This is a genomic window from Catenulispora rubra, assembly GCF_015356825.1.
GTDB lineage: Bacteria > Actinomycetota > Actinomycetes > Streptomycetales > Catenulisporaceae > Catenulispora > Catenulispora rubra.
Genome location: NZ_JAACYW010000038.1, coordinates 1 through 56,669, shown reverse-complemented (window position 1 = coordinate 56,669; position 56,669 = coordinate 1). Strand labels below are relative to the sequence as shown.

Below are 56,669 nucleotides of genomic sequence, written 5' to 3'. Positions count from 1 at the left end.
AAGATTCTTCCGGGAAAATTTTTCTCCACAGCCGGTGGACGAATCAGCGACGCTCCCGTGCACGTCAGGGCTTCACGATCAGTCGCTGGTCGCATTATTCACAGGGACCTTCCACACTCTGTCCCCAGGTACATCGGCGTGTCTCCACAGCTTTCCCCGGTTTATCCACAGGTTATCCACAGGGGGTGTGGACGGCCGCCTCGACCGGCGGGGCCCGGTTCCGTACCGTGGGGGATACGAGCCTGTCGGACCCGTCCCGTACAAAGAAGAGACGAGGGTTTCGCGGGAGTGGCAACGCGGGCAAGGGAGGCGGGACATGAGCATCGACGACCTCCCATACACCGCCGACGAGGCCTACCAGGGCGGCTTCGAACGGACCCCGCCGCAGGACATCCCGGCGGAGCAGTCGGTGCTGGGCGGTATGCTGCTGTCCAAGGACGCCATCGCCGAGGTCATCGAGGTCATCAAGGCCGTCGACTTCTACAAGCCGGCCCACGAGGCGGTCTACGGGGCCATCCTCGAGCTCTACGGCCGCGGCGAGCCGGCCGACCCGGTGACCGTCGCGGCCCTGCTCACCAAGAAGGGCGACATCAACCGCATCGGCGGCGCGCCCTATCTGCACACCCTGATCAACTCGGTCCCCACCGCGGCGAACGCCGGCTACTACGCCGAGATCGTCAAGGAGCGCGCGGTCCTGCGCCGCCTGGTCGAGGCGGGCACCCGCATCGTCCAGATGGGCTACAGCACCGACGGCAGCGACGTCGAGCAGATCGTCGACGCCGCCCAGCAGGAGATGTACAACGTCACCGAGGCCCGCACCAGCGAGGACTACATCCCGCTGGCCGACGCCATGGAGGGCGCGCTCGACGAGATCGAGTCCATCTCCAACCGCTCGGGCCAGATGACCGGCGTCCCCACCGGCTTCCACGACCTGGACTCGCTGACCAACGGTCTGCACCCGGGGCAGATGGTGATCATCGCGGCGCGGCCGGCCATCGGGAAGTCGACGCTTGGACTGGATCTGGCCCGCAGCTGCTCCATCAAGAACGGCCTGACATCCGTCATCTTCTCCCTCGAGATGGGCCGCAACGAGATCATCATGCGCCTGCTCTCGGCCGAGGCCCGCGTCGCCCTGCACCACATGCGCAGCGGCACGATGACCGACGAGGACTGGGCCCGTCTGGCCCGCCGCATGGGGCCGGTGTCCGAGGCGCCGCTGTTCATCGACGACTCGCCGAACATGTCCATGATGGAGATCCGGGCCAAGGCGCGGCGACTGAAGCAGCGGCACGGCCTGCAGTTGGTGATCATCGACTACATGCAGCTGATGCAGCACAGCAGCACCAACTCCAAGCGGCCCGACAGCCGCCAGCAGGAGGTCTCGGAGATCTCCCGGTCCCTGAAGCTGCTGGCCAAGGAGCTCGAGGTCCCGGTCATCGCCATCAGCCAGCTGAACCGAGGCCCCGAACAGCGCACCGACAAGCGCCCGATGATGAGCGACCTGCGCGAGTCCGGCTCCCTGGAGCAGGACGCGGACGTCATCATCCTGCTGCACCGCGAGGACGCCTACGAGCGCGAGTCGCCGCGCGCCGGCGAGGCGGACCTGATCGTGGCCAAGCACCGTAACGGGCCGACGGCGAACATCACGGTGGCGTTCCAAGGTCATTACTCGCGGTTTGTGGACATGGCGCAGAGCTAGGCGGCTCTGTAGGTCATCAATAGGGCTGTCCAATTCTCACGATCTTGTCCACATCTCTGGCCAATCGGACATACCGGTGAGACGCTGCCCACGTGGGGCGGGTCGAAGTACGTAAGGCCACGAGCACGGTCCGCGCGAGGTACCGTGCCTGCGACGGTTCGTTCGTGGAATCCGAGTTGGATCGCCTCGTCGTCGATGAAGTGCTGGACGGTCTCCCGGTGCGGGAGTTCAGATCTTACGCAGGACAGCGCCACTATTCGGGTTGGTTCTTCTCCGCGACCATGGGGCGGCTGCTGGTCTACGAGAGCCTGCTGGAGCTGAGTCGGCTCCAGCTCGCCGATTTCGACCATGACACGGTCGGAATCCTGGGCCAACCGTTCCAGCTGATCGGTGCCGATGGGCGGCGGATCCGTCGCCACGTTCCCGACATCCTGCTCAGTGGCAGAGACGGCACAGTGACCGTCGTCGATGTGAAGCCGGCGTATCTGGTCGAGGACGAAAAGGTCGCGACCATCTTCGAATGGACACGGCTGCTGTGCGCAAGGCGCGGCTGGCGGTTCGAGGTTTACACCGGAGCCGCACGTTATCCGCTGGAGAACATCCGGTTCTTGTTGGGCTATCGACGCGCCGAGTTGGTTCGAGCGGACTTGATCCACTCAGTGCTCGATGCCGTCGGTCCGAGCTCCACCCTCGGGGAGGTCGAACGTCGTCTAAACGGTGTCGCACCTGCCGTGATCAGGCCGGTGATCCTGCACCTTCTGTGGACGCACCAGCTGACTACGAATCTCGGAGTCGTGTTGGGGAGCACGAGCGTGCTCGATGCGGACCGGAGGAATCGGCTGTGAACAACTCAGCCAGCATGCACGCTGACGCCTGGTTCGACCTCGATGGGGAGCGGGTCCAGATCGTGGAGCTACGCGGCCGCGACGTCACCTATCGTTGCGGTGACAGGTTCGCGGCCATCGGCTTGGCGCAGTTCCTGGCCCGAGCGAAGCCGGAGTTGACGGTTCCGGTGGACCCAGGTCTGCCGGTCGGAAGCATTCTTTCTGCGCTCACCCCCGCCCAGACCGAACAGGTGGCCGAGCGGGCCGGACACGTACGAGAGCTGTTGACCGGGTACAAGTCGGGGCACGCCGCGACGGCGCTTCCGAGCGAACCCCGCTCCGATTACGCAGGCACGGGCCTGATGACACGCTATGCCGCCAAGGCTGCCGAGCTCGGCGTCACGGAACGCACGGTGCGTCGGATGACTGCCGCCTATCTGCGTCACGGCGAGGCCGGCTTGGTGGATCTGGGATCGGTGACGGGGCGCGGAGCCAGCCTCGATCCTCGCTGGGAGGACGCAGCGCGGCAGATCATCGCCGAGGGTGTGTCGATCTCGAACCAGACCGACTCAGCACGCATTCTGCTAATCGAGACGCGCCTTGACGAGCTTTACGGGCCAGGCGTAGTCCCGCTCCCATCACGGGCCACGGCCTATCGTCACTTGGCGCGTCTGGCCAAGGGCACTGACACTCGTCAGCGGCCGGCCAAGTCGCGCCGATCGGTGGCTTCACGGCCCAAGGGCACCTATGGCCGGCTGCGGGCGAACCGCCCGGGCGAGTTCTTCATTCTGGACACCCAGAGCCTGGACGTATTCGCGATGGAGCCGGTGACGTTGCGCTGGCTTCCGGTCCAGCTCACCGTGGCTCTCGACCTGTTCAGCCGTTGCGTAGTCGCCGTTCGGGTGACGCCGGTGTCGACCAAGGCGGTCGATGTTGCGGGACTGCTCTATGAGGCGCTGATGCCGAGCCCGCCGCCTCTGTCTTGGGCCGATGAGGCGCGCTGGCCCTATCACGGGCTACCGACCCACTTGGTCTTCGACGAAGTCGAGCATCCAGATGAGGCACCGGCGGTCGGGCTTCCGGGCTGCCCCCCGCAAACGCTGGTCGTGGACCGCGGCAAGGTGTTCTTGTCTGCTCATGTCATCAGCGTCTGCACGCGGCTGGGGATCTCGATCCAACCCGCACGTCCGCGCCAGGGGTCGGACAAACCGACGGTGGAGCGCTTCTTCCGGACGCTGCGCGAAGGCCTGATCCAGTTCCTGCCTGCCTATAAGGGTCCTGACGTCTATAGCCGTGGCGAGAACGTCGAAGACGCGGCATTCTTGTTCATGCATGAGCTCGAGGACGTCATCCGAGAGTGGGTCGGCCTGGTCTATCACCGGCGGTCGCACTCCGGGCTGGCATTGGGGCAGTGGCCGCGCACGAGCCTTTCTCCGCACGAGATGTTCGAGATCGGCGTCGCCCGCGCCGGACTGCTGCGGATCTCGGCGAGTAACGACCTGCTCTACGACTTCCTGGACACCCGATGGTGCACGATCCAGCACTACGGCGTGGACGTCGAGGGGCTTCGCTACAACGGCGAGGCCCTGGACGACTATCGGGACACCGAACGCCCTTACGGTGGCCGTTACCCCGGTAAGTGGCCGGTCCGCTACAACCCCGACGACATCCGCACCGCCTACTTCCAACATCCTGTCACGGGCTGGCAGCCTTTGACCTGGGAGCACGCCCCGGGCATCGAGACACCATTCAGCCTGGAGGCGGCGACCTACTGTCGTCGCGTCGTATTGCGTCAGGGCCGCCAGGTCGATGCACGACAAGCGTTGGCCGAGTTGCTGGCCAGATGGAATGTCGGGAACGTCTTGGACCGCCGGGAGCGACGGATGGCTGCCCGACTGTCGGCCGAGCGTCCAGCACTACCCGACATCGACAACGCCCCGGCAATGGTCGAGATCCTGCCGACGCTGGTAGCTCTGGCCGCCGACGACGGTACCGGCCTCGGAACCGAGCCAGTGGCTTCTGCTGAGATCGAGTCTGACGATGACCAGTTCGACGAGGCAGGCGAGCACGACACCGAAGACGACGATCTGTTCGAGTTCCTGCAATGACCGGAACCGCCTACAGCCTGTCCCGCAAGAGCGGATGGCGCCGCTACGTCGACGATCCACCGCGTCCCAGACCGGAGAAGCTGAATCGGGAGCAACTTGCCGTTCTGGGCGAGGACGCGCTCGATGAGTACAACGAGAGCCGCAAGGACTGGCATGCCAACTTCGGCATCATGCGGACTCCGCAATTGGAGGAGGCACATGTCGCCCTAGAGGAGATCATCGACAGCAATCGGCAGGACCCCGACCGGATCCGGGTGCCTGCGGCCTTCGATGCGTTCCCCGGCATGGGGAAGACGACGATCGTCAATACCTACGCTCGCGACTTCGACCGGCGACAGCGCCGCCGGTTCGGCGAGACAACTGAGGACGGCCACGAACACCTGCCAGTGTTCCGGGTCGGGTTGAGCTCTACCACCACGTTGAAGTCGCTGAACCGCAGGATCTGCGCGTTCTATGGCCACCCCGGAGCTCAACGTGGGAGCGCCGAGCTACTGGGTGAGTATGCCCTGGACTGCGTGCTGTCTTGCGGCACCCGCCTCGGGGTGATCGACGACCTGCACTTCGTCAATCCACGTCGGCGCGACGGATCCGACGTGAGCAACCATCTCAAGTGGTTGTGCAGCGAGTTCCCGGTCACGTTCGTCTACGTGGGTGTCGGACTGAGGGAGAAGGGCTTCCTGAGCGACGGCTTGACCGGCCATAACGCCGCACAGGCACAGAATCCTCGACGCTGGACCGTCCTAGGCGTCAGCGCCTTCGACATCGCCGAGGAGCACGGCCGCGAGGACTGGCTCACGCTGATCAAATCCATCCAGAGCCGGATCGTCTTGGCCGAGCACCGCCGCGGCGATCTGACGGCGCTGAGCGACTACCTGTTCGAGCGAACTACAGGGCATATCGGTTCCTTGATGAGCCTTATCGTTCGCGGGTGCCGGCGGGCCATTCAGACCGGCGACGAGCGAATCAGTCACGACCTGCTCCAGCACGTCCAGATCGATGCCGCAGCGGAGGAAGCACGACAGCGCCTGGCAGCTTCATTGGCAGTGATGCGGTCGACAACGCGGTGAGCGGAACAGGCTCGGAGCAGCTCCAGGCGCTGCCGCTGCGGATCGCAATCGCCCCCGGAGAGAGCCTGGAGAGCTGGCTTGAAGCGCTTGCACGCCGCTATCGGATGACCTTGCGTGCATTCCTGCCCGCTTTGGGCCTCAACGCGCCGCGCACGCCTTACGGTCTCACCCTCGATCTCGACCAGGACTGCCTAAACCGGGTCGGGACACTGGCCGGCACTGATCCCGCCGTGCTGAACGGAACAGTTCTTGACCGCTTCCGACCGCTGGGTGTCGTGGGGGAATCCCGGCCGGGCTTCCCTCAAGGCTATTGGGACCGTTGGACGCGGGGCTCCGGAGCTCGGTTCTGTCCACGATGTCTGGCCGAAACGCAAGGTCGCTGGCAGATCGCGTGGTATCTGAACTGGTCGTTCCTGTGTCTGCGGCATCGGATCTTCCTCGCCTGGAGGTGCCCTGAATGCCACCGGGTTCGACGTTCGGGCGAAAACCGGTGGGACCGGCCTCCCGATGGATTGCGTTGCGCTCACCCGAGCAAGGACACGACGATTCGGGATCGGAGCCGTCAACGCTGCGGCGCTGACCTGTCGACGGCCCGGACGAGTTCGCTGGACGCCGCCCATCCGCTCCTCGGCGTCCAGAAGTCGATCCACCATCTGCTGGGGCTGGCCGGCCCTCAGCCCGACACGGTGGCAATGGCCGGGCTGTCTGTCCCCGCTCCAATCGCGGTCGGCAGCTTGTCGGCCGTCATGCGCTATTACGCCTCCAGGATGTATTTCCTGGACGAGGAGCGCTTGACCGAAGACTGGCTCAGAGAGGGACTTTCCGAGTTCCAATCGCGCCCGAAACCGCCAGGGGTCAGGTCGCCCGTCGCCACCTACGTGGCCATGGCAACTCGGCCGATGCACTTCGGACGAGCCGCCGCAGCAGCATACGAAATTCTCTCAGCTGGGAGTCTGGAGGCGGCCGGACAGCTCTTGGCTAAGATCCTGCCGCGGCCCGAGCTGGAGAACCCGGCGGCCCTCGATGAGCCTGACCCACAGCGCAGGCTCATCGAACAACACACCTACGACCCGGTGCTCGACGCAATCCTTCTGCGGCACCGTGCTCCGCTGATGCGGATCGCTGACCGAGTCGTCTATCGCACGGTCAATCCGATCCCTCGCTTACCGATGGTCAAACCGTTGCCTCCGCCTGACATGGAGCGTCGTCGCGAGTGGCCTCACGCACCCGACCGCCTGGCGTTCGTTCCCGCCAAGCTGGTCCCGCAGGCTGCGTGGCCTTCCGTGGTTGATCATCTGCGTCCGCCGCAGACCAAGGACACCGCAGCATTCCGAGCCGCGGTGGCGATGCTGATCGCGAAAGCCGGAAATGTGAACCAGTGGGGGCGCCTGGCGATGCAGCTGTCGTTGCCTGCGTCGATGGCCAGGACCATCTCGGCGGTCCTGCGTCGCCTTGCTCGCGAAGGCTGGCTTGACTCGGTTCTGATCGGAATCGACACCCTCGTCGAAGAGCTCAGCCTTAGCCCGCCGCCAATCGACTACGCCCGCCGGCGCTGGCTTTTCCGCGATCTTGAGTTTGTCGCTCCCGCACGATTTCAGCATGGCTGTCGAAAAGCCGGGATCATGGCAACGGAGCGGCGGCGGCGCTTTGCCACCATGTGCTTGTGGGAGATGCTCACCGAAGGCGACATCCGGCTGCACCCAGGTGTCCTTGCGCCTCACAGCCCCACGGACCGTTCCGCCTACCTTGCCTTCCGTGCGACCGACGCAATCGCGCTCACCACATTCTTCGCAGAAGAGGCAGAGCTACACCTGCTGCGCCACCGCATCGACGAGCCGTTGCGATGGCAGCCGTCGTTCAAGGACCCCGACGGACCGACGTGGAACCTGCCTGAACCGGACCGTGACCGCCGTCTGAGCGGCTGGACGACGCACCAACGGGAACCCGGGCTTGGAAACGGCCCACGAGTGCACACCCCAAACTGGTACGTCTTCCTGGAAGATCTATTCGGTTATCCGTCGCTTCTGCACCTCTTTCGGGACCTCCATGCGCTGCGCTCCTTTCCCGAGCGCTACGACCGGAATGATGCCGACCTCGACTGGTACGGCTCAGCCCATAGCCCGGCCGACCTGCCCCGCTGGGCGACAACCCGGTTTGGCGTTCGCCTCCTTCACCTGGGGTCCGTCCGGCTGACAGTTGCCGGCGACGAACTGCTGGATGCATACCTTTACACCTTCGGCACCGCTTACGAGGATCCGTGGGAGGAGGTCGCCGTGACGTCTGCAAGCCCGGCTGTTAACGCAACCAGTGGCATCGACCAAGGCGAGGCGCATTCACCAGTTCAGCACCAGCGCACCACTGGATGAGATGGCCGCACACCACCCCGGCCGCGACCCTAGGCACGACTACTGCCACGATCGGTGCGTGGACTCGGTAGACGCGCTGCTGATACAGACTGACTGGTCGGAGCTTGACCACGCCTATGGGCCGGCCTCCGATGCCCCTTTCCAGTTGTTGGCATTGCTCGGCAAGGACGTTCAAACCCGCAGCGCTGCGGTTGCCTATCTGGACAGCTCAGTCCTGCACCAGGGCAGCATCTACTCGGCTACCGGTCCGGTCGCTCTTGTCGTCGCGGCGATGCTCGATGATCCGCGAACCATGGAGCTCGTGGAGAACGTCCTGCCTTGGGACACCGCACCACGCCCACTGCGCCTGGACCTGGTCGACTTCCTCGCCCGTGTCGCCGAGTCCTGCATGTTCGATGCCGTGGACGACGCAGCGCTGATCGCTGAGGCCCACCCTGCGGGGCGCGACGAAGCTGACCTCGAGCGGATGCGGGCCGAAACCAGAGCCTGGCTGCAGGACATCACCCGAGATGACACCTCGCCTCCTCCGAAGACACCGGCGGCCGCGATGCTGGACCGCGAGTTCCAGCAGACGATGCGCGCCCGGAACAAACTGGCCTGCCGGTCCACCGCGCCTGAGCTTCTCGCTGCGCTGACCTTGGTCTTCGACGACCCCGACGGCCGCATCAGAGTCAAGGCCTTGGAAGCGGCCGTCCACCTCAGCGGGCACCAAGACCTGGTCGAAGCGCAGTCAGCGCTGACCGAACGTCTCGAATCCACTGCCGGCGATTGCTCGGATCCCAGAGCGCGGGCGGCAGCAGCACGACTTCTGGGCATGCTGGGAGCCCGCCCGCAGGCCTTGCTTCTTGATGAACATCCCGGAGTCAGGGCCTGTGCCGCGCTGGCGCCCGAATTGGCGGACGATCCACGCGCCACACGCGCGATCCTAGACGCGCTGCTCACACCCACCGTGGCCGATCACTGGTTCGAGGGACACCTGCCGGGCCAGGAGGGCTGGCTGCGATTCGACCTGATCTGGGCAGCAGTCGAACGCGTCGACGACTTCGCGGAACTACTCCCCGCCGCGCTCGCCACGCTCCCCTTAGCCGGGATGTTCACCCTCGACAAGGACCTCGGTTCGTTCCTGACAGCGGCATTCCCACGTCTCCACCAGGATGGCGACAGATTCTCGGCAGCTCAGCGCACCTACCTATCCGCGCTGATCGATCGGGAGGACCTCTGGCGCGCCGCCAGCGCTCAGCCATGGTTCCGGAGGACGGGGCTACCACGGGACCGCGATACCTGCCGCGCCCTCGTCACCCCACTTCAGTGACGGACTGGACAGAACTGTGAGAAAGCGACTTGTGGACAAGGACTGAGATCCAGGACTCTTCCCAGCTCACAGCGTCGCCGTTGGACGAAGAGAACGAGGACCTACACTCGCCTAGGGTCGCGACGGTTTCCGCGCAGAACTCGGATCGATGTCCGTATACGAGCAGACCCCGGACGGCCCGGGGAGCCCGGCGCATCGCGCAGACTCCCTCACGACCCTCTATGCGCTCAGCAGGCTCAGTGACGTGCTTCTCCTGAGCTTTCAACCGGAGGCCGACCCGGCGTGGGACACGCCGTGGGAACACTGGCTCGACCTCGTCGGCACCGACTGGCCGGCCATCACCCGCGAGCAGTACCTGGAGCTGTTCACCGCGCTGGGGATGAGCCCGATCACCGATCTGCGCTTCGACCCGCTGCTCCACGAGATCGTCGAGATCGTCGAGGTCGACCAGGCCGACGACGCCGACGCGCCGATCACCGTCTCCGATCCGGTCTGGCCGGGACTGATGCTCGGGCAGATGGTCTTCGCCCGGGCCGGGGTGAAGGTCCGCGCCGGAGTCAACCACGCACAGCGCGGCATCGCCGACCGGTCCCCGCTGTACTGGACGTTCCTGCGTCGCCACCGCCCCGCGATCGACCTCTCGGGGGCCTGGGGCCGCTACTCCGAGTGGGACACCGACTTCCGCCGCGACTACCGCGCCGACCACGTCCAGCACCTGAACGTCGACGTCACCGGGGACGTCGAAGCGGACGACCCCCGAGACGGGGACCTGCCGCCCCTGCTCACCCGGTCAGAACGACGCGATCTCGTACGCCACCGCTGCCTGCTGCGCACCCCGGACAACCGGGCTGCCCTGGAGGCCACCGATCCCCACTGGGGGACGAACCTTTGGCCGTTCTACTGGGCGCTGACCGTTTCGCTTCCCGGAAATCACGCCGGCCTCGGGGGCCACTCATATCCGAGCTCGCGGGCGAATTCGGCGGAGCCGCCACAGATCTCGGCGTAGCCGCGCGGGTCGTTGTCGGTCAGTTCGGCTCCGAAGCGTCCCGCCTGCACTGAGGGGTCCTCGTCGGTGACCGTCAGGACCGTGCGGAACTGGAGCCATGGCGCATAGGCGGTCGGAGGCCGTGGGTGGAACAGCAGGACGTCGATCTCGTCAGGCTTCCAGGACGACGCGGTCTCAAGCTCGAACTGCCAACGGCCCAACCGCTCCGGATCGGCACGCAGCCAGTCGTCGAGCAGCCTGGCCACCGTCGCGCCGGATGGTCACGCACAGCGCACCGCAGCAGCGCCAGGTGCAATCGGCCTCGGCCAGCTCGACCTCGTGGGGTTCGTCGCCCGCACGCAGCCCGTCCGGCCGGAGCAGCAGCTCAGGCACATGGCCGGGTCCGGACTCGAAGGCGTCGGCGACGACGTCGCGGCCGTCGACGATCGGATGGACGACGGCGCTCACGACGATGACGCCGTTCCGTCCGGTCTCGCTGGAAACGCGGACGTCAACATGAAGGCTGCTCAGCACGGATCCCACGCTGAGATCCTTCCAGAGGCTCGGGCCGAGGAGCCATGTCATATCGGCTGTCAGGCGATAAGCAGGCAACTACAAAAGGCTGCCTCATCAAGGCCGAGCAAGTCGCGGTTGCGCTCGGCCCATCGGCCGGACGCCAGGTCGGCGCGGAGGGCGCGGACTGCCCGCTGTTCGGCGGCGGGGCCGACGCGGGACCAGACCGACATGCCGCGGCGGATGTGTTCGTCGAGGTAGGCGTCGGGGCGGCGCCAGTAGGCCTCGTAGAAGCCGTCGGTGCAGTTCCAGGGGATGCGTACGGGTTCGGCGCGGGCTGCGATCGCTGCGGCCAGCTCGGAGAGGGGAGGGCGGCCGGTCCAGAGGGCGGCGTGCTCAGGCAGGTAGTCGCGGGTCAGCCAGAAGCGGTCGGGGTCGCTGGCGTCGTGGGTGAACACCACCACGCGGCGGGCGACGCGGCGCAGCTCGCGCAGGCCGGCGATGGGGTCCTCCCAGTGGTCGATGGTCGCTAAGGCCATCGCGGCGTCGAAGGACTGGTCCTCGAACGGGAGGCTTTCCGCGCTGGCGGCGATGCACGGGGCCGCGCCGGCCGGGCGTTGGGCCCGCATGGTCGCCGACGGTTCCACCGCGGTGACGTCACGGTCCGGAGGCTCGTAGGACCCGGTGCCCGCGCCGACGTTCAGCACGGTCCGAGCATCGCCGAGCACCGCCCAGATCTGCGCGGCGATCCGAGCATCGGTACGGCGGGTCGCCGTGTAGGCCGCGCCGATGGTGTCGTACAGCTGTCCGCCTGACATCGAGCCTCCATCTATATGCGGGTACTGAAACTACCCCTGTAGTTCCTCCAGCTGGCGCAGCACCTGCGCGGCTGTCGCGTCGTCGAGTTCGGACCACGGCAGCGCGTGGCGGTCGAATTCGGGGCTCTCGCCGGTCGAGCTCAGCCAGACCGCGGTGATGAACTGAAGCTCGCTATAGCCCGGAGCCCCGGCCTGAATGCCCGGCTCCAGCTCCATGACCACGTGCCGACCGCCACCGACCGAACGCAGGCTGCGGTGCCAGCGTGGGCCCTCGGCCAGCGAAGCGGCGGCCAGGGGGCCACGCTGCCAGCCTCGAGCCCGGAGTGCGGCGATCGACCACGCGAAGAACGTGGTCTGGGGGATCAGGTAACCGAGTTGTGCCGGCTCCGGCGTGATGAAGGACCGGACGAGCAGTTTCGACGCGCGATCCCCGGCGGTCAGCCCCGGAAGCGGCCGCCCCAGTTGTTCGAACGGCTGCAGGATCTCGTAGTCGGCCACGACCTCGGACCACTCCCCCAGCGCCGCCCCCAAGTCCGCGGGGTGCGCGACGCCTACCTTCGCGCGAGGCGGGATCTCGTAATGCGCATCGCTGACATCTGCGTAGCTAAGGTCCTCGGCCACCCGGAACGACCCGAGCACGTTCTCCTGCTCGTCATAGACGCCCCAGACCAACCGCCGCACGAGACGCCGCATGACCGGGTGCCCCACCAAGTACGTGCCGAAATCCTCCGGCGACCACCGGCCCCGGCTGAGCATCGCCGACTCCAGCCGGTTGACCTGATCGACGGCGACCGTCCGAGCCGTCTTCTTGAGCTCCGCGAACTTCTTGTACGCCGCGTCCGCCAACTCCGGGTCATCGTTCTTGCCGGGCTTCGGCAACGCCTTCAACGGCTTGCCGGCCGCATCCGCGACCCACGGACGCAACAGCTCGTCGAATCCGACGACGAACCGACGCGCCCCGTAGTCCAACTCCAGCGAGCCCTCCGGCCCCAGACCGAGGTCCGGAACCACGCGGTCGGACAGCGCGCTCGCCGACAGGTCCATCGCCTCGGCGATGGAGTCGAACCGCTCCTGCGCCGCGCGCTTGATCCCGGCCAGCCGCCCCTTCGCCGCGTAGGCTCGCAGCGTCGTCAAAGCCCGGTCGCCGCCGGTCGCCGCCAGCACCCGGAACTCGTCCCCGACCGACTCGTCGCCGCTCTCGTTCATCTCCCGCAGCACCGGAAGCAGCCGCTCGACGGTGCTCTCGTCCCCGAACGCGCCGAGTGCGCGCAAACCGACCTCGCGCGATGCCTTGTACAGCGACCATGCGAACTCGGCCAGAGAGGCGGCGTCGCAGGCCTCTGTGACGATCGCCAATCCGGCGTACGACTCGTCCGGCTTGGAGATCATGAGCATGTCGACGACGGCTTGCGCAGCACTCTGCGGCAGCGTCGTCTGGCCGTCCTTCAACCGGATCGGGGCCAGTAGCGCAGCCCGAGCAGCTGGCGGCGGCTGGGGCATCGTGCGCGGGAAGACGCCGAGCCCGTCGTCGGCCAGCAGCTCCTTGACCGCCTGACCGGCCTCGGCACCGTAGGCGCGAGTCGCGACCGCCGGCACGTCGACGCCGACGGTTTCGACGACCCGCAGCGCGGCCTCAGCGCTGCGGCGGACCTTGCCGCGCTTCCCCAACGCCGCCGGCACCGCGCACCGCGCCGCCGTCTCGGGATGCCGACGCAGCCAGTTCATCGCCAAGCCCTGCACGCTGCGCAGTCGGCTCAAGCCGTCCACCATCAGCGCGACGACCTCCGGATTCGCGAACGGCACAAGTAACCGCGCACGCAGCGCGGGCCGACGCTCGATCGCCAGTACAGCCGGAAGCGCGAGGACTTCATACCGCGCGATGAAGGCCCGGGCCCGATCGTCGTCTGCCTTGATAGAGGGTCGCCATCCGTCGGCCAACAGCGGACGGACCAGGTCGTCGGGCCCGTGTGCGGCGAAGTAGAGCGCGGTCGAGGCGTCGGCCGCGTCATCAGGGATCTGCTTTACGAGGACCGACCAGCCCTCCTGCGGCGCCCAACCGGCGTCCTGCGGGCAGAGCCACTCCTCCCGTTCGCCGGGCAGCCAGACCACCTTGGTCTCGGCCGGCGGCGTGAGTCCTTCGACCACGATCGGCTGCGCCGGCTTACGTTTCCGGTCCCGCCACGGCGGCGCTGCGAGGATCGCAGGAAGCTGAGCCAGGAGCGCGGCTCCGTCCGGATCGTCGGGAAACAGTGCGCTGACCTGCTTGGCGCCGGCCGGGGTCAGATACGCCAGCTCGGAGCGAGCGAACTCGGGATCGGCGTGTACGACTGCGGTGAGGACGGCGACGGCGATCGAGGTCGGTTCAGCCTCGGCCAGGACTCGCAAGGCGCGTCGTGGGAATCGCGCCACGGCCTCGTGCAGGCGAGACAGGACCCTGGGATCCTCGGCTCGGTCCAGGAGAGCCGATATCGCCTCGGCGCGCGGAATCCGGGCGATCAGGTCCAGGATTCGTTCGTGGGCCGCGCACGGTTCGCCCGGTTCACAACGATGGCCGAGGTCGAGCCACGCGACCAGGAACGGCAAGGCGTCGGCGCCCGCGTAGGTCAGGAACGTGAGCTCGATGTCGAGGTCGCCGTCCCACTTCCAGGGCTGCACGCGAGCGGCCTCGCCGAGCGCGACAGCCTGCTGTGCGCTACGTATCCCGGGAAGGAGCGCGACGGCCGGAAGCAGTCCCTGCGTCGCGGCCTCCCTGTCGGACCGGCTCCAGTCGGCCTCCTCGGGGAACAGGAAGCTCGTCAGGGTTCGATGAAAGCCGGTGCGATCGTCCTCCCTCAGGCGGACGGCTGCGCGTTTGGCGTCGTCGTGATCCGGTCCTGGAACCCGGCGGCGGAGCTCCAGCAATCGCTTCAGCTGCGGCCAGTCGTCGAGCAGCATCGGCGGCTGATCGGCTGGCCGCAGGCGAACGAGTCCCGGCTCGTGGTCCAGAAGGCAGAAATGGGCGAACGCCTTCATCGCGAAGGCTAGATCCCGAGCGCATTCCCAGATCTCGACGTTCGCGACGTCATCAGGGTTCGAATACTCGCTGTCGCGAATCACCGTCGCGATCAGAGCGGCCTGCAATGGAGACTGAACTGCGAGGTCGAAGGCATCGACGCCGGACAGCGCCTCGGCCAACTCCGGATCGCTTTCGGGAGAGGTCCGTGCCTGCTCGATCAGGCGTAGCAGACCGGAATCCGGTTGCCGGCGCCGCGCCAGTACCCGCTCGGCACCACTGCGATCGATATCAGGGTGCTTACCGAACCCGAACCGGGAGCGGTCGACGATCCTCCGGCCGTCGTAGGCGGATGGCAGGGTGAACTCGTCCTCGGGATCCCGCCGCGCCGTGCCGAACTGATCGTCGCTCATAGCGCAGTAGTATGCCGCCGCTATTCAGGCGTTGCCGGTCCCGTCAGTTCAGCCAGGAGCGCGCGACCATGGCGTGTGAAGATCCGCGGGACCTCCCACCCCACGACGACGGGGCCGCGTACTCCGATGACGACGCGTTCCGTCTTGGTCAGGACCCCCGGGTCGGTGACCGGCTCGCCGATCCATTCGATCTGGTGGGACCGGCCGCGCGGGGGTCGACGTTCTCCGCGCCGCCCTTACCGACGCGGCTTCCGGCGACCATGCCGACGACGCCGAGGCCGGGCAACGCGCCCGCCGCGTATTCGCGCATGCCGCCTATGCGGGCCGCCGACGTGGCGTTGAGCACCTGTTCGTCGTCCTTGAGGCTGTGCTTCAGACGGCGCGTGGCTTTGCGCGTCAGACTCGACATCGGCCGCCTTCGTCAGAGGAACGGGTACCGCGCGGTGCGCGAATCAGGGTACAGCGATGCTCGATCCTTCGAAACATTGAGCGATGGCCCCGAGGTGAAGTTTCGGGGCCGTCGCGTCACACCGTCGCCAGGGCCTCGGTCGGCGGCAGGCGCGAGGCGCGCACCGCCGGATGGACCCCGGCGAGCACGCCGACGACGAGCGCCGCGCCGACGCCGCCGAGCACGGAGCCGATGGGGATGACGGCGGGCCAGTTGCGGGACATCGCGTAGCCGGCGGTGCCGAGGACGCCGACGGCGGCGCCGGCGAGGCCGCCGAGCAGACACAGCAGCACGGATTCGGTGAGGAACTGGCCGCGGATCTGGCGGCGGGTGGCGCCGAGGGCTCGGCGCAGGCCGATCTCCCTGCGGCGTTCGAGGACTGACACGATCATCGTGTTGGCCACGCCGACCGCTCCCACCAGCAGCGCCACGCCTGCCAGGCCGAGGAACAGGCCTGACAGCGCGGTCTCGGTCAGCTGCTTGGCCGCGAGGGCGGCCGAGGGCTGGCTGACCACGATCTGGCCCGGGTTCTGCGGGTAGACCGTCGCGGCGAGGACGGATTGGACCGCGTAGATCTGGGATTCCCGGACTCGCGCGTAGAGCTGCGTCGGGTGCTCGTCGAAGCTCAGGTAGTGGCGGGCCGCGTCCCAGCCGACGAGGACGGATTGCTGCACTTCGGGGGCCAGCGGGCTGGCGGCGAGGATGCCGACCACGGTGAAGGCCTGGGAGCCGATCCAGATCTGCGGGGCAGGCTGGCTCGGCGGGAGCTTGGTGATGCCGAGCCAAGTGGCGGCCACCGAGCCGAGGACGACGGTCGGGAAGGCCGCGTCCGAGGCGGTGAGGTAGTGCCCGGCAACGAGGTGCGCGCCGATCACCGCGGGGAGGTCGTAGCCCTCGGCGGCCAGGACGGTGACGCCGGAGCTGTCCTTGGCCGGGATGGCCGGCGAGCGGCGCACCTCGGCGCCGGTGTTGGCGACCTCGCTGACCTGCTCGACCGGCGGGATCCTGGCGACCATCGCACCGGCCGACTTCAGGACCGGCGGCAGGGTCTGGGTGTCCTGGTCCAGAACGGCCTGCGCACTGAGCAGGTTCGTACCGAGCGCCGAGAGCTGATCGGTGAGGGCGCGCTGGGAGGACGCCGGGATGCCGACGACCATGATCACGGTGGCGATGCCGATCGAGATGCCGAGGGAGGACAGGACGGCCCGCATCTTGCGGGTGCGGGGGCCGAGGAGGCCGAGGCCGAGGATGTCGGCGGGGTTGAGGCGGACGGTGCGGGGGGAGGAGCGGGCGGAGCGCTTAGGGTCCGGGCCGCGCTCGGAAGCATCCGGATCAAAGTGCTGCTCAGGCGCGACGTCTCGGGCGGCAAGCTCATCGCGGTCGGCGGCGGCGCAGGCAGCAGCAAAGGCGGCGCGCTCGGGGGCAGCGGAGTGGTCGGCATCGCGGGCGCCATGCTCGGAAGCCGCATCGCGGGCGGCATCCTCGGAGGCGTCCCCGTCAAAGCGCGTCACAACACCGCCCCCTGCTCCGCAGCGACCGGCGCGTGCAGCACCTCGTCGGCCTTGATTCGTCCGTCCAGGATCTCCACGCGGCGGGGCAGGGCGTCGGCGATCTGCCGGTCGTGGGTGATCAGGGCGATGGTGGTGCCGGCTTGGTTGAGGGTCCGGAGCAGCTGGAGGATCGCGCGGCCGTTGGCGGTGTCGAGTGCTCCCGTGGGCTCGTCGGCGAGGACCAGTGCTGGGTCGTTGACCAGTGCTCGGGCGATGGCTACGCGCTGCTTCTCGCCGCCGGAGAGTTGGTGCGGCTTGTGGTGCCGGCGGTGTGCGAGGCCGACCTTGTCCAGGGCGGTTTCGGCGAGGGCGCTGCGGGATCTGCGTGGCACGCCGGCGTAGAGGAGGCCGGTCGCCACGTTCTGGGCGGCGCTGAGCCCTTCGATGAGCTGGAACTGCTGGAACACGAATCCGATCTCTCTGGCGCGTAGGGCGGACAGCTCCCGGTCGTTCAGCGTCACCACGTCCTGATCCCGCACGGACACGGTCCCGCTGGAGGGCCGGTCCAGGGTCCCCATCAGGTTCAGCAGCGTGGACTTGCCGGAGCCGGAGGGCCCGACGATGGCGAGCAGTTCGCCGGCGTCGATGGTGAGGCTGGCGTCGTCCAGGGCCCGCACGCCGCCGGCATAGTCCTTGGTCGCGTGGTCCAGTCGCAGCACCGCACTCACGAGACGGTCACGACCTTCAGCCCCTCGGTGATCCCCTGCCCGGAGATCTGCACGAGCCCGTTCGCGAACAGCCCGGTCTGCACCCCGACGAGAATGCTCGTCTGGCCGGTCCCGGCAACCACCTGCACCGCGTAGCCGCCGCCCTGGACCGCGACCAAAGCCTCGACCGGCACAGCCAGGACGTTGTTCACAGAGCCCGTGGTGATGTTCACCCCGACCGAACCGGAATCCATCCCAGACAGCACCGACTGGTCGGCGACGTCGATGGTCATCGACGGTCCGGACGAGCCACCACCACTGCCGCCACTGCCACCGCCGCCAGAAGCGGAACCGGCCGCAGCCGCCGCACCGGGCGAGCTCAGCGCTGAAACGGTGCCCGTGGTCTGCTTACTGTTGGGCAGCGAAAGCGAGACCTTCAGCCCGCGAATCAGAACACTGGTATCGACCTGCCGCGGATCGACGGCGGCCGTGACATGCTTCGTCGTCGAGCTCAAACTCAGCAGATCCGCCGTGGCCGAAGCGCCGAGTTGGACGTCGAGCGAGCTGACGCGGACCGGCGCCGGCAGCACAGCCAGGTCCCCGATCGCCAACGTGCCGTTCGCCGTCAACCCCTTGCTCAGCTGCCACTTCTTGAGCGCGGCCTCAGTGCCCGAGGTGTACGCGTCACCGCTCGGCGCGACCTCATACCCAAGGGACCGCAGGTTCGCATTGACTTCGGCGACGTCCGGCCCCGGCGTGGCCTGCGCGTTGATCGCGCGGTAGAGCGGCGTGGCGCCGAGAAAGAGGATCACAGGCTGCGCGTCGACGCCGTACAGCGTCTGGCCTTGGCCCACGACCGCGCCGACGGCGGGCAGCCAGGTGACCGTCCCGCTCTTGCGTCCGGTGTAGGGCGTGGCGGTGCCGTACCCGAGGGTGCCCTGGAGGGTGACGCTGGTGGTCAGATTGGTGCGGGTGATGGCGGCCGTCTGCGGCGCGACGGGCTTGGCTTCAGGCGGAGGCGCGGGATGGAAACGCAGCATGTAGACCGCTGTGACGGCGACCGCGGACACGACCACGGCGACCAGCGCGGCGAGGAACCACTTACGCACCTCAGCTGCCGAGCCCTTGAGCGGCGACCTGCTTCTCGCAGTCCGGCGTGTCCTGCATGCCCAGGGTGATCGACTGGGAGTCGTTGTTGGGCCCGCCGAGGGACACCCCATACTGGCCTCCTTGCGGGGAGTCCGCCGAGACGTACTGGACGCCCTTGTCGCGCAAGCACTGCACGACCGCGTGGACGAACTCGGCGGCCTTCGGGTTACTGGCGTCGAGCTGCCACGGCGGCAACGGGTCCTCGGAGACGCAGGCGTTCTGCGCCTTCACCATGGCGGCCTGGTCCCGGAGGTTCTTCTCTTTGCTGTAGCCGTTCGTCGCCATGCACTGGCTGTACTGCGTGTAGAGCGAGTTGATCTGCGTGTTGGTCATGTCGAGCGTGATACGCGGCCGCGCAGCGGTGGCAGAGCCCCTCGTCCCCGCCGGGGCACTCGCGTTCGCGTTCGCGCTCGCCGAGCCGGAGCCGGAGGTGGCGACGGAAGCCGGCAGCGACGGCACTTGAGCCTGAGGCTGCTTGGCCGCGGTGGACGAGCACGCGGCAAGAGCCAGCGCGCATACGGCCACCACGCCGCCGGCGACAGGATGGGAAGACCAGGTATGGGTTTTCACAGCGCACGAGCCTGCCCAGCAAATGCGAAGAACTTGTGCGAACGCTATGCGAGTTCCTTCGTCACCGGCAGCTGGATGGTGAACGTCGCGCCGGTACCCGGCGTACTGGTCACGCTGACCTCGCCGCCGTGTGCCTCGACGAGTTGGCGCACGATGGCCAGTCCCAGTCCGCTGCCGCCAGTGCGGCGGTTGCGCGACTTGTCCGCGCGCCAGAAGCGGTCGAAGACGGAGGCCAGATCCTCTGCGGCAATTCCGGGCCCTGTGTCGGTCACCGCTATGCGGACGGTCTCGCCGGCCTGCTCGGCGCGGATCGTGATCCGCCCTTCCGGCGGAGTGTGCCGCTCGGCGTTGGCCACGAGGTTCCCGACGGCCTGCCGCAGCCGCATCGGGTCCGCCACGACCCGCAGATCCGGCGGCACCTCGACGGTCGCGCGTCCGCCGCCGGCCGCGGCGATGTGCCGGAGCAGCCCGCCGAGGTCGAGCTCCGCCGGCTCCAGGCGCAGCTGCCCGGCGTCGGCGAGGGCGAGGTCCCGCAGGTCATCGACCAGATGCTGGAGCAGCAGGGTCTCCTCCAGCAGCGAGGAGACCAGGTCGGTGTCCAGGTCGGCCACGCCGTCGTTGGCCGCGATCAACCAGCCCTTGATCGTGCTCAACGGCGTGCGCAGCTCGTGGGAGATGTCGTTGACCAGTGCCTTGCGTTGCCGGTCGGTCCGGGCGACGTGCTCGGCCATCTCGTTGAAGGCCGCGGTCAGCTCGGCGATCTCCCAGCGGGCGCTGGTCGCGGCGCGGGCCGTGCCGTCGCCGGCGCGCATGCGGCGCGTCGCCTCGGTGAGCGCGCGGACCGGACGGATCACGCGGTTCGCCAGCAGCATGGCGACGCCGACCGTGAGCAGCGCGACGAGGGTGGCGACTCCGGCGATGCGCCAGCTGTCGGCCGCCGACAGGCCGACGCTCGCCTGGCCGTTGGCGTTGCCGAGCGGCATGGCTTCCATGAACGCGGCCGGTGCGACGTACGGCCGCAGCTGGAGGCGCCGGGCGTTGAGCAGGCAGGTGCGGTCCTGCGCTTCATCGGCCGGCGGCGCGACGACGGTGACCTCGCCCGCGCCGGTCAGCGCCAGCTTCATCGGGGCGGCGGTGACACAGCCCTTCATCGACGCGCCGAGCTGGTTGAGCGCCGCTTGCTCGGTCGCGGTGGGCATGACCGAGGGGGAGTCCTCGAACCCGATGTAGCCGCCGCCCTGGCCCAGGATGTCGCGGCAGGACTCGGGGGCGCTGGCCAGCGGGACGCGCAGGTAGGGGCGGCCGCTGGGGACTTCGGCGATGCCGTCGTCCAGGCCGTTGTAGCGCAGACAGCCCGCTCCCTTCTCGACGAGCGCTTCCAGGTCGGAGTGTTCCTGGGTGGTGAGAAGGAAGGGACTGGTGACCTTGGGGTCGATGCCGTCCGGGAACCGGGTCGCGGCGAGCTCGTTGTCGACGGTCAGCGGATCGATGGCCACCAGCGGCTCCGCGCCGCGCGAGTCGGACGCCGTGGCGGGCGAGCTCTCGATCGGCCGGCCGCCGTCCGGGGTGACGACGATGCGGACGCCCAGTTCCTGCGACATGTCGGCGAGGACCGGGCCGACGGTGGACCAGGTGGTGTGGGTGGCGGCGTAGTCGACCACGGCTTCGTAGACCAGGGGATACGCCTGGCGGACGGTGTTCTCCTGCTGCGCGATCGAGGTGGTCGCGCCCTGGACCGAGAGCCAGGCTGTCGCGGCGACCGCGCCGGCCGCGACCAGGATGGTGCCGGCCAGGAGCCTGGTTCGCAGGCCGTACTTAGGCATCGTAGGCATCGGCGGAGTCGGCGGCGGAGGCATCGGTCACGTCAGTCATGCGATACCCGACGCCGTAGACCGTCTGCAGGAACACCGGATTGCGAGGGTCCGCCTCGATCTTGCGGCGCAGGTTCTTCACGTGCGCGTCGGCGGTGCGCTCGGTGACGAAACTGTCGGGCTCGTGCGCCTGGTCGAGGAGCTGGCGTCGGCTGAAGACCCGGCCGGGACTGGACATCAGGGTTTCGAGGAGACGGAATTCCGCCGGCGTGCACTCGATTCTGGTGCCGTCGAGCCGGACCTCGTGGCGGACCTGGTCGAGTGTCAGCGGCCCGACGCGCAGCGGGAGGACGACCGATCCGGCCGAGCCGACCGCACCGCCGGCGGCTTGCGCGCGCCGAAGCAGCGAGCGCACGCGGGCCATCAGCTCGCGCGGGTCGTAGGGCTTGGTGAGGTAGTCGTCGGCGCCGAGGTCGAAGCCTGCGAGCTTGTCCTCGGCCGCCGACCGGGCCGTCACCACGAGGATCGGCACGTCGTAGTCGCGCCGCAGGACGCGCAGCACGTCAAGACCGTCGAGCTCGGGCATCATCACGTCGAGGATCAGCAGATCGGGACGTCGGCTGCGCACCTGGTCGATCGCCGCGCGACCGTCGGCGACCACGAGGACCGCGTGGTCCTCGCGGGTCAGGTAACGGCGAACCAGCTCAGCCTGCTTCGCATCGTCCTCGGCGACCAGTACGAACGCACCCACGGCGTGAGACCCTACGCTGTCGCCGTCACGGCGACGGCTCCTCACGTTGAGGCAGGCACCAGCAGGAGCTTGCCGCGGGCGCGTCCGGACTGGCTGATCTCCAGCGCCGTGCGCCACTGGTCAAGTGGGAAGGTGCCGGCGATCGGGATGCCGAACGCACCGTCGGCGGCCAGCTTCGCGAACTCGGGGAAGTGGCCGTAGCGCTCTTCGTCGGTGAACGCCGCGCGGTCCTCGTGGAAGCTGTCGCGCACTCCGAGTTCTGCCGCGCCGGTCAGGTCGGAACAGGTCAGGACGCGGCGGGGGTCGCCGTCGGCGATGCGGACGAGATCGGGCAGCACGCCGTTCGCGGGCGCGGTGTCGAAGACGATGTCCACGGGAGCGTCTGTCAGGGCTTTGACGCGCTCCACCAGGCCGTCGCCGTACGGCGTGACCGTGGCGCCGAGATCCGTCAGTCGGGCGGCGTACGTCTCGCCGGCGGTGGCTATGACGCGGAGGCCGCGGACGAGCGCGATCTGCACGGCCGCGTAGCCGATCGTGGTTCCGGCGCCGTTGACCAGCAGCGTGCTGCCCGGCGTCAGTCCGAGGCGGGCCAGGTGCCAGTACGCGGTGCTCAGCGCCATCGGGAGCGCGGCCGCGTGGATCGCGTCCAGTCCTTCGGGGACGGCGAACCAGTGGTCCATCACCGCACGGTCCGCCGCGCCGGCGCTGGGCTGGCCGGCATAGTCGGCGGTGCCGAACACGAGGTCGCCGACCGCGACGTCCGTGAGTCCGTCGCCTACGGCTTCGACGATCCCTGCGACGTCGCAACCGACACCGCGGGGCAGCTCGCCGCCGAACAGGCCGCGGCACAGCGCCCAGTCGGCGGGAGCCAGGCCGCAGGCGTGCACGGCCACTCGGATGCGGCCGGGACCAGGCTCGGGGATCGGGGCGGTCTCCAGGGTCAGCACGTCGGAGGGCTCGCCGTACTCATGGAAGCGGACCGTGCGCATGGTGTCGGGTGCCGGGGTGTGGTCAGCCATGGGATCTCCAGATCGGGACGCGCCGAAGCAGCGGCAGAAGCTAAACGGAACATGCTCCGTTTCAACTCCGGCCTATACTAACCCGATGACCGCCGAAAGTGGAACGCGATCCGTTTAATCATGGACGCCACCCCGACCTCCCCCGCCCAGCAGCCGCTCCGCTCCGACGCGCTGCGCAACCGCGAGAGCGTGCTCGCCGCCGCCACGCGCGCGTTCGCCACGTCGGAGGCCGAGCCGTCCATGCGGGAGATCGCCCGCCAGGCCGGTGTCGGGGTCGCCACGGTCTACCGCCACTTCCCGACCAGGGAGGCGCTGGTCGACGCGGTCTACCGGGACCAGGTGGTACGGCTGACCGCCGGCGCGCACGACCTGCTCGGGGCGCACTCACCGGCGCGCGCGCTGCGCCTGTGGATGGACCTGTTCGCCGACTGGCTGGCCACCAAGCGCGGGATGACCGACACCCTGCTCGCCATGGTCGACTCCGGGGAGATCTCCCTGGCGCACACCCGCGGCGAGCTGTTGTCGGCCGTCGCCGCCATCCTCGACGCCGGGATCGCGGCCGGCGAGATCCGGGCCGACACCAGCGCCGAGGACGTCAGCGCCGCGGTGCTCGGCATCCTCGCGGTGTCCGCCGAACGCGGGAAGGCCGCGCAGGCACAGCGATTGCTCGACGTGCTGATGGACGGGCTCCGGCCACAACCCAGCTAGACCACAACCCGGCTAGACCTCAACCCGGCTAGCCCTCACAGCCCGAACTTGGCGCGCGCCTCGGACGTCACCGGCGTGAAGAAGTTCACCAGGTTGCCGTCGGGGTCGCGGACCAGCAGGGAGCGGTTGCCCCAGGGCATGGTCTTGGGCTCGGCGACGACGTCGGAGCCGGGGATCCCAGCGGCGAGTTGCTGCCACAGGTCATCGACGTCGTCCACCAGGAACTCGAGGATCACGCTGCGGTTGGCGGCCGGTGCGGCACTGCCGGCGGCGAACAACGGGACGGTGTCGGTGCTGCCGATGGCGAGGGTCGCGCCGGTGGGCCCGGCCAGCTCGGCGAAATCGGGGGTGAACCAGCTGGCGGCGCGGGCGGTGGCCTTCTCGTAGAAGGCGACCAGAGCGGTGATGTCGGCGGTGATGACGCGGGTCGATGCGAAGTTCATGATCTTCTCCTTGCGGGTCGTCGTACTCGCACCGTACGGCCGATACCGGACAGAATCGGTCCGGTATCGGCGCTAGTTTGGGAAGCGTGAATCGACCCGTCGGACGCGTACTGACGCTGCTGGAGCTGTTGCAGTCCGGTGGCGTGCGCCCGGCGGCCGAACTCGCCGACCGGCTCGGCGTCGACACCCGGACCGTGCGCCGCTACGTGGACCACCTGCTGAATCTGGACATCCCCGTCGAGTCGGTACGCGGCCGCTACGGCGGCTACCGGCTCGCCCGCGGCTTCCGGCTGCCGCCGCTGATGCTCGGCGACGACGAGGCGCTGGCGGTGCTTCTGGGCCTGCTCTCGGGGCGACGCAGCGGGCTGACGGCGACGCTGGGACCGGCCGGTGAGACGGCCGCCGCCAAGATCCGGCGGGTGCTGCCCGCGCGGCTGGCGGACCGGCTGGACAGCGTGCTCGAAAGCATCGCCTTCACCGGCGAGGAACCCGATCAGAGCGCTGCGCCGGATGCCACCGTGCTGCTCACGATCTCCGATGCCGTGACGAATCGGCGGCCGATCGCCATCGCCTACGGCGACCGCACAGACCGGACCGTGCATCCGTATGCCATCGTGAGCCACGGGAAGCGCTGGTATGTCAGGGCCCTGGATCCGGTGATCGGCGAGGAACGCACCTTCCGCCTGGACCGGATCCACGCCGTCCGGACAATGCCCGGCACGTTCGACCCGCCCGGCGACGATCCGGTACGCAGCCTCGTCACGGGATTCGCCACCGCGGAGTACCGCCACCAGGTCGCGCTTCGGATCCAAGGCACCGCCGAGCAGATCCGGACGCGGTTCCCAGCCAGTGTCGCGACCCTCCAACCGCTCGCCGACGAGGGCCGCCCCGGATGGCACCGCCTCGCCATCCGCGCCGAACGCCTCGACTGGCTCCCCGCCACGCTGGCCGCGCTCGACCTGCCCTTCGAGATCGAGCGTCCGGCCGAGCTCCGCGATCTTGTCCTGGCCCTCGCCGAACGCCTCGCGTCAAGGGCGCGCGGAGGCGCCTGAGAATTCAGATCAAGGCCGTCACCTGCCATTAACCCCGCAGCTTGGACCATCGCCCCGACAGAATCCACCGCGCCCCGCTACTGTCGACACGTGACTTCTGCGTTCAGCGATGCCTTCCTCCGTATGGCGGAGCCCCACGCGGCCTGGGGCATGCGCCAGATCGAGGAGTTCAACGAGTTCCTGCCGATCGGGCCGTGGACGGTGAACCTGGACGAGCGCCGGTACCGGCAGTCCGGGCGGGAGCTGCGGATCAGCGTGCTCGGCAGCTTCGACACCTCGGAGGGCTCCTGGCTGTGGGGCTGGGCCAACCCCGGGTTCGGGAAACTGCCGGTGGTGGCCGCGGCTGAGGCGCTGCGGGTGTTCGGGCAGGAGCACGACGTGCCGGAGTTCTCCGAGGAGCTGGTGGACCTGTCCGGCTTCGAAGACCCCCGATATGCCGCGGAGATGCTGGCTTTCGGGGCGATGGGGGTGCTGCGCGCCGACGGCTACATCGGTGTGCAGGCCAACGAGACCGGGCGGCTGTACATGGTGCCGGACGACCCGCAGGTGCCGGTGGCCGTGCCCGACCCGATAGCGCTGCCCCGACTGCTGATGCAGGGGGCGCAGTTCTTCAACCGCTCGGCGTACGAGGTCGTCGCCGGCTACTTCCACCACTTCGGCATCCCGTGGCGGCAGGAGGGCGACACGATCAGCGCCGAGCTGCCCGGCGGGGCGACCGCGTCGGTGCAGTTCGACCAGCAGGGCCGGGTCTCCGCGGTCTCGATGGGGTCGGTGACCAAGGAGTCGCTGGGGAACCACGCCAGCGGCTGAGCCGTGCGGCACCGGCGCCCGGCCGGGTGGCCGGACGCCGACGTCGCCCGGGTCACGCGGCGACCACCGCCGGGGCCACGGGATCCGACGCGGAACCGGCTCCGGACCCGCCGATCAAGTGCCGGGCGAAGAACCGGACGGCGCTGTCCGCCTCGAACCGCGGCAACTCCTTGTGCCGCCCCGCGTTGGCGTGCAACGTCTTCTCGGTCGAGGCGAAGGCGTCGAACAGCTCCAGGCCGGCCGAGCGCGGGATGTGCTCATCGTCCCATTGCAGGTCGAACTCGATGGGGATCGTGATCCTCCGCGCCGGCTCAACCAGGAAGTCGGGCCAGTGCTGGCCGAACACGGCAGCCGTGATCCGCGCGTCGGAGGCGACCAGCGGGACGCCGGTCGCCGTCCCCATGTTGATGCCCCAGTACCCGACCGGTCCGTCGCCGCCGATCTCCGGCAGCTCTTGGAGCGCGTCCAGGGTCATCCGCCATTCCGGCACGGCCTGCTCGGCCAGATAAGCGTTGTACCGCACGATGATCGGGCCCTCCGGCTCGCCGGCGTCGCGCGCCGCGAACATCGCGTCGAGCTCGCGCTCGTCGTGCTCGGTCCGCGGCCGGTCGCCGTGGCCGGGCGCGTCGATCGCGGCCACGTGGAACCCGCAGCCGAGCACCAGCCTGCGGGCACGCCCCGCGCCGGCCGGCGCCTTCTTGTGAATGCCGCCGCCGTGGCCGATCAGGACCAGGGGCGCGCGCTCGGGTCGGGAGTCCGGCGACCACAGGACACCGGGGACGTCGCCCACGGTGAAGTCGCGTTCGCGGACGCCGTCCGCGAAGAGATCACTGGTGAAAAGAAGTGAGGAAGACATGGCAGTCACCTTTCGGGAGCACTGAGATCCGGTGCTCCCGACGACTCCTGTGTCAGTCGCCTGCCCGTGACAGCACGGGGAGCACCCACGTCGATACCGCCTTCATGGGTCTCACCTCCTTTGCTTCGGTCACGGCGTACGCAAGCTAGCCGTCCGCCTCAGCAGTCCGCAACAGGGTTTTACTTCTTGTCCACCACATCGCACGACGCCGCCATCGCCGCCATCCACTCCCGGGCGGCCTGCCGCACCCCGGTGCTGAGCCCGGCTTCCAGTTCCTCCTCGCGGCGCCGCACGGCCGGCCGCGCCTTGGCGAACATCTCCAGGCCCGCCTCGGTCGCGTGCAGCTGGTGCGCGCGCCGGTCCGTCGGGTGGGGGGCGCGCTCGACCAGGCCGCGGGCCTCCAGGCCTGCGACCATCTCGTTCGCGGACTGCCGGGTGCTGCCGCACAGCCGGGCCACCTCGGCGATGCTCAGGCCCGGGGAGCCCTCCAGCATCATCAGGGTCGCGAACTGCGGGACGGTCAGGCCGAACTCGGCGAGCTCGTCCTCGATCGCGGCGCGCATGCCGAGCCAGACGTGGCGGACGGCGAAGCTGATCACGCCGTCGTCGCCGAACTTGTCGGACTGGGGCATTCCGGGATACCTCGCCTCTCACGGTCGCAGAAGACAGCACGGGAACGATTGACAGGTACCTGACGAGTTTGCCAGGCTGATATCCGACAGGTACCTGTCGATCGTACCAAGCATGTCCCACCCGCTCATCCCGCGATCCTGGGGGGTCGTCCCACCATGTCCACAGCCAGCCCGCCGTCCGGCCGACGGCAGCGCCTGATCCTGACCGTCCTGATCTTCGCGCAGCTCCTGATCTGGATCGACGGCACCGTCCTGTCCACCGCCTACGAGACCCTGGCCGATCCGGTGAAGGGCCTGGGTGCCACGCCCGACCAGCTCCAGTGGGCCACCGGCTCCTACACGCTGGTGCTGGCCACCGTCACCTTCACCGGCGGCGCCCTCGGCGACCGCTTCGGCCATCGCAACACCCTGCTGACCGGGATGGCGCTGTTCGGCGTGGCCTCGGTCCTGGCCGCCTACTCGCACAGCACCGGCGAGCTCATCGCGGCCCGCGCCGTCATGGGCCTGGGCGCCGCGCTGCTGATCCCGGCGACGCTGGCGGTGATCAGCTTCACCTATCCGCCCGAGCAGCGCCCGCAGGCCTTCGGCGTGCTCAGCAGCTTCGCCGGCGTCGGCATCGCGGCCGGCCCGGTGCTGGCCGGGCTGATGCTGGCGAACTTCTGGTGGGGCTCGGTGTTCCTGATCAACGTGCCGGTGGTGGCGGTCGGCCTGATCGCGATCGCGCGCACGGTGCCGAACTTCCAGCCGCCGCAGAAGCGCGGACTCGACTTCCCCGGCCTGGTGTTGTCCACGGCCGGCCTGGGCCTGCTCTCCTACGGCCTGATCCGCGCGGGCCAGGACGGCACGGTCACCGAGCCGCAGGTGTGGAGCACCGTCGTGGCCGGGCTGATCGTCACCGCCGCGTTCGTGTATGTGGAACTGCGCCGCAAGTACCCGAGCTTCGACCCCCGGCTGTTCCGGCTGCGCCAGTTCGCCGCCGGGAACGTCACGCTGACGCTGCTGTTCCTGGCGTTGAGCGCGAGCGGCTTCTACTTCGCGTTCTACCTCCAGGGCGCACGCGGCTACTCGGCGCTGCGCGCCAGCCTGATCGGCATCCCCGGCGCGCTCGGCGTCGTCATCGGCGGTCCGCTCGCGGCCCGGCTGGCCCGCCGCACCTCGGTGCGCCGGGTCGCCGGCACCGCGCTGGTGGTCTGCACGATCACGCTGGCCGTGTTCTCCCGCATCGGCCTGACGATGCCGATCCCCGGCTACATCGCGGTGGCCATCGTCCAGGCCACCGCGATCGGCATGACGATCGCCCCGCTGACCGGCGCGATCCTCGGCTCGCTGCCGCTGACCCAGGCCGGCGCGGGCAGCGCGGTGAACGCGACGATGCGGCAGACCGGCAGCGTGCTGGGCATCGCGTTGGGCGGCACGATCCTGTCGATCGGCTACCGGCACGCGATCGGCGGTTCGGTCGCGGGACTGCCCGCACCCCTGAAGCAGCAGGCTGAGACGTCGGCCGAGATGGCGCGGAACGCGGCCCGGCACAACGGGATTCCCGGGCTCGTGCACCAGGCGGACCTGGCCTTCGTGCACGCGATGCACACCGGGATGGTGTGGTCCGCGGCAGCGACGGGGATCGGCGCGCTGCTGGTGTTCGGCGGATTCGCGAAGCCCAGGAAGACAAAGACGGTCGTCACGGCTCCGGAGACAACAACGGCTGTTCCGGAATCTGCTTCGGCTTAAGGAAAAGCGGTGGCGGCTTCCCGGCCACACGAGCATTCTTTGAGGGCACCTCCCGGTGCGCAGGCGGCGGATACTTCTTCCAAAGAAACCAAGACCGCAGCCGACTTGATCTCGGGAGGGCGCTCTGACTTCACGGGGGGGGTCGGCCGACATTTCGGCCGACGCTGTCATCGGGCCCTGTCGTCGAGGCCTGCCATACGGCTTCGCCGTGAAGCGCGCGCCGCTCCCCGCAACACGACGGGGTGGTCCGGATGGCGAAGTTCAACAAGGGGTCGACCACTGTCACCCAGACCTTCGAGGGCGGCAAGGCCTACAAGCGCGACGCGAAGTCGGACCTGTTCCTGCTGGCCGTCACCAACATGGTCGGCGAGGACACTTTCTACGAGGCCGCCGACGTCCGCGACAAGCGCTATCGCGATCTGATCCACGCGGTCGCCGTCTCCGACCCGGAGTGGATGCTGCGGTTCGTCACCTGGCTGCGGGCCGAGGCGAACATGCGCAGCGCCGCGGTGGTCGCCGCGTGCGAGGCGGTACGGGCCCGGCTGGACGCCGGCGCGTCCGGGTTCAGCCGGCAGCTGATCGCCGCCGCGTGTCAGCGTGCTGACGAGCCCGGCGAGGTGCTGGCGTACTGGACCGGCCGCTACGGCCGCGCGCTGCCCAAGCCGGTGAAGCGCGGCGTGGCCGACGCCGTGGCGCGCCTGTACAACGAGTACTCGTTCGCGAAGTACGACTCCGACGCCAAGGGCTACCGCTTCGGCGACGTCATCGACCTGGTGCACCCGGTCGCCGCGGCCGACAAGCCGGCGCAGGGCGACCTGTTCCGGCACGCGCTGGACCGGCGCCACGGCCGGGACAACCCGGTGCCGGAGTCGCTGCCGACGCTGACCAAGCGGGCGCGGCTGCTCGCGCTGCCGGTCGAGGACCGGCGGCCGGTGCTGCTCGCCGAGGGCGGGCGCGAGCGGCTGGCCGCGGCCGGCATGACCTGGGAGGCGCTGGCCGGCTGGCTGCAGGGGCCGATGGACCGGACCGCGTGGGAGTCCGTCATCCCGTCGATGGGCCTGATGGCGCTGGCGCGGAACCTGCGGAACTTCGACGAGGCCGGGATCTCCGACGAGGTGGCCTGGCAGGTCTGCGCGCGGTTCCTGGACGCCGGGCAGGTCGCGCGGTCGCGGATGCTGCCGTACCGGTGGCTGTCGGCGTACAAGGCCGCGCCGTCGCTGCGGTGGGGACACGCGCTGGAGGGGGCGCTGGGGCACGCGATCGCGGGGATCCCGGAGCTGCCGGGGCGCACCCTGGTCCTGGTCGACACCTCCGGGTCCATGACCGCCCGGGTCTCGACGCGCTCGACCGTCACGCACCTGGACATCGGGGCCCTGATCGGGGTCGCGCTGGCCGACCGCGCGGCGGGCTCCGGCCGGGCCGGGGCCGTGGACCTCGTGGGCTTCGCCGACGGCGTGTTCACGCACGGGCTCGCCAAGGGCGGCAGCGTGCTGCGCGGGGTCGAGGCGTTCGCCAAGCGCTCCGGCGAGGTCGGGCACGGCACGCAGATGATCGAGGCGATCGCGAACAGCTACGACCGGCACGACCGTGTGGTGATCGTCAGCGACATGCAGACGTTCCCGTACTACTACAACCGGGACAAGAGTGCGGACGCGTTCATCCCGGACTCGGTGCCGGTGTTCGGGATCAACACCGCGGGCTACGGCCCGAGCGCGCTGCCGCCGGGTAAGAGGAACCGGTTCGAGATCGGTGGTTTCTCGGACAAGGTGTTCAACATGTTCGCGCTGCTCGCCACCGGGGACGCTCCGGCCTGGCCGTTCTAAGGTCCCAGGTCTGGCGAGGCGCGGCGTAAGGAGCGGTAGCCCGCTGGCTCTGGCCAGTTGGGCTACCGCTCAGTAACATGCGCCGTGTGATCGACGGCATAGACCTCACGACCCTCGCGATCCCGTTCTATGTGCTGTTCATGGCGCTGGAACTGCTCTCGCTGCGGTTCTTCCCGGACCCGGGCGAGCAGGGCTACACCGTCAAGGACACCGCGACGTCGCTGACGATGGGCATCGGCTCGATCGTCTGCAATCTGGGCTGGGGCCTGGTGACGGTCGCCGCGGTGGCCGGGGTGCACGCGATCTCGCCGTGGCGCATCGGGAGTTCGCTGACCAGCTGGCTCGTGCTGTTCGTGGCGTACGACTTCTTCTACTACTGGGAGCACCGGGCCAACCACCGCGTCCGGATCCTGTGGGCCTCGCACGTGGTGCACCACTCCAGCCGGCACTACAACCTGTCGACCGCGCTGCGGCAGACCTGGACCGGCGTCGGCAACACGGTGTTCCTGCTGCCGCTGGCGCTGGCCGGGTTCCCGTCGTACATGATCTTCGCGACCGCGGCGATGAACCTGCTGTACCAGTTCTGGATCCACACCGAGCGGATCGGCGAGATGTGGCGGCCGGTCGAGTTCGTGATGAACACGCCCTCGCACCACCGCGTGCACCACGGGTCGAACCAGGGCTACCTGGACAAGAACTACGGCGGGGTGTTCATCGTCTTCGACCGGCTGTTCCGGTCCTTCGAGCCCGAGGGCGAGCCGGTGCAGTACGGGCTGACGAAGAACATCGGCACGTTCAACCCGCTGCGCGTCGCAGTGCACGAATACGCCGCGATCGCGCGGGACGTGCGGAGCGCGGACGGCTGGCGGGCGAAGTTCGGTTACGTGCTGCGGGGTCCCGGCTGGTCACCGACGGTTTCAGGCATGTCGGCGTAAAACCCGTCGCCCGGCTTCAGCCGCCGTGCCTAGGCTGGCGGTGTGTTGAGCGAGGAGCAGCTGAAAGAGTTCGGCGAACGGGGGTACCTCGTCGTACCCGGTGTGGTGGACGCGGAGATCGTCGAGCGCGCGAGCCGGCGGATCGACGAGTTGATCGCGGCCAAGCCGCCGGCCGAGGGCCACGTCGGGCATCACTTCTACTTCCCGGTCGCCGCGGATGAGCCGGCGCTGATCGAACCGCTGATGGATGCCGGGTTCGCTTATGCCGAGGCGCTGACCGAGCCCGGGCTGTTGGAGGAGCCCCAGCAAGTGCAGGTGGCGCTGAACATCCCGCCGTTCTCGCACCAGCCGGGGCGGCCGCACATCGACGCCGCGATCAGCGAGCCGACGCCGGGCTTCAAGCCGAACAGCTTCACGCTGCTGGCCGGGGTCTTCGTCACCGACCAGACGACGGAGAACTCGGGGAACCTGTGGGTCTGGCCGGGTACGCACCTCACTCATGCGGAGTACTTCCGGGAGCGCGGTGTGGAGATGTACTGCGCGTACCCGGACATCAAGCTGCCCGAGCCGGAACAGGTCACCGCGCGCGCCGGGGACCTGTTGCTCGCGCACTACTTGCTCGGGCACAACATCGGGGGGAACTACGAGTCGGACACGACGCGGCGGATGCTGTACTACCGGGTCAGCGGGCGCGGGCATGCCGAGGGGCCGGAACGGATTCTGACCGAGCCCTGGCATGAGTACGGGGCTGTTCGGGCCCTTATGTGAGGCGGGGCTGCGCCGCGTTCTTGGCGTTCTCGGCGCGTGCGGCGTGCTCGGTGTCTCCCGCACGCTCGGCGCGCTCGGCGCGTACGGCGCGTACGGCGGAAGCGGCGTCCTGGTGGTCCGGGGCGTCGCCGTCGTGCTTCGGGTTGGGGTGGCCCTGGCCGGTCTCGATCAGGCTGCGCAGGCTGCCGCCGATGTAGCCGCCCCAGGCGTTGGAGCAGACGTCGTAGCACTCGTCCTGCGGGAGCAGGCCGACGTGGGTGAAGTGGACCTCGGTGCCGGCGTCGGTCGGGCGGATCTCGAAGACGACGTCGGTGCCGGTCCATTCCCTCTGGTCTTCGATGAAGTCGAAGTAGTTGTCCTCGATGTGCCAGGCGACCTTTCGGCCGGGCACGAGCTCCGTGACGCGGACGCGACAGCGGTGGACGTCCTGGAACCGGTAGTCGAAGACGCCGCCGATCTGGTCGGTGACTCCTTCGACGGCTTCGGACCACCAGCCGCGGACGTTGACGACGGCCTCGTAGGCCTCGCTCGGGGTGCGATCCACGGTGAAGGTCGTGGTGTAGTGCTGGGCTTCTTGGCGTTCCCGTGTGACTTGCATCATGCAAGCAACGGTAGGCGAGGCGCTTTCATCATGCAAGTGGTTCGGTAGAATGAGTTCATGCTCGGGAAGACGTACGACTCTCAGGTGTGCTCGATCGCGCGGGCCCTGGAGGTGATCGGGGAACGCTGGAGCCTGCTGATCGTCCGCGACGCGCTGTTCGCCGGCGCGACGCGGTACAGCGACTTCCAGCGGAGCCTCGGGATCGCGACCAACATCCTCAAGACCCGCCTCGACGGCTTCGTCGAGACGGGCATCATGCGCCGTCACCAGTACTCGCAGCAGCCGGAGCAGTACGAGTACCTGCTGACCGACAAGGGCCGGGCGCTGGCGCACTCGCTGGTCGCGCTCTCGGAATGGGGCGACCAGTGGGCGACGGAGGGCGAGCCGCCGATTTTTTATGTGCACTCGGTGTGCGGTGGCGGCGTCACGCAGCAGACGGTCTGCGCGCACTGCGGCGTCGTCGACGATCCGGCGGAGATCAGCGCCGAGATCGGGCCGGGGATGCCGGCCGATCGGCGCTAGGCGTACTCGGTTCGTATTCAGTTCCCTGACAGGACCTCCACCACCGGGGCCAGCTGCTCCAGGAACATCCCGTTCACCGCGATGGAGGAGATGCCCAGCTCGTCGCGGCGGCGGCGCAGCGTGTCGGCCATCTCCTGCGGCGTGCCGGTGAGGACGGCCGGGGCGCCGGTGCGGATCAGCTCGGCGGGATCGACGCCCATCTGCTGGCTCAGGTAGGCGGGCAGATCGGTGCCGACGCCGGCGATGTTGTAGTTGAGTTCGAGGTCGTCGAAGCGGGAGCCGGCGATCACGCGGAGCTCGGCGACCTTCGCGGCGAGGCCTTCCTCGGTGGTGCGCGGGCTGAGGCCGAGGGTGATGATGTCGGCCTCGGCGGCGGCCAGCTGGAACATCTTGGGGCCGGAGGCGGCGACCAGGATCGGCGGGTGCGGGGTCTGGACCGGCTTGAGCAGGGAGCGGCCGGTCGCCGCGGCGGCCATCTCCTCCTTGACGATGTGGAGGGCGTCAGCGAGCTGCTTCACCCGCTCGGCCGGCGTGCCGAAGCGCCGCTCGCGGTGCACGACCTCGTCCTCGGCCCCGGGGCGGCCGGCGCCCAGGCCCAGGTCGAAGCGGCCGCCGGAGAGCAGGTCCAGGGCCAGCGCGCGCCAGGCGATCTCCGAGGGCGGGTAGAACGGCGCCGGGAGGACGAAGGTGCCGACGCGGAGGCGTTCAGTGGCGGTGGCGGCCGCGGCGAGGGCGGTGAAGGGCTCCAGGGTGGTCATGGTGTCCGGGGCCAGCAGGGTGTCGTAGCCGAGTTCCTCGGCCCTCCGGGCCAGTGCCTGCCAGGCCTTGGCGGTCGGGGCCAGTGCCGCGACGACGGCGAAGCGGAAGGTGCGGGGGTGCATGGCGGTCTCCCTGGGTGGGGTTCTGCGTGCTGCGTCTGCGTGCTGCGGTGCTCTTTGGACCGATCCTGCTCCTACCGCGGGGAGGCGGGCGTCCGGCGAGGGGAGGTCGCGTGCGTACTCTGCCGGGAGTAGGCGTCGTATCGTCTCCAGCGTGCTGGATTACGACCTTGAAGCGGCTCATTACGACCGGACGCGCGGCGGCGCGGCGCGAGCCCGTGCGGCGGCCGGGGCGGTGCTGGAGTTGGTGCCGGGGGACTGCGCGGCGCTGGTGGACGTGGCGTGCGGGACCGGCATTGTGACGGAGCTGCTGACGGCGCCGGGGCGGACGGTGGTCGGCGTGGACATGTCCGCCGGGATGCTGGCGCTGGCGCGGCCCCGGCTCGACGGCCGCGGGACAGCGGTACGCGGCGATGCGACGCGGCTACCTGTGGCGTCGCGGTCGGTGGACGCGGTGACGTTCATGTGGCTACTGCACCTGGTCGACGAACCCGTGGTGACAGCGGCGATCGCCGAGGCAGCGCGGGTGTTGCGGCCGGGCGGGGTGATGGTGACGACCGTGGACAAGAACTCGGCGCAGTTCGAGACATCGAGCGACGTCGGCGACATCCTGCGAGCAGCCCAACGGGAACTGGCTCCGCCGGCGAGCGACGGCATGGAGCGGGTACGGGACCTCGCGGCAGCGGCGGGACTGGGGCCGGCGGGAACGGCCGGCTACGTCGGACACGGCCAGGGCCGGTCGCCACGCGAGTGGGCACGCCGGGTACGGGAGGAGATCGCCTGGACGCGGCGGGCCGATCCGCGCCGAGTGGCGGAGATCTGCGACGCGCTGGAGTCGCTGCCGGAGCAGGACGCCAGGCGGGCCGATCCGGAGTACAGGCTCGCGGCATTCCGGCTCGGCGGCTGACGCTGGTCGGCGCTCGCTGCAAGGCGCCGACCAGCAGGTTCCCGCCCCAGCCAGGAGGCTGGCAGCCCCCTACAACTTCGCCATCGCCGCCTCGAAAGCCTCCCGCACCACCGGCAGCTTCGGGCTCCCGATCCGCTGGTCGATCTCCAGGGCGAGCCGGAAGCGCAGCGCCGCCTCCACGTGCTTGCCCTGGTCGTAGAAGCTGCGGCCGGAGTGGTGGGCGGCGGCGGCGACCAGGTGGTCGTCCTTCAGGTACAGGGCCAGTTTCTCGGCGCGGTGGAACATGGTGTCGGCCTGGTCCCATTCGCCGCGCCACTGGCGGGCGTGGCCCACCAGGAGCATGGCGCGGACCATGCGGCGGAGGTCTCCGGACATGTCGGCGGAGGCGAGGGTCAGTTCTGCTTCGAGGGCGGCCTCTTCGTGGCGGCCGGCGATGCGCAGCAGGTTGGCGTACTCCGAGCGGGCGTCGGGCAACTCCTCGAGGTCGAGCGCGGCCAGGGTGCCGATCCGGGCGGACAGTGCGGCGGGATCGTCGACGATCTCGCGCAAGGTCTCCGGATCGGTGCGGAAGTCAAGGCCCATGGGTCCATCCTGCGACGCAGAAGGGTCCTTACGCGACACCTAACCCATGGATTCCAAGGTTTTTCCCTTCGTTTCGCGTACGAGGTAGTAGACGAAGGGGATGGAAACGGCCGCGGCGATCGCGTAGAGCGAGTACGCGCCGGCCAGGCTCCAGCGGGACAGCGACGGGAACGAGACCGTCACCAGCCAGTTCGCCAGCCACTGGGCGCTGGCCGCGACGGACAGCGCCAAGGCCCTGATGCGGTTCGGGAACATCTCGCCGAGCAGCACCCACACCACCACGCCCCACGACATCGCGAAGAAGAACACGTAGGCGTTCGCCCCGATCAGCGCGGCGATCCCCTGCCCCTTCGGCATCGTCGTCTTCCCGTTGACGTGGCTGCCGTAGGAGAACATCCACGCGCACAGCCCCAGCGTCGCGGCCATGCCCACCGAGCCGATCAGCAGCAGCGGACGCCGGCCGATCCGGTCCACCAGCGACATCGCGACCACCGTGCCGGCGATGTTCACCACCGCCGAGATCATCGAGATCAGCAGCGAGTTGGAGGTGTTGATGCCGACCGACTGCCACAGCAGGGAGCTGTAGTAGAAGATCACGTTGATGCCGACGAACTGCTGGAACACCGACAGCGCGATGCCGATCCAGACCACCGCCAGCAGGTTCCTGCGACTCGGTGTGAGCAGCTCCACCAGGTTCGGTTTGACCTCCCCGGCCAGCTGCTCGCGGATCTCGGCGATGCGCGTGTCGACGTTCGCGTGCGTGCCCTCGACCTCGGCGAGCACCTGCCGGGCCTGGGCGTCCCGCCCGACCGCGACCAGGAACCGCGGCGACTCCGGGATCATCGAGCTCAGCACGCCGTACACGATCGCCGGCACCACCTCGGCGCCGAGCATCCAGCGCCAGGCCGCCAGCCCGCCGAGGTGGTCGGTGTTGGTCCCGCCGGCCCACTGGTTGATCACGTAGTTGACCACCGCCGAGATGGCGATGCCCAGCACGATCGCCAGCTGCTGGAAGGCGGTCAGCCGGCCGCGGAAGGCCGGCGGGGAGACCTCGGCGATGTAGGCCGGGCCGATCACCGAGGCGATGCCGATGGCGAAGCCGCCGATGACGCGCCAGAGCGTCAGGTCCCACGGTTGGTAGGAGAACATGCTGCCGACGCCGCTGATCGTGAACAGCACGGCCGCGATCTGCATGGCCTTGATCCGGCCGATCCGGTCGGCCATCCAGCCGCCGGCGATCGCCCCGGCGGCGGCCCCGGGCAGGGCCGCGGCGACCATGAAGCCGGTGGTACCGCTGCCCACCTTGAAGTCGTGCTGGATCCCGGTGACGGCGCCGTTGATGACCGCGGAGTCGTAACCGAACAGGAAGCCGCCCAGCGCCGCGGCGGCGGCGATGAACACGATGCGGGGCGCCACGGTCGCCGACGAGGGCTCGGTCCTGGTCGTCATACCCCTACCCCTGCCGCCGATCCCGCCAGGCGATGCGGCGATGCGTCCGATCGGGTGGTTGGCCTACCGTGGTGCGCATGCTGAACGTCTCGCAGGAGATCTACGACGCGATCGTCGCGCACGCCCGCAAGGACCACCCGGACGAGGCCTGCGGGATCGTGGCCGGCCGCGAGGGCTCGGACCGCCCCGAGCGCTTCGTGCCGATGACCAACGCCGAGCGCTCGCCGACGTTCTACAGCCTGGACCCGGCCGAGCAGTTCAAGGTGTGGCGGGAGATGGACGACCGGGACGAGGAGCCGGTGATCATCTACCACTCGCACACTTCGACCGAGGCCCGTCCCTCGCGGACCGACATCAGTTATGCCTCTGAACCCAACGCGCATTACGTGCTGGTGTCCACGCGCGACACGGACAAACTCGGGGACTTTCAGTTCCGCTCGTTCCGGATCGTCGACGGCGAGGTCACCGAGGAGCCGGTCACCATCGTCTGAGCGGCCGGCTGAGAAGCACGCCGAACAGTCCGCGTCCCCTGACGGGTCAGTCCGAGATGCCCGCTTCCCGTTCCCGGTTCAGGCTTGGAGGCGTGAGTTCGACTGAGACGGTCACCCCGATCCAGAACGCCGTGAACATAGGGCCGGTACTGACCCAACGGCTCCGCGACGTCGGCGTCACCACCCTGGACGAGGTCCGCGAGCGCGGCGCCATCGAGGTGTGGCAACTGATCGCCGACACCGCCGAGGGCAACGAGTGCGCGCACATGCTGCTGGCCCTGGAGGGCGCGCTCCGCGGCCAGCGGTGGACTTCGATCCCGCGCTCGGAACGCGACGCGCTGTTGGTCGAGGTCGGCCTGAAGGACGCCTCGGAGCTGCGCGCTCCGAAGAAGCGCTGAACAAGCACTGAGGCGGACCCGCAGGCTCAGCCGACGATCTGCCCCTGCTGCAACGCGGTCCACACCGGACCGTTGACGACCCCGTCCGGAGACAGGTGCAACGCGCTCTGGTACTGCACCACGGCGGCGAACGTGTCCGGGTCGAACTGGCCGCTGGCCTTCACGTTCGCGTTCAGCGCCACGGCCAGCGCCTGCTGCAGCCGCTTGACGTCCGCGGGGTTGGCGCCCTTGTGATGCTTGTCCCCGCCGCCGAAGATCGGAAGGCCACCACCCAGCTGGACGGCCAGCGTGGGCTTGCTGCCCGCGGCGATCAGCGCGGTCCGGGTGGACCGGCCGACGACGCCGGAGGGGTCCGTCGCGTGGCTCCGGTTCTGGAAGGCGGCGACCGCGGCCTGCGTCTGCGCGTCGAAGGTGCCGTTGATCGGACCGTTGTAGAGCCCGAGCTGGTGCAGCCGGGTCTGCAGCCACTTCACCTCGGCGCCGGTGTCGCCGAGCTGCATCTGACCCGGGGTGTGCTGGGTCGGCGAGCTGGCCGAGCTGCTCGGCGAGGAGCGGGCAGAGGTGCTGGCCGGCGCCGACGCCTGCGCGGCCGAGCTGGGCGTCCCGGTCGGGGTGGTGACCGAGCCCTGCGCCCCGCCGGGCGCCGCGGCCGGGGTGCCGCTGCCGCCGCCGAGGGTGATCAGCGAGACCACGATCACCAGGACCGCGCCGGCCGCGACGCCGATGCCGATCATCGCGCCGCGGTTGGAGCGCCGGCCGTCCTCGGGTTCGGCCGGGTAGTCGTCGGCGTACCCGCCGTCGTAGGGCTCGGCGTAGGCGCCGCCGCCCCCGGACTGGTAGTCGATCGGCTGGTCGTAGGCGGGCTGGTCGTACCCCGGCCGGCCGAAGTCGGGCGCGACCGGCTGCATCACCTGCGTGGCGTTCGGGTTGACCCGCGCCGCGCCGCCCTCGGGGCGGTACAGATGAGCGAACGGGTCCGGCTCCGGTGGAGCGCCCTGCGCCGGGATGGCCTGAGTCGCCGCCTCCTGAGGTGGCAGAGCCCACGTCATACCGCTGTCGGGCGGGGCGCTCGGCACGCCCTGATTGCCCACGCCCACGGCCGCGTAGGCCTGGGTCGGATCGGACACAGCAGCCGGGACCGTCGCCGACATCTCGCCGCAATTGGGGCAATAGCGCGCCCCCGGCGTTTTCGGCAGGACGGTCCCGCAGTGCTGACAAGTCTCCATGGTTCTCGGAACCCCCTCGGGCAGACCCGCCCACTGTAGAACAACCAAGCAAAGCCCGTATGCGCTCCGGCGACGGTTCCCCAGGCAGGCACCTGTCACAGCGGCGACTCTTGACCCACTCTTGGCTTTCGCTTTGCCTTCGTCACCGGCGCGAGGTCCTTGTCACCAGCGCGAGGCCACCGCGACCAGCCTGTCCCGCACGCGCGCGACCGCCGCCGACCGGGCCCGCTGCCCACGCACCGATACGAAAAGGGTACGGATCGGCGGGATCTCCGGTTCATCGAGCAGGACCAGCGTGCCGTCGTCCAGGGCCGGCGCGCACAGCGGCCGGGGCAGTACCGCGACGCCGCAGCCGGCGACCGCCGCATCAAGAACGCCGCGCAGGTCGGGGATGACCAGCGCGGCGTGGGAAGGGGATTCGGCGTCGTATACGGACGACCAGTAGAGACTTATATAAGGAAGATTCTCGGCGAGGTCGAGCATCGGCGCGTGGCCGGCGCGGTCGAACGGCTTCCAGCGCGGCGCGCCGACCAGCGCGTACTCCTCGTCGGCCAGCGGGATCACCGTGACCCCGGGCAGCCGCGGCCGGGTGACCGACAGCGTCATGTCCAGCCGGCCGGCCGCCAGCTGCGCGACCAGTTCTTCGCTGCGGCCGCCGGCCACGACGACGCGAAGGCCCTCGTCCACCAACGGGGCGAGGGCCGGGAGCAGGAGCGTCGTGGTGAGGCTGGCCGGACAGCCGATGCGGACCACGGCGTGCGAGCCGGAGTCGGGGATCAGCGTCTCGTGCGCGACCGCGGCGAGCGCGTCCAGATGCGGGGCGACGGCGCGCGCCAGCTCGTCGGCGGCGGCCGTGGGCGCGACGCCGCGCGGCAGCCGGACGAACAGCTCGCGCCCGACGCGCTGTTCCAGGGTCCTGATCTGCGCGGTCACCGCGGGCTGGGACACGCCGAGGTCCGCGGCGGCCCGGGTGAGCGAGCCGGCGCGGTGGACGGCGAGGAACGTCCTCAGCAGCGCGAGATCCATCCCCACCAGGATAGGCGTGGTGCCGCCGGGCCCAGCAGGGTTTTTGTGCGGACTTGGGACGGCGTCAGGACTCGGAGCCGGAGCGCAGCACCGCGAGCGCCGTGTCCAACAGGATCCGCGTCAGCTCCTCGCCGCAGCGGCGAGGGCGGGCACAGCGGCCAGCCGCGGATCAGCCACCTGGACGACGAGGTCGTCGGGGCCGGTGCCCGCGGGTAACGGCCGATGACGGCAGTAGTACCCACATGAGGGTTCCACTGCCATAACGAAGTCCCGGGTGCCCCTGTCACTCCCAGTGACAGGGGCGCCGGTCTCTTATGCTCTGAAGCATGCCGATATTCGACCGCGCCCACACGGACGACCTGCTCACGTTCCTCGCCGCCTCGCCGACCCCGTACCACGCGGTGGCGAACGCGGCTGCCCGCCTGGAGGCCGCCGGGTTCCGCCAGCTCCGGCAGAGCGCCGGCTGGGAGCGGGCCGGCGGCGGCGGGTTCTACGTGATCCGCGGCGCGGCGCTCATCGCCTGGTACGCGCCGGAGAACACGAAGCCGCACACCGGCTTCCGCGTCGTCGGTGCGCACACCGACTCCCCCAACCTGCGGGTCAAGCCGCTGCCCGACACCGGCTCGGCGGGCTTCCGCCAGGTGGCGGTCGAGCTCTACGGCGGGCCGCTGCTGAACTCCTGGCTGGACCGGGACCTGGGCCTGGCCGGCCGCCTGGTGCTGCGCGGGGGCGAGGCGGCACTGGTGCACGTAGACCGCGCGCTGATGCGCGTGCCGCAGCTGGCGATCCACCTGGACCGCGGCGTGAACGACACCGGGCTGCTGCTGGACAAGCAGCAGCACCTGACCCCGGCGTGGGGCCTGGGGCCGGTGGAGGACGGCGCGCTGATCGAGTTCGCGGCGAAGGAGGCCGGGGTCCCGACCGGGGATGTGCTGGGCTTCGACCTGATGCTGCACGACGTGACGCCGCCGACGTACCTGGGCCGCGACCTGGAGATGATCGCCGGCCCGCGCATGGACAACCTGGTCTCGGTGCACGCCGGGGTGCAGGCGCTGATCGCGGCGGCCGCCGGGGCCGCCGGACCGCTGTCGGCCGTCCCGGTCCTGGCGGCGTTCGACCACGAGGAGACCGGCAGCGAGTCGGACACCGGCGCGGGCGGGCCGCTGCTCGGCAACGTGCTCACCCGGGTGACGCAGGCGCAGCTCGGCGGCGGCGCGGACGACTACGCGCGAGCCCTGGCCGGGACCGTGGTGATGTCCAGCGACATGAGCCACGCGGTGCACCCGAACTACCCGGAGCGCCACGAGCCCGGCCACCGCCCGCGCCTGAACGGCGGCCCGGCGCTGAAGACGAACGTCAACCAGCGGTACGCCACCGACGGGCTCGGGCGCGCGATCTGGACGGACGTGTGCGAACGTGCGGGGATCCCGACGCAGTACTTCGTGGGGAAGAACTCGCTGCCGTGCGGGACGACGATCGGGCCGATCACGGCGGCGAAGCTTGGCGTGACGACGTTCGACGTGGGGATCACGTCGCTGTCGATGCACTCGGCGCGGGAGTTGGGCGGGGCGGACGATCCGTTCCTGCTGGCTTCGGCGGCGGCGGCTTTCTTCGGAGGGTAGGGCGGAGGTAAGGCCGGGGGTAGGGCGACTGTCAGCGGCGCGCAGTACAAATATAGAAGGGGCGAATCATCCCTCTTCATATGAAATGACTCGCACCGCAGGTCAGCGCAGCACATACCAGGTCGGTCCGGCGACGAGCAGGATCGCGGCGAGCCAGGCAGCCGGGCCCATGACGCGTTCGGCGAGGGCGGCACCCCCGGGCGGCTTCACCAGGCGCTGGACGCGGTCGAGCGTCGGAGTGCCGGGGGTGCTGCGAGCCGCGCCGGAACCGTCGTCCGCACGCTGATTCGGGACGGGGCCCGCCGTCCCACCGATGGCGACGAGGGCCCGGGCCAGCGCGGGGCGTCCGGCGGAGCGTGCGGCGTGATCGTCGGCGAGCATCTCGACGAGCGCCGTGACCGAAGCGGTCGCGCGGCGCGCCGGAGGCAGCGGCAGCGCCGACTCCCAGGCGACGAAGGGCTGGACCACCAGCTCGTGACGCCACTTCGCGTGCGCGCGCTCGTGAGCGAGCACCGCTTCGAGCTCATCGGGCGCGAGCGCGGCGATGGTGCCCTCGGTGATGACGATGCGCGGCCGCGTGCCCGGGAGGCAGTAGGCGGCGGGCGCGGCGTGTTCGAGGACGCGGAGCTGGCGATCGGCGTGCTCGGCGGCGAGGTCGACGGCATCGCGCTGGCGACGCAGATCGCGCTCTATCCGGAAGGCTGAGAGCAACGTCACGCCGACCAGCCGGACGGTGAGCACGGCCGCGAGCGCCAAGGCGACTTCCTGGGCCAGGCCCAGCGACGCCGGCACCCGCAGGTGGAACGCATCACGCCACAGCTCGACCAAGCCGGTGCGGAGATGCTTGTCGAGCGGCGCCACGCCGACCGCGAGCGGCGCGCCGATCAGCGACAGGCCACCGGCGATACCGACCGCCTGCCACAACGCGATCGCGGCACGCGCATGACGACGCGGCCATGCGGCGCGTGCCAGGAACACCGGGACCGGCCAGGCCAACAGCACCGCGAGGACTGCCAGGGGCCAGGCATCAGAGAACATGGCGCGCCGCCTACACGACCGCGGCCAGTGAAATGCTCATCGTCACCAGCTTCTCAGACCCGCCGCGCTGCATGCCGGGGCAGTCCGCACGCTGCTCGACAGCCGACTTCTTCTGCTCGCCCGGCGCGAAAAAAGCTCCGCAGTATCGCCGCCGCTTAACCCGCCGCGCTTCATGCCGGGCCAGTCCGCGCCGATCAGCGAGCGCATACCGCGAGCGATCCCGCTGCCGCCAGCCGACTGTCCTGCTCCCTCCGAGCGAAACGAGCACTTTCGCCGGCCGATCTTTCTGCCCGCTCGGCACAAGAACCCGCACCGCCGCGCCGCCTACTCCTCCAGCCCCGCCAAGGCTTCCCGCAGCAGCGCCGCCTCCTCGGCCGACACCGATCCGGCGAAGCGCACCAGCGCCGAGCGGCGGTCGTCGGTCGTCTCCAGGACTGCGAGCATCGAGGCGGCGATCACGTCGTCGCGCGTGCGTGCGGCGCGGTAGCGGTGCGCGCGGCCGACGCGCTCGCGCTCGACGAAGTCCTTGCGGCGGAGGCGGTCCAGCACCGTCAGGACTGTCGTCGCCGCCAGCTCCGCGGTGCCGTCGCGGGCCGCGAGGCGTTCGACGATCTCCTGCGCGGTGCTTCCGTCGGGGGCGTTCCAGAGGACGTCCATCACCGCGCGCTCCAGTTCGCCCAGTCTTGGGGGGCCGCCTGCGCGCTCGTTCGCCATGGGGTTACTCTACAACCGGTAGAACTTCTACGGATCGTAGAACTATGGGAGACGCCCATGCTCGGCAGCACGCTCACCGACGCCCGAGTCGAGACCGGGTTCTCGCTCGCCTTCCACATCGTCTTCGCGGTCTTCGGGGTGGGGCTTCCGTGGCTCCTGCTGTTCACCGAGGGCCGGTGGCTGAAGACCGGCGACCCGACGTGGCTCGCCCTGACGCGCAAGTGGTCCCGGGTGATGGCGGTGCTGTTCGCCATCGGCGCGGTGTCCGGGACCGTCCTGTCCTTCGAGTTCGGGTTGCTGTGGCCGGCGTTCATGGCGCGCTACGGCGGCGTGCTGGGCCTGCCCTTCACGTTGGAGGCCTTCGCCTTCTTCGCCGAGGCGATCTTCGTCGGCCTCTACCTGTACGGCCGGAAGCGCCTGTCGCCGCGGGCGCACTGGCTCACGCTGTGGCCGATCGCGATCTCCGGCACGCTCTCGACGTTGTTCATCGTCACCGCCAACTCCTGGATGAACGTCCCGACCGGCATCAAGGAGGTCGGCGGCAAAGTCGTCTCCGCCGAGCCGCTGGCGCCGCTCACCGGGCCCGGCGCGCTGCCGGAGTCGCTGCACATGTTCCTCGCCGCGCTCATGTGCACCGGCGGGGTGGTCGCCGCGGTGTACGCGGTCGGGATGCTGCGCGGCCGGCGCGACAGCTACCACCGGCGCGGCTTCCGCGTCGGCCTGGTCACGGTGCTGGCCATGGCCCCGCTCCAGCTGGTGATCGGCGACCTGGCCGCGCGGGTGGTGGAGAAGTACCAGCCGGCCAAGCTCGCCGCGATGGAAGCCCTGACCCACACCCAGAGCCACGCGCCCCTGACCCTCGGCGGCATCTACGACCCGAGCACCGGCAAGACCCGGTTCGGCATCGAGATCCCCGACGGCCTGTCCCTGCTCACCGGCTTCCGCACCGACAAGACCATCCGGGGCCTGGACATCCTGCCCGCGAAGCAGCAGCCTGCGACGCCGGTCGTGCACCTGGCCTTCGACACGATGGTGGCCGGCGGCATGGCCATCCTCGGGCTCGCGGCGCTGCTCACGGTGGTCGCGTTCTGGCGGCGCCGCAAGGGTGTCCGCCCCCTGATCCCGATGACGCGCCCCTGGCTGCTGGCCGGTGGGCTCACCGGCCCGGCCGCGATGGCCGCGATGCTGGCCGGCTGGGAGGTCACCGAGGCCGGCCGGCAGCCGTGGATCGTCTACGGCCGGATGACCGTCCGCGAGGCCGCGACGACCAGCGGCGGCATCGGCTGGTCGCTGATCGCCACGATCGTGGTCTACCTGGGGCTGGCCACGGCGCTGCTGCTGATCCTGCGACGGCTGGCGACCGGCGCGCCGCCGGAACTCGGCAGCGGGACCGAGAGCCCCGATCCGCAGGGCCCTGAGTCCGACTCGCAGGACCCTGACGCCGACACTGACCCCGGCCCCGACTCCGACACCCGCCCCGGCACCGGCGCCCAGCAGCCCGCGCGAAGCCCCGAACTGGAAGGAGCCGCCCGATGACCGCCGTCGACCTCCTGCTCGGCGTGATCGTCTGCGCCCTGGCCGCCTACGCGCTGCTGGCCGGCGCCGACTTCGGCGCCGGGGTCTGGGACCTGCTGGCCCGCGGCCGCCACGCCGACCGCGAGCGCCGGCTCATCGCGCACGCGCTCGGCCCGGTGTGGGAGGCCAACCACGTCTGGCTGATCTTCGTGATCGTCGCGACCTTCAGCGGCTTCCCGTCCGCCTTCGGCATCATCGCGCGCGGCCTGGAACTGCCGTTGGCCCTGGCGCTGGCCGGCATCGTGCTGCGCGGGGCGGCGTACGTCTACCGCGCCTACGGCGAAGGCGCCGCCGGACCCGACAGCCTGTGGAGCCGCGTCTTCGCGGTGGCGTCCTCGATCACCCCGTTCATGCTCGGCGTCAGCGGTGCGGCGCTGGCCACCGGCAAGATCACCCCGACCTCCGGGCCACTGACGCCCTTCGAGTCCCCGTTCACGCTGGTGGCCGGCGTCTTCGCGGTCGTCGTCACCGCGTTCCTGGCCGCCGTCTACCTCTGCTACGACGCCGGCACCGACCCGGCGACTGAAGACCTCGTCCCCGCCTTCCGGCGCCGGGCCCTGGCCGCCGCGGCCCTGGCCGGCGCCGTCAGCCTGGCCCTGCTCCCGCTGCTGTATCAGGACGCGCCGACCGTCGCGCACCGCTTCACCGAACGCTCGATCCCGTTCGTGGCCGTCGCAGTGGTCTGCGGTTTCGGTTCGATCGCGGTGATCTGGAAGCGGCACTACGTCCTGGCCCGCGCCACGGCGGCGACCGCCGTGATCGGCGTGCTGCTCGGCTGGGCGGCGGCTCAGTACCCGGATCTGGTCGTCGGCGCGGCGACCGCCCGCGACTCGGCCGCCGGAGCCGCGAACCTGCACGCCCTGCTGATCACGATGGCCTTCGGGATGGTGGTCATCCTGCCCGCGTTCTACATGCTCCTGAAAGTCTTCTCAGGGCCCGAAAGGGAGGCGATCACTACAGAATCCGCAAACTGAGTAAAGGAGACACCAAGAACACCCGTGCGAGTACCAAGACGGAGTCAAGATCCGGACCGGATCGTCCTAACCTCCTTCCGCCCCCGAACGTCCTTGCGGTTGGCTCGCTGTGCCACCACCTACTCGCACAACCGCAAGGAGACTCCGCTCGATCATGGGACTGTCGAAGCGCGCCCGCGTCATAGGGATCTCACTAGCCACCGCTGCCGTCGTCGGCGCCGGATCCGTCGCCGCCTTCTCGGCCGGCGCCGCCGGAAGCAGCAGTGGAAGCGTCACGGCCGCCTTCGCCAAGACCACGGACTGGGGCACCGGCTTCCAGGGCCAGTACACGATCGCCAACGGCACCGGCCAGACCGTGCACGGCTGGACCGTCTCCTTCGACCTGCCGGCCGGGGAGCGCATCAGCTCCCTGTGGAACGGCACGATGACCGCCGCCGGGCAGCACATCACCGTCGCGAACCCGTCCTGGGCCGGCGACATAGCCACCGGGACCAGCGCCACGTTCGGCTTCGTGGTGGACGCCACCTCCGGGACGGTGGCGCCGCTGAACTGCCTGGTCAACGGCGCCGCCTGCGACGGCGGTCCAGGCGGCGGTCCCGGCGGCGGGACATCCGGCGGCGGTCCGAGCTCGGCTCCCAGCAGCGCGCCGAGCACGGCGCCGAGCTCCAGCGCGTCTCCCAGCGGCGCGCCGTCGAGCAAGCCGAGCACCGTCCCGTCGTCGGCCCCGAGCAGCGCACCGTCCACGGCACCCTCCACGGCGCCCTCCTCGGCCCCGTCGGTGCCGGCCCCGCCGCCGTCCGGCGCCTCCTACGGCTTCGCGCCCTACGTCGACACCAGCCAGCGCCAGGACCTCGGCGCGGTCGCGGCGGCGGCCGGCACGAAGTACGTCACCGCGGCCTTCATGCTCGCCGGCGGCAGCGGCTGCACCCCGGCGTGGAACGGCACCGCCGACCCGACCTTCGAGGCGAGCCTCAAGGCCGGCCTGGCGGACCTGCGGGCCAAGGGCGGCGACGCCATCGCCTCCTTCGGCGGCGCCAACGGCACCGAGCTGGCCCGGGCCTGCACCGACGTGCCGAGCCTGAAAGCCGCCTACAAGTCCGTGATCGACACCTACAACCTCACCCACGTCGACTTCGACATCGAGGGCGCGGCCACCACCGATCAGGCCTCGGTCACCCGCCGCGCGCAGGCCCTGGCGCAGCTCCAGTCCGACTACGCCGCGGCCGGCAAGACCCTGGACGTGTCGCTGACCCTGCCGGTCCTGCCCTCGGGCCTGACCCAGGACGGTGTGAACATCGTCACCGCGGCCGCCAAGAACAGCCTGAAGGTCTCGGTCGTCAACGTGATGGCCATGGACTACGGCGACTGGGCCGCCCCGAGCCCGTCCGGGAAGATGGGCCAGTACGCCGACCAGTCCGCGCAGTCCGTGCACGACCAGCTCAAGACCGTCTACCCGAACGCCACCGACGCCCAGCTGTGGGCGATGGTCGGCATCACCCCGATGATCGGCGTCAACGACACCGCCGACGAGGTGTTCCAGGTCTCCGACGCCAAGGTCGTCGAACAGTTCGCCGCGCAGCACCACATCGGCCGGCTGGCCATGTGGTCCCTGACGCGGGACCAGGCGTGTGCGCAGCCGTCGTCGTGGGCCTCGCCCACCTGCTCCTCGGTCCAGCAGAACGCGTATGACTTCTCGCACACCTTCGAGGCCTTCACCGGCTGACCCCCACCCCGGCAGCCCGCCTCGAAGACATCGGGACAGGTGCCGGTTCTGCCCACACAGGACCGGCGCCTGTCCCGCCCCGTTCTCGCCCTCGCAGGCCGCCGCTCGCGGCCTCTCGTATGCGGTCTCGCCTTGTCGCGCGCACGACAACGCCCGCCTCCTGGGACATAGCCATCTGCTTGTCGGGCGTTACGACCTCAAACGTTCTGTCGCGCGCACGACAACGCCCGCCTCCTGGGACATAGCCAGGTGGCGGGCGTTACGTTTTTCCCCCACGTGGGCGCCAACGGGAGTTCGGGGCGGGGGCGCCGCATGTGGGTCGTGACCCGAGGTGGTGGCAGTCGCGGGGGCTACCTAAGCGAAACGCTCCAAGGGGCCCGTCCCTTGGAGCGTCGCCGGTACGTCCCCCGTTGGGTACTGCGACGAGATTCCCTGGGCGGGTCAGCCCTCACGCTGCGGCGGGATGCCGTTCAGCAGAGCGCGGACCTCCTGCTCGCGGTAGCGGCGGTGGCCCCCCAGAGTGCGGATAGAGGTCAGCTTGCCGGCCTTGGCCCAGCGCGTGACCGTCTTGGGGTCGACGCGGAACATCGTGGCGACCTCGGCGGGCGTGAGCAGAGGCTCAGCGTCCGGCGTACGTGCGGTCATATGGACTCCTCCTGACGGAAACGGGCGCCCAGCGCGCCCGATTTCTCGTGGACCCTCCCCGATAGCCTCGCTTGCCCGGTCCCGGGAAGACCGTGCGGCCGTGTCGGTTATAGGACGAACGGCTTGTCGTTCACAGTACAAGTACACCATCCAACCGGGGCCGTGGGCGATATCTATGAAATCGATACACAAAACCCGCACCGGCCGACCGCGGACGTAGGGGCCGATATACGGACAGCTTCACCCCTGTAACGCTGTGTCGATCCAGGACGGCATCAGCTGGTTGCTTCACCCGCCATGCCCGGATTCGACCCCGGGGGACGGGTGGCGAAACCGGTCCGGAACCGACCCGAGGGATGATCTTGCCATCGAGGACGGCCGGCGCGGAAGACCTCTGATCGTTAAAGGCGCCGCACGCTAGTTGGCCCGCGCGAGCACACGCACGGCATCCCACTTAGCGCGATAACGCAGATACGCAGCGGTCACCCCCGTATCGTCACCCTGAGCCAGGGCGGCGAGACCGTCCGCCACGTACCGCACGGAGCAGTCCAGGACGACCCCGTCTACCCGCTCCTCGGCGCCCAACGCGCCCTGGGCCACCAGCAACCCCATCAGGCCCCCGTAGTCGAGTTCGACGACGGACAGGGGGTGGAACTCCTCCAGCCACATTCCCAGCGTCTCCACGGCCTCCACAAGCGGTCCCGCCCCGAGCGATCTCTTGAGCACTCGCAGCGCCCTGGCACAGCGCTTGCGCGCCTGGCTCATAGCGGTCCGGAACTGGAGCGTCACCGCGGCGACCTTCTCATCTCCCTGGCCGCCGCCACCGACGCTGCCACCACCGACCCCACCGCCCCGGGCGCTTGCGTCGCTCCCGTCGCCCGGCACAGCGTCCTCCAGGCCGAACAGGACGAGCCAGCGGATCGGCACCTGCCAGGAGGCGGTCAGGATGTGCGGCAGGGCCTCCGGGTCCTCGGCCCACCACCGCTCGTACTCGCTGTCGGCGCGGTCGAGCACCGGCTGCGGCCAGAACAGCCGGACGCCGCCGTCGCCGTGGACCGCGCGCAGCTCGGTCAGCGCCAGCCAGGACCGCAGCCGCGACTGCCACGGACACAGCAGGGGGTTCTCTCCGTTGTCCAGCACATAGGCGACCCGGGACTCGTTCTCCGGAACGGCGATCGGAGGGACCGCCACGAGGCCGCGCAGCGAGCTGCCCTGCTCCTCGGCGAGGGTCTTGGGCTCGGGGTTCCGCTGGAGCCAGGACTCCCACTCGGCGCGCTCTCCAGCCGGGAATGCGGCCAGCGGCTCATACACCCGCAGGTAGGCCATATAGGGCGCCGGAATCGCGCCGCCGGGGGATGCGCGCACGTAGTGATGCTCTCACCTATGGCGCCGCGGCGCGCCACGCATGTGCCCGAACGTTCGGTGAACCACCGATCCACGCCACTTATCCCCCACGCGCTCGTTCGCCGCCCGCCGCGAATAGGCTTCCTCCATACTGCCTCCATCTTCAGGGGTTCAGAGCCGGGCGATCCCCGTGCGGCCCCGCCCGACGGAGGCCTCTACCACAGCAAGCCTCCCCGACCACCAGTCATCACCAGGAGCAACGCAGTGTCTGACAAGCCTGACAACGACGTCAGCGAGGTATTCGCCAACGACCACGAGCAGGTCGTGTACTGCCGCGACGAGGAGACCGGCCTGAAGGCCATCATCGCGGTCCACAACACCCTGCTCGGTCCCGGCCTCGGCGGTACCCGCTTCTTCCCCTACGCCAGCGAGCAGGACGCGCTGCAGGACGTCCTGCGCCTGTCCCGGGGCATGTCCTACAAGAACGCGCTCGCCGGTCTGGACCTCGGCGGCGGCAAGGCCGTCATCATCGGCGACCCGAACGAGCTCAAGTCCGAGGCGCTGCTGCGCGCCTACGGCCGCTTCGTGCAGTCCCTCAACGGGCGCTACTACACCGCATGCGACGTCGGCACCTATGTGCAGGACATGGACGTCGTCTCCAGGGAGTCGAAGTTCGTCACCGGCCGCTCGGTCGAGTCCGGCGGCGCCGGCGATTCCTCCGTGCTCACCGCGTACGGCGTGTTCCAGGGCATGCGCGCCTCCGCAGAGTACCTGTGGGGCTCGTCCTCGCTGGCCGGCAAGCGGGTCGGCATCTCCGGGGTCGGCAAGGTCGGGCGCTACCTGGTGGGGCACCTGATCGAGGACGGCGCGTCGATCGTGGCGACCGACCCCTACGAGGGCGCGATCCAGTGGCTGCGCGACAACTATGCGCAGGTTGAGATCGTCTCCACCACCGAGGAGCTCATCGCGGCGGACATAGACGTCTACGCCCCGTGCGCCCTCGGCGGGGCCCTGGACGACGCCAGCGTCGCCACGCTGACCGCGAAGATCGTCTGCGGCGCCGCGAACAACCAGCTCGCGCACCCGGGTGTGGAGAAGCAACTGGAGGCCCGCGGCATCCTGTACGCGCCCGATTATCTGGTGAACTCCGGCGGTGTGATCCAAGTCGCAGACGAGATCAACGGCTTCGATTTCGAGCGGGCCAAGCGCCGTGCGTCGGGCATTTTCGACACCACGATGCGGATCTACGCCCTGGCGTCGGAGGAGGGTGTGCCCCCTTCGGTGGCCGCGGACCGGCTCGCCGAGCGGCGCATGCGCGACGTGGGTCGCTTGCGCGGCGTATACCTGCCGTAGGCCTCCCGATGGGACGCCTCGTCAGATACCCCCGGTGGCGCGTGGCATCGATGCGGGTATAAGCGCTATCGTGGGGTCGTGCCTGTGACACCCGAGTAACGCGGTCGGCTATGCCTGTTCGTGCCGATCAGCCGTATGGCTCGTACCGATCGGTTGGGGAAACAGGTACCGTGAATTCTCACGACTGACCGTATGACCGGAGCAGGGGCAGACCAGCCCCGATCGTTGAGGGGGTCGAGCCAATGGGGCGCGGCCGGGCCAAGGCCAAGCAGACGCGGGTCGCCCGAGACCTGAAGTATCGCGACGTGGGGACCGATCTGACGCAGCTCCAGCGTGAGCTGCAGCGGGACGGGGTACACACGTCCAACGGGCATACCGCCGAGGCACCGTCGCAGCAGGACGACGACGCGGACGACGACGAGTTGTACGCGAAGTACGCCGATGATGACGGCGATGACGACTACGACAGCGCGGATGACGGCGGTTCGCACCGCAGTCACCACCGCCGCAGTTGAGGCTGGACCGGGCCGCCGAGCGCCGGTTGAGTAGGCCCGTCCCACTGGGACGGGCCTTCGTCACGCCCGAAACGGATTCGCGCGCGTGACGCGTGCGGATCTCGCGGGACGCAGGTAGCGCCCCAGCGGTCCGACCGCCGAGGCGCCTTTTTGGGTTTCCCGAAAACCTGGAAGTACTACTTCCTACGCCGCCTACTACGCGACCTACTACGCGGCGTAGTCGCCGTGCAGGGACGCAGCGCCGTCGCCGCCCTTCGCGCCGCCGACGGTCGTCGCGCCCTCGGAGGCCACCACCTCGCCGCACACCCAGCTCGGCAGCCCGCGCCCGGCCAGCAGCGCCAGCGCCGGGTCGACCGCGGCCGGCGGCAGCACCGCGACCATCCCGACGCCCATGTTCAGCGTCTTCTCCAGCTCCAGCGTCGCCACCCCGCCGAGCCGCCCGACCGTGCCGAACACCGCCGGCGGGGTCCAGGTGCCGCGGTCCAGCCGGGCCTCCAGGCCCGCCGGGATGATCCGGGCGATGTTCGCCGCCACGCCGCCGCCGGTGATGTGCGAGAACGCGTGCACCTCGGCCGCGGCGATCAGCGCCAGGCAGTCCAGCGAGTAGATCCGGGTCGGCTCCAGCAGCTCCTCGCCGAGCGTGCGGCCGAACTCCGGCACCTCGCGGTCCAGCTCCCAGCCCGCGACCTCGAAGAACACGTGCCGCAGCAGCGAGTACCCGTTGGAGTGCGCGCCGGAGGAGGCCATCGCGACCAGCACGTCGCCCTCGCGGACCCGCTCGGCGCCGAGCACCTTGTCCGCCTCGACGACCCCGGTGCCGGCCCCGGCCACGTCGTACTCACCGGGCTCGAGCAGGCCCGGGTGCTCCGCGGTCTCGCCGCCGACCAGCGCGCAGCCGGCCAGCACGCAGCCCTCGGCGATGCCCTTGACGATCCCGGCGACCACCTCGGGCACGACCTTGCCGGTGGCGATGTAGTCGGTCATGAACAGCGGCTCGGCACCGCAGACCACCAGGTCGTCCACGACCATGCCGACCAGGTCGCGGCCGATGGAGTCGTGCTTGTCCATCCGTTGCGCGATCGCCACCTTGGTGCCCACGCCGTCGGTGGAGGTGGCCAGCAGCGGCCGGTCGTACGCCTTCAGCGCGGAGGCATCGAACAGGCCCGCGAAGCCGCCGATGCCGCCGAGGACCTCCGGCCGGCGGGTCTTGGCGACCCACTCCTTCATCAGCTCGACCGCGCGGTCGCCGGCCTCGATGTCGACGCCGGCCGCGGCGTAGGTGGCTCCGGACGCGCCGGTGGTTCCGTCGGCTCCAGACATGGGTGAAATTCCTTTGGTGTCGGCGTCAGCCGCGCGCCGGGTTACGGCCGCGACAGGGCGTCGGTGCGGGCCAGCGGGTCGACCGCGATCTCCAGGAGGTGCTTGCCCAGCAACTCCTCCTCGGGCAGCTCGATCGGGTACACGCCGTCGAAGCAGGCCCGGCACAGCCGGTCGGCGCTCTGGTGCGTGGCCTCGGTCATGCCGTCGAGGGTGATGTAGGCCAGCGAGTCGGCGCCTATCGCCTTGGCGATCTCGTCGGTGCTCAGCCCGTTGGCGATCAGCTCGGCGCGGGTGGCGAAGTCGATGCCGTAGAAGCACGGCCACTTCACCGGCGGGGAGGAGATCCGCAGGTGGACCTCGGTGGCGCCGGCCTCGCGCAGCATCTTGAGCACCGCGCGCTGGGTGTTGCCGCGCACGATCGAGTCGTCCACCACCACCAGGCGCTTGCCCTCGATGACCTCGCGCAGCGCGTTGAGCTTGAGCCGCACGCCGAGCTGGCGCAGGGTCTGGCTGGGCTGGATGAAGGTGCGGCCGACGTAGGCGTTCTTCACGAAGCCCTGGCCGAAGGGGATGCCGGACTCCTCGGCGAAGCCGATCGCGGCCGGGGTGCCGGACTCCGGCGTGGCGATCACCAGATCGGCCTCGACCGGCGCCTCGCGGGCCAGGGTGCGGCCCATCTCGACGCGCGCGGCGTGCACGTTGCGGCCGGCGATCGTGGCGTCCGGGCGGGCCAGGTAGACGTACTCGAAGACGCAGCCCTTGGGCCGGGGCTCGGCGAAGTGCCGGGAGCGCAGGCCGTTCTCGTCGACCGCGATCAGCTCGCCGGGCTCGATCTCCCGGATGAAGCTCGCGCCGACGGTGTCCAGCGCGGCCTGCTCGGAGGCCACCACCCAGCCGCGGTCCAGGCGGCCGAGCATCAGCGGCCGCACACCCTGCGGGTCGCGCGCGGCGTACAGCGTGGTCTCGTCCATGAACACCAGGGAGAAGGCCCCGCGCAGCTGCGGCAGCACCTCCACGGCCGCGTCCTCCAGGGAGCGGTCCGAGTAGGACGCCATCAGCTCGGTCATGAGCCCGGTGTCCGAGGTCATGGCGTGCTTGTCGGTGACGCCGGTCCTGGTCCGGCGCTCGGCCGCGAGGCGGGCCAGCTCTCCGGTGTTGGTCAGGTTGCCGTTGTGGCCCAGCGCCACGGCGCCGTGCGTGGTGGCGCGGAAGGTCGGCTGTGCGTTCTCCCACACCGAGGAGCCGGTGGTGGAGTAGCGCGCGTGGCCGATGGCCAGGTACCCCTGCAGGGACTGCAGAGTGGCCTCGTCGAAGACCTGGGAGACCAGGCCCATGTCCTTGTAGACCAGGATCTGCTTGCCGTTGGACACGGCGATGCCGGCGGATTCCTGGCCGCGGTGCTGCAGTGCGTACAGGCCGAAGTACGCGAGCTTCGCGACCTCTTCGCCGGGGGCCCAGACACCGAAGACTCCGCAGGCGTCCTGCGGGCCGGTGTCCTGGGGGTCGAGTTCGTGGGTGAGTCTGCCATCGCCGGGGCGGAAGCCGGAAGGGTGGATCACACGTCGAGTCTAAGCCACGGACTGTGATGATCCTCCCGACCGATAAAGCCACTCCCATTTAGGCAGATGTGATGATCAGCACGCCTGTGAGCCTCACCTCATCAGGCCTCACCCCAATGCCGTTGGTTGTGGTGGGCATGTATGTGTTCTGGGTGGTGTTGGTGTGTGTGTGAGTGGTTTGAGGCATCCGTGGACCGGGTTGACGTCGTTGGTGAATCTGGGTGTGTTGACGCGGTGGTTTCCGCCGGAGTTGGTGGCTGCCGCGGTGGAGGGGCGGGTGCGGCGCAGTAGGCGGCCGTTGTCGCCGTTGACGCCGGAGTTCATGGTGTATTTCACGCTGGGGTTGGCGTTGTGGTCGCAGGATTCGTATGAGGATGTGTTGGGCAATCTGACCGATGCGGTGCCGGAGTTGGCCGGGGCCACGGTGGACAAGTCGTCGCTGACCGGGGCTCGTGTGAGGCTGGGTGCGGCGGCGATGGCCGAGGTGTTTCACCTGGTGGCCGCTGATCCGGTGGCGTTGGCCGACACGCCCGGGGCACGCTGGCGGGGTCGGCTTGTTTTGGCGGTGGACGGGTTCGTGGTGGACCTGCCCGAGTCGGTAGACAACCGCCAGGTGTTCGGCGGGCCGGTCGGCGGGGTGCGTTCGACCCGGGACACGGCCTACCCGCAGGCCAAGGTGGTGACGCTGGCCGAGGCCGGCAGCCACGGGCTGCGGGCGGCGGCGATCGGGGCCTACGCCACCCCGGAGCGGGAACTGGCCGAGCAGCTGATCGACAGTGTGGATGAGCATTCGATCGTGTTGTTCGACGCCGGTTTCCCCTCGGTGAGGCTGTTCCAGCTTCTGCAGGCCACCGGCGCGGCCGTGGTGATGCGCGCCGACCGGCGGATCGGGAACAGGGACCTGACACCCCTGCCCGACGGCACCGCGCTGGCGGTGGTCAAAACCAAAGGCCGGCACAAGTCCAACCGGCCCGAACACCAGGTCACGGTACGGGTCATCGACTACCGCGTCGACGGCATCGACGGCGCCCCGATCCGGCTGCTGACCAACCTGCTGAACCCCGACCAGGCCCCAGCCGCCGAACTCGCGGCACTATACGCCCAACGCTGGCAAACCGAGCAGGCCTTCCGGGAGATCAAAACCATCCAGGCCGGACACGGCTACATCCTGCGCTCAGGCACCCCGGCGCTGGTCTACGCAGAGATCTACGCCCACCTGGCCCTGCACGTCGCCCTGAACCGGCTCGCCGTCGACCTCGCCGACCACAACCGCACCGACCCCGACCGGATCAGCTTCATCAAAGTCCTCAAACACGCCCGCCGCACCGCCATCGCCCAAATCACCGGCATCGCCAAAAACCTCGCCACCGACCTGCGCCGCTGGCTCAACCCCGCCCGCCAACCCCGCAC

Annotated in this window: 51 protein-coding genes and 1 pseudogene; 26 read left to right on the top strand and 26 right to left on the bottom strand. The window is 69.6% G+C overall.

Going from position 1 to position 56,669, the window contains the following annotated elements:
• Nucleotides 1–316 precede the first annotated feature (316 nt).
• The 7 genes from dnaB (at nucleotide 317) to GWK61_RS13760 (ending at nucleotide 10,382) form a co-directional block, all read left to right on the top strand.
• Nucleotides 317–1,699 carry a replicative DNA helicase gene (gene dnaB, locus GWK61_RS13790; protein WP_194908745.1) on the top strand — a complete coding sequence of 461 codons (1,383 nt, stop codon included), beginning with the start codon at nucleotides 317–319 and terminating at the stop codon, nucleotides 1,697–1,699.
• 164 nt (nucleotides 1,700–1,863) lie between these two features.
• Nucleotides 1,864–2,544, top strand: a complete 681-nt coding sequence (locus GWK61_RS13785) for a TnsA-like heteromeric transposase endonuclease subunit (RefSeq protein ID WP_323747554.1) — start codon at nucleotides 1,864–1,866, stop codon at nucleotides 2,542–2,544.
• Nucleotides 2,541–4,631, top strand: coding sequence for a TnsB C-terminal domain-containing protein (locus GWK61_RS59480; protein WP_194908743.1), 2,091 nt, complete (start codon nucleotides 2,541–2,543; stop codon nucleotides 4,629–4,631). The genes GWK61_RS13785 and GWK61_RS59480 overlap by 4 nt, the downstream gene beginning before the upstream one ends.
• On the top strand, nucleotides 4,628–5,698 hold the full coding sequence (locus GWK61_RS13775; RefSeq protein ID WP_194908742.1) for an AAA family ATPase: 1,071 nt from the start codon (nucleotides 4,628–4,630) through the stop codon (nucleotides 5,696–5,698). Before GWK61_RS59480 ends, GWK61_RS13775 begins: the two co-directional genes overlap by 4 nt.
• On the top strand, nucleotides 5,695–8,064 hold the full coding sequence (locus GWK61_RS13770) for a TniQ family protein (RefSeq protein WP_194908741.1): 2,370 nt from the start codon (nucleotides 5,695–5,697) through the stop codon (nucleotides 8,062–8,064). Before GWK61_RS13775 ends, GWK61_RS13770 begins: the two co-directional genes overlap by 4 nt.
• Nucleotides 8,065–8,122: 58 nt before the next feature.
• Entirely contained in the window at nucleotides 8,123–9,376 is a 1,254-nt protein-coding gene (locus GWK61_RS13765; RefSeq protein ID WP_194908740.1) for a hypothetical protein, read from the top strand.
• A 148-nt stretch (nucleotides 9,377–9,524) separates the two neighbouring features.
• Nucleotides 9,525–10,382 carry a hypothetical protein gene (locus GWK61_RS13760; RefSeq protein ID WP_194908739.1) on the top strand — a complete coding sequence of 286 codons (858 nt, stop codon included), beginning with the start codon at nucleotides 9,525–9,527 and terminating at the stop codon, nucleotides 10,380–10,382.
• A 174-nt stretch (nucleotides 10,383–10,556) separates the two neighbouring features.
• Here the strand turns inward: GWK61_RS13760 and GWK61_RS13755 are convergent, their stop codons facing one another.
• From GWK61_RS13755 to GWK61_RS13720, 8 genes and pseudogenes are all read right to left on the bottom strand, one after another.
• Nucleotides 10,557–10,904, bottom strand: a complete 348-nt coding sequence (locus GWK61_RS13755; protein WP_194908738.1) for a hypothetical protein — start codon at nucleotides 10,902–10,904, stop codon at nucleotides 10,557–10,559.
• A gap of 50 nt (nucleotides 10,905–10,954) precedes the next feature.
• Nucleotides 10,955–11,686: pseudogene (locus tag GWK61_RS13750) on the bottom strand (class I SAM-dependent methyltransferase); the annotation flags it as partial.
• A gap of 36 nt (nucleotides 11,687–11,722) precedes the next feature.
• Entirely contained in the window at nucleotides 11,723–15,097 is a 3,375-nt protein-coding gene (locus GWK61_RS13745; protein ID WP_194908736.1) for a DUF4132 domain-containing protein, read from the bottom strand.
• A 148-nt stretch (nucleotides 15,098–15,245) separates the two neighbouring features.
• Complete coding sequence (locus GWK61_RS13740; protein ID WP_194908735.1) at nucleotides 15,246–15,506, bottom strand: hypothetical protein; 261 nt, start codon at nucleotides 15,504–15,506, stop codon at nucleotides 15,246–15,248.
• Nucleotides 15,507–15,622: 116 nt separating this feature from the next.
• A complete protein-coding gene (locus GWK61_RS13735) occupies nucleotides 15,623–16,795 on the bottom strand; it encodes an ABC transporter permease (RefSeq protein WP_369125586.1) in 1,173 nt (390 codons plus the stop codon).
• Nucleotides 16,796–17,052: 257 nt separating this feature from the next.
• The gene (locus tag GWK61_RS13730; protein WP_194908734.1) at nucleotides 17,053–17,763 is read right to left on the bottom strand and encodes an ABC transporter ATP-binding protein; all 711 of its coding nucleotides are present in this window, start codon (nucleotides 17,761–17,763) and stop codon (nucleotides 17,053–17,055) included.
• Entirely contained in the window at nucleotides 17,760–18,851 is a 1,092-nt protein-coding gene (locus GWK61_RS13725; protein ID WP_194908733.1) for a peptidoglycan-binding protein, read from the bottom strand. Before GWK61_RS13725 ends, GWK61_RS13730 begins: the two co-directional genes overlap by 4 nt.
• 1 nt (nucleotide 18,852) lies before the next feature.
• Nucleotides 18,853–19,224 carry a hypothetical protein gene (locus GWK61_RS13720; RefSeq protein ID WP_194908732.1) on the bottom strand — a complete coding sequence of 124 codons (372 nt, stop codon included), beginning with the start codon at nucleotides 19,222–19,224 and terminating at the stop codon, nucleotides 18,853–18,855.
• Between GWK61_RS13720 and GWK61_RS58490 the strand changes: the two genes are divergently transcribed.
• Entirely contained in the window at nucleotides 19,223–19,354 is a 132-nt protein-coding gene (locus tag GWK61_RS58490; protein WP_267254260.1) for a hypothetical protein, read from the top strand. The genes GWK61_RS13720 and GWK61_RS58490 overlap by 2 nt on opposite strands.
• Before the next feature lie 151 nt (nucleotides 19,355–19,505).
• On the opposite strand, the gene GWK61_RS13715 is transcribed toward GWK61_RS58490, so the two are convergent.
• The 3 genes from GWK61_RS13715 to GWK61_RS13705 are packed head-to-tail and all read right to left on the bottom strand — an operon-like array spanning nucleotide 19,506 to nucleotide 23,042.
• Nucleotides 19,506–21,293, bottom strand: coding sequence for a sensor histidine kinase (locus GWK61_RS13715; RefSeq protein ID WP_228562273.1), 1,788 nt, complete (start codon nucleotides 21,291–21,293; stop codon nucleotides 19,506–19,508).
• Nucleotides 21,277–22,023: a response regulator transcription factor gene (locus GWK61_RS13710; RefSeq protein WP_194908731.1), complete on the bottom strand. Its 747-nt coding sequence runs from the start codon at nucleotides 22,021–22,023 to the stop codon at nucleotides 21,277–21,279. Before GWK61_RS13710 ends, GWK61_RS13715 begins: the two co-directional genes overlap by 17 nt.
• 41 nt (nucleotides 22,024–22,064) lie before the next feature.
• Entirely contained in the window at nucleotides 22,065–23,042 is a 978-nt protein-coding gene (locus GWK61_RS13705) for an NADP-dependent oxidoreductase (RefSeq protein ID WP_228562272.1), read from the bottom strand.
• Nucleotides 23,043–23,162: 120 nt separating this feature from the next.
• Between GWK61_RS13705 and GWK61_RS13700 the strand changes: the two genes are divergently transcribed.
• Nucleotides 23,163–23,750: a TetR/AcrR family transcriptional regulator gene (locus GWK61_RS13700; RefSeq protein ID WP_194908730.1), complete on the top strand. Its 588-nt coding sequence runs from the start codon at nucleotides 23,163–23,165 to the stop codon at nucleotides 23,748–23,750.
• Nucleotides 23,751–23,785: 35 nt separating this feature from the next.
• Here the strand turns inward: GWK61_RS13700 and GWK61_RS13695 are convergent, their stop codons facing one another.
• Entirely contained in the window at nucleotides 23,786–24,193 is a 408-nt protein-coding gene (locus tag GWK61_RS13695) for a VOC family protein (protein WP_194908729.1), read from the bottom strand.
• Between the two features lie 86 nt (nucleotides 24,194–24,279).
• On the opposite strand from GWK61_RS13695, the gene GWK61_RS13690 reads away from it, so the two are divergent.
• Both GWK61_RS13690 and GWK61_RS13685 read left to right on the top strand, forming a co-directional pair.
• The gene (locus GWK61_RS13690; RefSeq protein WP_194908728.1) at nucleotides 24,280–25,245 is read left to right on the top strand and encodes a helix-turn-helix transcriptional regulator; all 966 of its coding nucleotides are present in this window, start codon (nucleotides 24,280–24,282) and stop codon (nucleotides 25,243–25,245) included.
• A gap of 90 nt (nucleotides 25,246–25,335) precedes the next feature.
• Nucleotides 25,336–26,055, top strand: a complete 720-nt coding sequence (locus tag GWK61_RS13685; protein WP_323747552.1) for a DUF6882 domain-containing protein — start codon at nucleotides 25,336–25,338, stop codon at nucleotides 26,053–26,055.
• Between the two features lie 52 nt (nucleotides 26,056–26,107).
• Here the strand turns inward: GWK61_RS13685 and GWK61_RS13680 are convergent, their stop codons facing one another.
• Entirely contained in the window at nucleotides 26,108–26,911 is an 804-nt protein-coding gene (locus GWK61_RS13680; RefSeq protein ID WP_194908727.1) for an alpha/beta hydrolase family protein, read from the bottom strand.
• A gap of 179 nt (nucleotides 26,912–27,090) precedes the next feature.
• The gene (locus GWK61_RS13675; RefSeq protein ID WP_194908726.1) at nucleotides 27,091–27,543 is read right to left on the bottom strand and encodes a MarR family winged helix-turn-helix transcriptional regulator; all 453 of its coding nucleotides are present in this window, start codon (nucleotides 27,541–27,543) and stop codon (nucleotides 27,091–27,093) included.
• A gap of 156 nt (nucleotides 27,544–27,699) precedes the next feature.
• Here GWK61_RS13675 and GWK61_RS13670 point away from each other — a divergent pair, with 156 nt between their 5' ends.
• The 4 genes from GWK61_RS13670 (at nucleotide 27,700) to GWK61_RS13655 (ending at nucleotide 32,797) form a co-directional block, all read left to right on the top strand.
• Nucleotides 27,700–29,271 carry an MFS transporter gene (locus GWK61_RS13670; protein WP_194908725.1) on the top strand — a complete coding sequence of 524 codons (1,572 nt, stop codon included), beginning with the start codon at nucleotides 27,700–27,702 and terminating at the stop codon, nucleotides 29,269–29,271.
• A gap of 251 nt (nucleotides 29,272–29,522) precedes the next feature.
• Nucleotides 29,523–31,094 carry a TROVE domain-containing protein gene (locus GWK61_RS13665; protein WP_194908724.1) on the top strand — a complete coding sequence of 524 codons (1,572 nt, stop codon included), beginning with the start codon at nucleotides 29,523–29,525 and terminating at the stop codon, nucleotides 31,092–31,094.
• Nucleotides 31,095–31,171: 77 nt separating this feature from the next.
• Nucleotides 31,172–32,029 carry a sterol desaturase family protein gene (locus GWK61_RS13660; RefSeq protein WP_194908723.1) on the top strand — a complete coding sequence of 286 codons (858 nt, stop codon included), beginning with the start codon at nucleotides 31,172–31,174 and terminating at the stop codon, nucleotides 32,027–32,029.
• A gap of 42 nt (nucleotides 32,030–32,071) precedes the next feature.
• Nucleotides 32,072–32,797, top strand: coding sequence for a phytanoyl-CoA dioxygenase family protein (locus tag GWK61_RS13655; protein ID WP_194908722.1), 726 nt, complete (start codon nucleotides 32,072–32,074; stop codon nucleotides 32,795–32,797).
• Here the strand turns inward: GWK61_RS13655 and GWK61_RS13650 are convergent.
• Nucleotides 32,790–33,398: an SRPBCC family protein gene (locus GWK61_RS13650; protein ID WP_194908721.1), complete on the bottom strand. Its 609-nt coding sequence runs from the start codon at nucleotides 33,396–33,398 to the stop codon at nucleotides 32,790–32,792. The genes GWK61_RS13655 and GWK61_RS13650 overlap by 8 nt on opposite strands.
• A 57-nt stretch (nucleotides 33,399–33,455) precedes the next feature.
• On the opposite strand from GWK61_RS13650, the gene GWK61_RS13645 reads away from it, so the two are divergent.
• A complete protein-coding gene (locus GWK61_RS13645; RefSeq protein ID WP_194908720.1) occupies nucleotides 33,456–33,920 on the top strand; it encodes a winged helix-turn-helix transcriptional regulator in 465 nt (154 codons plus the stop codon).
• 17 nt (nucleotides 33,921–33,937) lie between these two features.
• On the opposite strand, the gene GWK61_RS13640 is transcribed toward GWK61_RS13645, so the two are convergent.
• Nucleotides 33,938–34,801 (bottom strand): TIGR03621 family F420-dependent LLM class oxidoreductase, encoded by an 864-nt coding sequence (locus GWK61_RS13640; RefSeq protein WP_194908719.1) that lies wholly within the window; start codon nucleotides 34,799–34,801, stop codon nucleotides 33,938–33,940.
• 151 nt (nucleotides 34,802–34,952) lie between these two features.
• Between GWK61_RS13640 and GWK61_RS13635 the strand changes: the two genes are divergently transcribed.
• Nucleotides 34,953–35,705, top strand: a complete 753-nt coding sequence (locus GWK61_RS13635; RefSeq protein ID WP_194908718.1) for a class I SAM-dependent methyltransferase — start codon at nucleotides 34,953–34,955, stop codon at nucleotides 35,703–35,705.
• A 69-nt stretch (nucleotides 35,706–35,774) separates the two neighbouring features.
• Here the strand turns inward: GWK61_RS13635 and GWK61_RS13630 are convergent, their stop codons facing one another.
• Together GWK61_RS13630 and GWK61_RS13625 are read right to left on the bottom strand one after the other, a co-directional pair.
• A complete protein-coding gene (locus GWK61_RS13630) occupies nucleotides 35,775–36,287 on the bottom strand; it encodes a tetratricopeptide repeat protein (RefSeq protein WP_194908717.1) in 513 nt (170 codons plus the stop codon).
• 39 nt (nucleotides 36,288–36,326) lie between these two features.
• Nucleotides 36,327–37,736 (bottom strand): sugar porter family MFS transporter, encoded by a 1,410-nt coding sequence (locus GWK61_RS13625; RefSeq protein ID WP_194908716.1) that lies wholly within the window; start codon nucleotides 37,734–37,736, stop codon nucleotides 36,327–36,329.
• 77 nt (nucleotides 37,737–37,813) lie between these two features.
• Here GWK61_RS13625 and GWK61_RS13620 point away from each other — a divergent pair, with 77 nt between their 5' ends.
• Both GWK61_RS13620 and GWK61_RS13615 read left to right on the top strand, forming a co-directional pair.
• The gene (locus GWK61_RS13620; RefSeq protein WP_194908715.1) at nucleotides 37,814–38,227 is read left to right on the top strand and encodes a M67 family metallopeptidase; all 414 of its coding nucleotides are present in this window, start codon (nucleotides 37,814–37,816) and stop codon (nucleotides 38,225–38,227) included.
• A gap of 92 nt (nucleotides 38,228–38,319) precedes the next feature.
• A complete protein-coding gene (locus GWK61_RS13615) occupies nucleotides 38,320–38,625 on the top strand; it encodes a TfoX/Sxy family DNA transformation protein (protein WP_194893594.1) in 306 nt (101 codons plus the stop codon).
• A gap of 26 nt (nucleotides 38,626–38,651) precedes the next feature.
• Here the strand turns inward: GWK61_RS13615 and GWK61_RS59475 are convergent, their stop codons facing one another.
• Nucleotides 38,652–39,752, bottom strand: a complete 1,101-nt coding sequence (locus GWK61_RS59475; RefSeq protein ID WP_194908714.1) for a peptidoglycan-binding domain-containing protein — start codon at nucleotides 39,750–39,752, stop codon at nucleotides 38,652–38,654.
• 261 nt (nucleotides 39,753–40,013) lie between these two features.
• Nucleotides 40,014–40,877, bottom strand: coding sequence for a LysR family transcriptional regulator (locus GWK61_RS13605; RefSeq protein ID WP_194908713.1), 864 nt, complete (start codon nucleotides 40,875–40,877; stop codon nucleotides 40,014–40,016).
• 326 nt (nucleotides 40,878–41,203) lie between these two features.
• On the opposite strand from GWK61_RS13605, the gene GWK61_RS13600 reads away from it, so the two are divergent.
• Nucleotides 41,204–42,499, top strand: a complete 1,296-nt coding sequence (locus GWK61_RS13600; protein ID WP_194908712.1) for a M18 family aminopeptidase — start codon at nucleotides 41,204–41,206, stop codon at nucleotides 42,497–42,499.
• 102 nt (nucleotides 42,500–42,601) lie between these two features.
• On the opposite strand, the gene GWK61_RS13595 is transcribed toward GWK61_RS13600, so the two are convergent.
• Nucleotides 42,602–43,537, bottom strand: a complete 936-nt coding sequence (locus tag GWK61_RS13595; RefSeq protein WP_194908711.1) for a M56 family metallopeptidase — start codon at nucleotides 43,535–43,537, stop codon at nucleotides 42,602–42,604.
• A 324-nt stretch (nucleotides 43,538–43,861) separates the two neighbouring features.
• Entirely contained in the window at nucleotides 43,862–44,251 is a 390-nt protein-coding gene (locus GWK61_RS13590) for a BlaI/MecI/CopY family transcriptional regulator (protein ID WP_012784553.1), read from the bottom strand.
• A gap of 57 nt (nucleotides 44,252–44,308) precedes the next feature.
• On the opposite strand from GWK61_RS13590, the gene GWK61_RS13585 reads away from it, so the two are divergent.
• The 3 genes from GWK61_RS13585 (at nucleotide 44,309) to GWK61_RS13575 (ending at nucleotide 48,523) form a co-directional block, all read left to right on the top strand.
• Entirely contained in the window at nucleotides 44,309–45,787 is a 1,479-nt protein-coding gene (locus GWK61_RS13585; protein ID WP_228562270.1) for a cytochrome ubiquinol oxidase subunit I, read from the top strand.
• Nucleotides 45,784–46,800, top strand: coding sequence for a cytochrome d ubiquinol oxidase subunit II (locus tag GWK61_RS13580; protein WP_194908710.1), 1,017 nt, complete (start codon nucleotides 45,784–45,786; stop codon nucleotides 46,798–46,800). Before GWK61_RS13585 ends, GWK61_RS13580 begins: the two co-directional genes overlap by 4 nt.
• A 154-nt stretch (nucleotides 46,801–46,954) precedes the next feature.
• Complete coding sequence (locus GWK61_RS13575; RefSeq protein ID WP_194908709.1) at nucleotides 46,955–48,523, top strand: cellulose binding domain-containing protein; 1,569 nt, start codon at nucleotides 46,955–46,957, stop codon at nucleotides 48,521–48,523.
• A 441-nt stretch (nucleotides 48,524–48,964) separates the two neighbouring features.
• On the opposite strand, the gene bldC is transcribed toward GWK61_RS13575, so the two are convergent.
• Both bldC and GWK61_RS13565 read right to left on the bottom strand, forming a co-directional pair.
• Nucleotides 48,965–49,168, bottom strand: coding sequence for a developmental transcriptional regulator BldC (gene bldC / locus GWK61_RS13570; protein ID WP_012784549.1), 204 nt, complete (start codon nucleotides 49,166–49,168; stop codon nucleotides 48,965–48,967).
• 417 nt (nucleotides 49,169–49,585) lie between these two features.
• Nucleotides 49,586–50,533 (bottom strand): DUF8083 family protein, encoded by a 948-nt coding sequence (locus GWK61_RS13565; protein ID WP_194908708.1) that lies wholly within the window; start codon nucleotides 50,531–50,533, stop codon nucleotides 49,586–49,588.
• 243 nt (nucleotides 50,534–50,776) lie between these two features.
• On the opposite strand from GWK61_RS13565, the gene GWK61_RS13560 reads away from it, so the two are divergent.
• Together GWK61_RS13560 and GWK61_RS13555 are read left to right on the top strand one after the other, a co-directional pair.
• A complete protein-coding gene (locus tag GWK61_RS13560) occupies nucleotides 50,777–51,865 on the top strand; it encodes a Glu/Leu/Phe/Val family dehydrogenase (protein WP_194908707.1) in 1,089 nt (362 codons plus the stop codon).
• A 242-nt stretch (nucleotides 51,866–52,107) separates the two neighbouring features.
• Nucleotides 52,108–52,380, top strand: coding sequence for a DUF3073 domain-containing protein (locus GWK61_RS13555; RefSeq protein ID WP_194908706.1), 273 nt, complete (start codon nucleotides 52,108–52,110; stop codon nucleotides 52,378–52,380).
• Between the two features lie 207 nt (nucleotides 52,381–52,587).
• Here GWK61_RS13555 and purM read toward each other — a convergent pair whose 3' ends face one another.
• Both purM and purF read right to left on the bottom strand, forming a co-directional pair.
• Nucleotides 52,588–53,700, bottom strand: a complete 1,113-nt coding sequence (gene purM / locus GWK61_RS13550) for a phosphoribosylformylglycinamidine cyclo-ligase (protein WP_194908705.1) — start codon at nucleotides 53,698–53,700, stop codon at nucleotides 52,588–52,590.
• 41 nt (nucleotides 53,701–53,741) lie between these two features.
• Nucleotides 53,742–55,259 (bottom strand): amidophosphoribosyltransferase, encoded by a 1,518-nt coding sequence (gene purF, locus GWK61_RS13545; protein ID WP_194908704.1) that lies wholly within the window; start codon nucleotides 55,257–55,259, stop codon nucleotides 53,742–53,744.
• A 163-nt stretch (nucleotides 55,260–55,422) separates the two neighbouring features.
• Between purF and GWK61_RS13540 the strand changes: the two genes are divergently transcribed.
• On the top strand, nucleotides 55,423–56,669 hold a 1,247-nt coding region (locus GWK61_RS13540; RefSeq protein WP_323747550.1), incomplete at its 3' end, for an IS4 family transposase.

Excerpts from the sequence above, each read along its gene's own strand:
- dnaB (WP_194908745.1), top strand. The coding sequence starts at position 317 with ATGAGCATCGACGACCTCCCATACACCGCCGACGAGGCCTACCAGGGC.
- GWK61_RS13775 (WP_194908742.1), top strand. The coding sequence starts at position 4,628 with ATGACCGGAACCGCCTACAGCCTGTCCCGCAAGAGCGGATGGCGCCGC.
- GWK61_RS13760 (WP_194908739.1), top strand. The coding sequence starts at position 9,525 with ATGTCCGTATACGAGCAGACCCCGGACGGCCCGGGGAGCCCGGCGCAT.
- GWK61_RS13745 (WP_194908736.1), bottom strand. The coding sequence starts at position 15,097 with ATGAGCGACGATCAGTTCGGCACGGCGCGGCGGGATCCCGAGGACGAG.
- GWK61_RS13740 (WP_194908735.1), bottom strand. The coding sequence starts at position 15,506 with ATGTCGAGTCTGACGCGCAAAGCCACGCGCCGTCTGAAGCACAGCCTC.
- GWK61_RS58490 (WP_267254260.1), top strand. The coding sequence starts at position 19,223 with ATGTCGAGCGTGATACGCGGCCGCGCAGCGGTGGCAGAGCCCCTCGTC.
- GWK61_RS13720 (WP_194908732.1), bottom strand. The coding sequence starts at position 19,224 with ATGACCAACACGCAGATCAACTCGCTCTACACGCAGTACAGCCAGTGC.
- GWK61_RS13715 (WP_228562273.1), bottom strand. The coding sequence starts at position 21,293 with ATGCCTACGATGCCTAAGTACGGCCTGCGAACCAGGCTCCTGGCCGGC.
- GWK61_RS13705 (WP_228562272.1), bottom strand. The coding sequence starts at position 23,042 with ATGGCTGACCACACCCCGGCACCCGACACCATGCGCACGGTCCGCTTC.
- GWK61_RS13700 (WP_194908730.1), top strand. The coding sequence starts at position 23,163 with ATGGACGCCACCCCGACCTCCCCCGCCCAGCAGCCGCTCCGCTCCGAC.
- GWK61_RS13695 (WP_194908729.1), bottom strand. The coding sequence starts at position 24,193 with ATGAACTTCGCATCGACCCGCGTCATCACCGCCGACATCACCGCTCTG.
- GWK61_RS13680 (WP_194908727.1), bottom strand. The coding sequence starts at position 26,911 with ATGTCTTCCTCACTTCTTTTCACCAGTGATCTCTTCGCGGACGGCGTC.
- GWK61_RS13675 (WP_194908726.1), bottom strand. The coding sequence starts at position 27,543 with ATGCCCCAGTCCGACAAGTTCGGCGACGACGGCGTGATCAGCTTCGCC.
- GWK61_RS13670 (WP_194908725.1), top strand. The coding sequence starts at position 27,700 with ATGTCCACAGCCAGCCCGCCGTCCGGCCGACGGCAGCGCCTGATCCTG.
- GWK61_RS13665 (WP_194908724.1), top strand. The coding sequence starts at position 29,523 with ATGGCGAAGTTCAACAAGGGGTCGACCACTGTCACCCAGACCTTCGAG.
- GWK61_RS13660 (WP_194908723.1), top strand. The coding sequence starts at position 31,172 with ATGCGCCGTGTGATCGACGGCATAGACCTCACGACCCTCGCGATCCCG.
- GWK61_RS13650 (WP_194908721.1), bottom strand. The coding sequence starts at position 33,398 with ATGATGCAAGTCACACGGGAACGCCAAGAAGCCCAGCACTACACCACG.
- GWK61_RS13645 (WP_194908720.1), top strand. The coding sequence starts at position 33,456 with ATGCTCGGGAAGACGTACGACTCTCAGGTGTGCTCGATCGCGCGGGCC.
- GWK61_RS13640 (WP_194908719.1), bottom strand. The coding sequence starts at position 34,801 with ATGCACCCCCGCACCTTCCGCTTCGCCGTCGTCGCGGCACTGGCCCCG.
- GWK61_RS13630 (WP_194908717.1), bottom strand. The coding sequence starts at position 36,287 with ATGGGCCTTGACTTCCGCACCGATCCGGAGACCTTGCGCGAGATCGTC.
- GWK61_RS13625 (WP_194908716.1), bottom strand. The coding sequence starts at position 37,736 with ATGACGACCAGGACCGAGCCCTCGTCGGCGACCGTGGCGCCCCGCATC.
- GWK61_RS13620 (WP_194908715.1), top strand. The coding sequence starts at position 37,814 with ATGCTGAACGTCTCGCAGGAGATCTACGACGCGATCGTCGCGCACGCC.
- GWK61_RS13605 (WP_194908713.1), bottom strand. The coding sequence starts at position 40,877 with ATGGATCTCGCGCTGCTGAGGACGTTCCTCGCCGTCCACCGCGCCGGC.
- GWK61_RS13600 (WP_194908712.1), top strand. The coding sequence starts at position 41,204 with ATGCCGATATTCGACCGCGCCCACACGGACGACCTGCTCACGTTCCTC.
- GWK61_RS13595 (WP_194908711.1), bottom strand. The coding sequence starts at position 43,537 with ATGTTCTCTGATGCCTGGCCCCTGGCAGTCCTCGCGGTGCTGTTGGCC.
- GWK61_RS13590 (WP_012784553.1), bottom strand. The coding sequence starts at position 44,251 with ATGGCGAACGAGCGCGCAGGCGGCCCCCCAAGACTGGGCGAACTGGAG.
- GWK61_RS13585 (WP_228562270.1), top strand. The coding sequence starts at position 44,309 with ATGCTCGGCAGCACGCTCACCGACGCCCGAGTCGAGACCGGGTTCTCG.
- GWK61_RS13580 (WP_194908710.1), top strand. The coding sequence starts at position 45,784 with ATGACCGCCGTCGACCTCCTGCTCGGCGTGATCGTCTGCGCCCTGGCC.
- GWK61_RS13575 (WP_194908709.1), top strand. The coding sequence starts at position 46,955 with ATGGGACTGTCGAAGCGCGCCCGCGTCATAGGGATCTCACTAGCCACC.
- bldC (WP_012784549.1), bottom strand. The coding sequence starts at position 49,168 with ATGACCGCACGTACGCCGGACGCTGAGCCTCTGCTCACGCCCGCCGAG.
- GWK61_RS13555 (WP_194908706.1), top strand. The coding sequence starts at position 52,108 with ATGGGGCGCGGCCGGGCCAAGGCCAAGCAGACGCGGGTCGCCCGAGAC.
- purM (WP_194908705.1), bottom strand. The coding sequence starts at position 53,700 with ATGTCTGGAGCCGACGGAACCACCGGCGCGTCCGGAGCCACCTACGCC.